The organism is Sphingomonas sp. A2-49 (assembly GCF_025548555.1).
Taxonomy (GTDB): domain Bacteria; phylum Pseudomonadota; class Alphaproteobacteria; order Sphingomonadales; family Sphingomonadaceae; genus Sphingomonas.
Genome location: NZ_JAJLPA010000021.1, coordinates 1 through 57,671 on the forward strand (window position 1 = coordinate 1; position 57,671 = coordinate 57,671).

General features: G+C 70.1%; 45 protein-coding genes (1 of these 45 running past the window's edge). 14 read left to right on the top strand and 31 right to left on the bottom strand.

Going from position 1 to position 57,671, the window contains the following annotated elements:
- The first annotated feature begins 300 nt into the window (after positions 1–300).
- The 3 genes from LPN01_RS14750 (at position 301) to LPN01_RS14760 (ending at position 8,698) form a co-directional block, all read left to right on the top strand.
- Positions 301–3,357: a TonB-dependent receptor plug domain-containing protein gene (locus LPN01_RS14750; RefSeq protein WP_262829179.1), complete on the top strand. Its 3,057-nt coding sequence runs from the start codon at positions 301–303 to the stop codon at positions 3,355–3,357.
- 231 nt (positions 3,358–3,588) lie between these two features.
- Positions 3,589–6,609, top strand: coding sequence for a TonB-dependent receptor plug domain-containing protein (locus tag LPN01_RS14755; RefSeq protein WP_262829180.1), 3,021 nt, complete (start codon positions 3,589–3,591; stop codon positions 6,607–6,609).
- A gap of 229 nt (positions 6,610–6,838) precedes the next feature.
- The gene (locus tag LPN01_RS14760; RefSeq protein WP_262829181.1) at positions 6,839–8,698 is read left to right on the top strand and encodes a M61 family metallopeptidase; all 1,860 of its coding nucleotides are present in this window, start codon (positions 6,839–6,841) and stop codon (positions 8,696–8,698) included.
- A gap of 31 nt (positions 8,699–8,729) precedes the next feature.
- On the opposite strand, the gene LPN01_RS14765 is transcribed toward LPN01_RS14760, so the two are convergent.
- Together LPN01_RS14765 and LPN01_RS14770 are read right to left on the bottom strand one after the other, a co-directional pair.
- Positions 8,730–10,427: a cation acetate symporter gene (locus LPN01_RS14765; protein ID WP_316748494.1), complete on the bottom strand. Its 1,698-nt coding sequence runs from the start codon at positions 10,425–10,427 to the stop codon at positions 8,730–8,732.
- 8 nt (positions 10,428–10,435) lie between these two features.
- Positions 10,436–10,747: a DUF485 domain-containing protein gene (locus LPN01_RS14770; RefSeq protein ID WP_262829183.1), complete on the bottom strand. Its 312-nt coding sequence runs from the start codon at positions 10,745–10,747 to the stop codon at positions 10,436–10,438.
- A gap of 170 nt (positions 10,748–10,917) precedes the next feature.
- Here LPN01_RS14770 and LPN01_RS14775 point away from each other — a divergent pair, with 170 nt between their 5' ends.
- The 4 genes from LPN01_RS14775 to LPN01_RS14790 are packed head-to-tail and all read left to right on the top strand — an operon-like array spanning position 10,918 to position 15,567.
- Positions 10,918–11,667, top strand: a complete 750-nt coding sequence (locus LPN01_RS14775; protein ID WP_262829184.1) for a virulence factor — start codon at positions 10,918–10,920, stop codon at positions 11,665–11,667.
- Positions 11,668–11,715: 48 nt separating this feature from the next.
- A complete protein-coding gene (locus LPN01_RS14780; RefSeq protein ID WP_262829185.1) occupies positions 11,716–12,150 on the top strand; it encodes a DUF2147 domain-containing protein in 435 nt (144 codons plus the stop codon).
- Positions 12,150–14,705, top strand: a complete 2,556-nt coding sequence (mprF, locus tag LPN01_RS14785) for a bifunctional lysylphosphatidylglycerol flippase/synthetase MprF (RefSeq protein ID WP_262829186.1) — start codon at positions 12,150–12,152, stop codon at positions 14,703–14,705. The genes LPN01_RS14780 and mprF overlap by 1 nt, the downstream gene beginning before the upstream one ends.
- Positions 14,706–14,727: 22 nt before the next feature.
- A complete protein-coding gene (locus LPN01_RS14790; protein WP_262829187.1) occupies positions 14,728–15,567 on the top strand; it encodes an HpcH/HpaI aldolase/citrate lyase family protein in 840 nt (279 codons plus the stop codon).
- A gap of 10 nt (positions 15,568–15,577) precedes the next feature.
- Here the strand turns inward: LPN01_RS14790 and LPN01_RS14795 are convergent, their stop codons facing one another.
- The 16 genes from LPN01_RS14795 to LPN01_RS14870 form a co-directional block, all read right to left on the bottom strand.
- Positions 15,578–17,668 (bottom strand): ATP-binding protein, encoded by a 2,091-nt coding sequence (locus tag LPN01_RS14795; protein WP_262829188.1) that lies wholly within the window; start codon positions 17,666–17,668, stop codon positions 15,578–15,580.
- A gap of 126 nt (positions 17,669–17,794) precedes the next feature.
- A complete protein-coding gene (locus tag LPN01_RS14800) occupies positions 17,795–19,159 on the bottom strand; it encodes an efflux transporter outer membrane subunit (protein WP_262829231.1) in 1,365 nt (454 codons plus the stop codon).
- A 476-nt stretch (positions 19,160–19,635) separates the two neighbouring features.
- Entirely contained in the window at positions 19,636–20,787 is a 1,152-nt protein-coding gene (locus tag LPN01_RS14805; RefSeq protein ID WP_262829189.1) for an HlyD family secretion protein, read from the bottom strand.
- Complete coding sequence (locus LPN01_RS14810; RefSeq protein WP_262829190.1) at positions 20,784–22,442, bottom strand: MFS transporter; 1,659 nt, start codon at positions 22,440–22,442, stop codon at positions 20,784–20,786. The genes LPN01_RS14805 and LPN01_RS14810 overlap by 4 nt, the downstream gene beginning before the upstream one ends.
- A 32-nt stretch (positions 22,443–22,474) precedes the next feature.
- A complete protein-coding gene (locus LPN01_RS14815; protein WP_262829191.1) occupies positions 22,475–23,482 on the bottom strand; it encodes a glycosyltransferase family 4 protein in 1,008 nt (335 codons plus the stop codon).
- Positions 23,483–23,630: 148 nt separating this feature from the next.
- Positions 23,631–25,196 carry an alpha-amylase family glycosyl hydrolase gene (locus tag LPN01_RS14820; RefSeq protein ID WP_262829192.1) on the bottom strand — a complete coding sequence of 522 codons (1,566 nt, stop codon included), beginning with the start codon at positions 25,194–25,196 and terminating at the stop codon, positions 23,631–23,633.
- Positions 25,193–26,305 carry a glycosidase gene (locus tag LPN01_RS14825; RefSeq protein ID WP_262829193.1) on the bottom strand — a complete coding sequence of 371 codons (1,113 nt, stop codon included), beginning with the start codon at positions 26,303–26,305 and terminating at the stop codon, positions 25,193–25,195. Before LPN01_RS14825 ends, LPN01_RS14820 begins: the two co-directional genes overlap by 4 nt.
- A 140-nt stretch (positions 26,306–26,445) precedes the next feature.
- Positions 26,446–27,294, bottom strand: a complete 849-nt coding sequence (locus LPN01_RS14830; RefSeq protein WP_262829194.1) for a TorF family putative porin — start codon at positions 27,292–27,294, stop codon at positions 26,446–26,448.
- A 165-nt stretch (positions 27,295–27,459) separates the two neighbouring features.
- Positions 27,460–28,974, bottom strand: a complete 1,515-nt coding sequence (locus LPN01_RS14835; RefSeq protein WP_262829195.1) for a SulP family inorganic anion transporter — start codon at positions 28,972–28,974, stop codon at positions 27,460–27,462.
- A gap of 5 nt (positions 28,975–28,979) precedes the next feature.
- Positions 28,980–29,675, bottom strand: a complete 696-nt coding sequence (locus LPN01_RS14840) for a carbonic anhydrase (RefSeq protein ID WP_262829196.1) — start codon at positions 29,673–29,675, stop codon at positions 28,980–28,982.
- 119 nt (positions 29,676–29,794) lie between these two features.
- Entirely contained in the window at positions 29,795–31,105 is a 1,311-nt protein-coding gene (locus LPN01_RS14845) for an ATP-binding protein (protein WP_262829197.1), read from the bottom strand.
- A 25-nt stretch (positions 31,106–31,130) separates the two neighbouring features.
- A complete protein-coding gene (locus tag LPN01_RS14850; RefSeq protein ID WP_262829198.1) occupies positions 31,131–31,841 on the bottom strand; it encodes a response regulator in 711 nt (236 codons plus the stop codon).
- Between the two features lie 154 nt (positions 31,842–31,995).
- Entirely contained in the window at positions 31,996–33,534 is a 1,539-nt protein-coding gene (locus LPN01_RS14855; RefSeq protein WP_262829199.1) for a DHA2 family efflux MFS transporter permease subunit, read from the bottom strand.
- A 130-nt stretch (positions 33,535–33,664) separates the two neighbouring features.
- The gene (locus tag LPN01_RS14860; protein WP_262829200.1) at positions 33,665–34,846 is read right to left on the bottom strand and encodes an efflux RND transporter periplasmic adaptor subunit; all 1,182 of its coding nucleotides are present in this window, start codon (positions 34,844–34,846) and stop codon (positions 33,665–33,667) included.
- Positions 34,843–36,246 (bottom strand): efflux transporter outer membrane subunit, encoded by a 1,404-nt coding sequence (locus LPN01_RS14865; protein ID WP_262829201.1) that lies wholly within the window; start codon positions 36,244–36,246, stop codon positions 34,843–34,845. Before LPN01_RS14865 ends, LPN01_RS14860 begins: the two co-directional genes overlap by 4 nt.
- Positions 36,243–36,701 carry a MarR family winged helix-turn-helix transcriptional regulator gene (locus LPN01_RS14870; RefSeq protein WP_262829202.1) on the bottom strand — a complete coding sequence of 153 codons (459 nt, stop codon included), beginning with the start codon at positions 36,699–36,701 and terminating at the stop codon, positions 36,243–36,245. The genes LPN01_RS14865 and LPN01_RS14870 overlap by 4 nt, the downstream gene beginning before the upstream one ends.
- Before the next feature lie 127 nt (positions 36,702–36,828).
- Here LPN01_RS14870 and LPN01_RS14875 point away from each other — a divergent pair, with 127 nt between their 5' ends.
- Both LPN01_RS14875 and LPN01_RS14880 read left to right on the top strand, forming a co-directional pair.
- Positions 36,829–39,342, top strand: coding sequence for a DegT/DnrJ/EryC1/StrS family aminotransferase (locus LPN01_RS14875; protein ID WP_262829203.1), 2,514 nt, complete (start codon positions 36,829–36,831; stop codon positions 39,340–39,342).
- A complete protein-coding gene (locus LPN01_RS14880) occupies positions 39,339–40,391 on the top strand; it encodes a glycosyltransferase family 2 protein (RefSeq protein WP_262829204.1) in 1,053 nt (350 codons plus the stop codon). Before LPN01_RS14875 ends, LPN01_RS14880 begins: the two co-directional genes overlap by 4 nt.
- 12 nt (positions 40,392–40,403) lie before the next feature.
- Here the strand turns inward: LPN01_RS14880 and mmsB are convergent, their stop codons facing one another.
- The 4 genes from mmsB to LPN01_RS14900 are packed head-to-tail and all read right to left on the bottom strand — an operon-like array spanning position 40,404 to position 44,564.
- A complete protein-coding gene (gene mmsB / locus LPN01_RS14885; protein ID WP_262829205.1) occupies positions 40,404–41,276 on the bottom strand; it encodes a 3-hydroxyisobutyrate dehydrogenase in 873 nt (290 codons plus the stop codon).
- Between the two features lie 56 nt (positions 41,277–41,332).
- Positions 41,333–42,478 (bottom strand): acyl-CoA dehydrogenase family protein, encoded by a 1,146-nt coding sequence (locus tag LPN01_RS14890; RefSeq protein WP_262829206.1) that lies wholly within the window; start codon positions 42,476–42,478, stop codon positions 41,333–41,335.
- 5 nt (positions 42,479–42,483) lie between these two features.
- Positions 42,484–43,017, bottom strand: a complete 534-nt coding sequence (locus LPN01_RS14895; protein WP_262829207.1) for a hypothetical protein — start codon at positions 43,015–43,017, stop codon at positions 42,484–42,486.
- Between the two features lie 5 nt (positions 43,018–43,022).
- The gene (locus tag LPN01_RS14900; RefSeq protein WP_262829208.1) at positions 43,023–44,564 is read right to left on the bottom strand and encodes a CoA-acylating methylmalonate-semialdehyde dehydrogenase; all 1,542 of its coding nucleotides are present in this window, start codon (positions 44,562–44,564) and stop codon (positions 43,023–43,025) included.
- 82 nt (positions 44,565–44,646) lie between these two features.
- On the opposite strand from LPN01_RS14900, the gene LPN01_RS14905 reads away from it, so the two are divergent.
- The gene (locus tag LPN01_RS14905; RefSeq protein ID WP_262829209.1) at positions 44,647–45,531 is read left to right on the top strand and encodes a LysR family transcriptional regulator; all 885 of its coding nucleotides are present in this window, start codon (positions 44,647–44,649) and stop codon (positions 45,529–45,531) included.
- A 114-nt stretch (positions 45,532–45,645) separates the two neighbouring features.
- Here the strand turns inward: LPN01_RS14905 and gyrB are convergent, their stop codons facing one another.
- From gyrB to LPN01_RS14930, 5 genes are all read right to left on the bottom strand, one after another.
- Complete coding sequence (gene gyrB, locus LPN01_RS14910; protein ID WP_262829210.1) at positions 45,646–48,147, bottom strand: DNA topoisomerase (ATP-hydrolyzing) subunit B; 2,502 nt, start codon at positions 48,145–48,147, stop codon at positions 45,646–45,648.
- A gap of 97 nt (positions 48,148–48,244) precedes the next feature.
- Positions 48,245–49,003 carry an OmpA family protein gene (locus LPN01_RS14915; protein WP_262829211.1) on the bottom strand — a complete coding sequence of 253 codons (759 nt, stop codon included), beginning with the start codon at positions 49,001–49,003 and terminating at the stop codon, positions 48,245–48,247.
- 89 nt (positions 49,004–49,092) lie between these two features.
- Positions 49,093–50,148 (bottom strand): DNA replication/repair protein RecF, encoded by a 1,056-nt coding sequence (gene recF, locus LPN01_RS14920; RefSeq protein ID WP_262829212.1) that lies wholly within the window; start codon positions 50,146–50,148, stop codon positions 49,093–49,095.
- Between the two features lie 67 nt (positions 50,149–50,215).
- The gene (locus LPN01_RS14925; protein ID WP_262829213.1) at positions 50,216–51,004 is read right to left on the bottom strand and encodes a ubiquinone biosynthesis protein COQ4; all 789 of its coding nucleotides are present in this window, start codon (positions 51,002–51,004) and stop codon (positions 50,216–50,218) included.
- A 238-nt stretch (positions 51,005–51,242) separates the two neighbouring features.
- Positions 51,243–51,575 (bottom strand): hypothetical protein, encoded by a 333-nt coding sequence (locus LPN01_RS14930; protein ID WP_262829214.1) that lies wholly within the window; start codon positions 51,573–51,575, stop codon positions 51,243–51,245.
- A 93-nt stretch (positions 51,576–51,668) separates the two neighbouring features.
- On the opposite strand from LPN01_RS14930, the gene LPN01_RS14935 reads away from it, so the two are divergent.
- A complete protein-coding gene (locus LPN01_RS14935) occupies positions 51,669–52,736 on the top strand; it encodes a retroviral-like aspartic protease family protein (protein ID WP_262829215.1) in 1,068 nt (355 codons plus the stop codon).
- Here LPN01_RS14935 and LPN01_RS14940 read toward each other — a convergent pair.
- From LPN01_RS14940 to LPN01_RS14950, 3 genes are read right to left on the bottom strand one after another with little or no spacing between them, the layout of a single operon-like run.
- Positions 52,708–54,861, bottom strand: coding sequence for a TonB-dependent receptor (locus LPN01_RS14940; RefSeq protein ID WP_262829216.1), 2,154 nt, complete (start codon positions 54,859–54,861; stop codon positions 52,708–52,710). The two genes, LPN01_RS14935 and LPN01_RS14940, sit on opposite strands and share 29 nt — an antisense overlap.
- A gap of 44 nt (positions 54,862–54,905) precedes the next feature.
- Positions 54,906–55,070 (bottom strand): hypothetical protein, encoded by a 165-nt coding sequence (locus tag LPN01_RS14945; RefSeq protein WP_262829217.1) that lies wholly within the window; start codon positions 55,068–55,070, stop codon positions 54,906–54,908.
- Complete coding sequence (locus LPN01_RS14950; RefSeq protein WP_262829218.1) at positions 55,067–56,227, bottom strand: PepSY-associated TM helix domain-containing protein; 1,161 nt, start codon at positions 56,225–56,227, stop codon at positions 55,067–55,069. Before LPN01_RS14950 ends, LPN01_RS14945 begins: the two co-directional genes overlap by 4 nt.
- 141 nt (positions 56,228–56,368) lie before the next feature.
- On the opposite strand from LPN01_RS14950, the gene LPN01_RS14955 reads away from it, so the two are divergent.
- Positions 56,369–56,773: a hypothetical protein gene (locus LPN01_RS14955; protein WP_262829219.1), complete on the top strand. Its 405-nt coding sequence runs from the start codon at positions 56,369–56,371 to the stop codon at positions 56,771–56,773.
- 119 nt (positions 56,774–56,892) lie between these two features.
- Positions 56,893–57,294 (top strand): glycine zipper 2TM domain-containing protein, encoded by a 402-nt coding sequence (locus tag LPN01_RS14960; RefSeq protein ID WP_262829220.1) that lies wholly within the window; start codon positions 56,893–56,895, stop codon positions 57,292–57,294.
- Between the two features lie 27 nt (positions 57,295–57,321).
- Here the strand turns inward: LPN01_RS14960 and LPN01_RS14965 are convergent, their stop codons facing one another.
- Positions 57,322–57,483 (bottom strand): hypothetical protein, encoded by a 162-nt coding sequence (locus LPN01_RS14965; protein WP_262829221.1) that lies wholly within the window; start codon positions 57,481–57,483, stop codon positions 57,322–57,324.
- 106 nt (positions 57,484–57,589) lie between these two features.
- Here LPN01_RS14965 and LPN01_RS14970 point away from each other — a divergent pair, with 106 nt between their 5' ends.
- Positions 57,590–57,671, top strand: partial view of an alpha/beta hydrolase family protein gene (locus tag LPN01_RS14970; RefSeq protein WP_262829222.1) — the 5' end (the start) only. Its footprint extends 1,811 nt past the window's final position; 82 of the gene's 1,893 nt are visible here — the first part of the coding sequence; its start codon is at positions 57,590–57,592; its stop codon lies off the right edge, out of view.

Sequence of the window (57,671 nt, forward strand, 5' to 3'; positions counted from 1 at the left end):
CGCCACCGCAGGGAACCCAGACCCAACCCGATCCGCAGGCGATCGCCGACGCCGTGGGCAAGGCGGCCGAGGCGATGCTGGGTCGGCTGTTCGGGGGCAAAAAGACACCCTGAACGAACGGGTTAACAGACCAGACCTTTTGTGTCCGAATTGCAACGGAACGTTACGGAATGTGGCCGCGAACGCTGCGGACCACTTTACAGCCCCCGGTCCTTGATCCACCCAGTGCTCTTCAAATGTCATGGCATTTGAAGAACGTAAGCGGCGCCGGGCGGCGACCGTGCAAGGGGGACGTACATAGTGACCAGGATTTCTCGCTGCGGCCGCAAGGCCGCATTGCTCGCTGCTGCCACGCCGCTGGCCATCGCGCTCGTCGCGGCTCCTGCTTGGGCGCAGACCGCACCGACGCCGCAGACGCCCGGCCAGGTCGAGGTGGATCGGCAGAAGGCCGCGCCGACCACGCCCGACGCGCAGTCGACGCAGGGCGACAGCGACATCGTCGTCACCGGATCGCTGTTCCGGCGTACCGACACCGAGACGCCGTCGCCGGTCACGATCCTGACCGCCGACAGCATCGCCAAGGCCGGCATCACCACCGCCACCGACGCGATCCGCTCGATTTCCGCCGACGGCGCGGGCTCGATCGGCACCGGCTTCCAGTCGGGCTTCAGCGCGGGCGGTTCGGCCGTGTCGCTCCGCGGCCTCGGCGTGTCGTCAACGCTCGTCCTCGTCGACGGGCTGCGGTCCGCGAACTTCCCGATCAGCGACGATGGCCACAATTCCTACGTCGATCTCAATTCGATCCCGTTCAGCCTGATCGACCGTATCGAAGTGCTGAAGGACGGCGCATCGTCGACCTATGGCGCGGACGCGATCGGCGGCGTGGTCAACCTGATCCTCAAGAAGCATGTGACCGGGCTGACCGGCACGGTCGAGGCCGGGCTGGCCGAAAAGGGCGACGGCGCGCGCCAGCGGGCCAACCTGACGCTCGGTTACGGCGATTATGAGGACAAGGGCTTCAACGTCTACGTCAACGGCGAATACCAGCGCGACGGCCGCATCTCCAATCACAGCCGCGGCTTTCCCTACAACACCCAGGACCTGACCCGCATCGGCGGCAACGACCTCAACACCGCCGACCAGAACCTGACGACCGCCACGCCGAGCGCGGTGGTCGTGCGGGTGCGCCAGACCGATCTCAACAACCCGCTGGCGGGTTCGACGACGGCGCTGAGCACGCAGTTCCAGACGCTGAACCTGGGCACCTGCAACAACGGCACCTACACCCAGACCAGCAGCGCGGTGAACGGCGTCGGTTGCCGCTACGACCTGGTCGACCGCTATCGCCAGTTGCAGCCGCTCCAGGAGCGCTATTCGGTCAACGGCCGGATCAGCGTCCGCCTCAGCGATGCGATCGAGGGCTATGTCACCGGCAGCTACAGCCGCAGCGACGTCAGCATCAAGGGCACGCCGTCGGCGATACGCGCCACCCAGCCGTTCGGCGGCGCACCCAGCACCGCGTCGAGCAATCCCGGCGTCGTGCTGCCGGTGTACATCTGCACGTCGGGCATCAATTGTTCGGTCGCGGGCACCGCGGGGCGCCAGCTCAATCCGAACAACCCCTATGCGGCGGCATTCGCCAACGACCCCAACAATGGCGCGGCGCGCATCTATTACCTGTTCGGCGACATCCCCGTCGGCAGCGACCGCAAGAACGAGGTGTATCGCGGCACCGCCGGCCTCGACGGCAACTTCGGCGACGACTGGAACTGGCGCGTCCAGGGCGTCTATGCCCGCGACGAGCTGGAGATCACGCAGCACGGCCTTATCAACATCGCCGCGCTCCGCAACGCGATCAACACCGGCAGCTACAATTTCGTCAATCCGTCGCTGAACAGCCAGGCGGTGCGCGATACGCTGTCGCCCGACAAGACGACGCCGTCGCACTCGACCATGGCCTCGCTCGACGCCTCGCTCAGCAAGGCGCTGTTCGCGTTGCCGGGCGGCCCGTTGCAGGTCGCGGTCGGCGGCCAGGTCCGCCGCGAGACGCTGGAGAACAACAACCAGAACGCGGCGCTCGACACCTATGGCCTCACGACCTCGTCGTCGTTCGGCAAGCACACGGTGTCGGCGGCCTATTTCGAGATCGACGCACCGATCCTGACGATGCTCGATGTCAACGCCTCGGGCCGGTACGACCATTATTCGGAAGGGTTCGGCCGCTTCTCGCCCAAGGTCGGCGTCAAGTTCACGCCGTTCAAGCAGCTGGCGATCCGCGGCACCTATTCGCAGGGCTTCCGCGCACCGACCTTCGCCGAGAGCGGCGCGCGCAGCCAATATGCGGGCTTCGTCACCTACACGCCGCCCTGCGCGACCTTCGGCGTCGCCCATGGCGCGACGATCGGCGCCAACGGCGCGTGCAACGTCAACGGCAATCCGTACAGCCAGGCCTATTCGCTCGGCCGCGGCGTCGCTGGCAACCCGGACCTGAAGCCGGAAACGTCGCGCAGCTTCACCGCCGGCCTGATCGTCCAGCCGGTCAAGTGGTTCAGCTTCACCGCCGACTATTACAACGTCAAGAAGTCCAACCTGATCGTTGCCGGTCCGCAGATCGGCGCCGCACAGGCTGCCTATTACGGTGCCAACAACCTGGCTGCGGCGCAGGCGGCCGTGGCCAACGTCGGTCCGGGCTATTCGGTCAATCTGGTCGATGCGCCGGATCCACTGTTCCCGAACGCTTTGCCGCGCGTGCTCATCATCAACGTGCCGTTCGTCAACGCCGACTATTCGATCACCTCGGGCATCGATCTGGCGGCGACCGCGAACGTGCCGCTCGGCGAGGACGCGACCTTCACCAGCCGCGTCGAGGTCACGCACCTGTTCAAGTACGACCTGCACGCCAGCGGCGGCGTGCAGAAATATGCGGGGACGATGGGCCCGTACGACCTGTCGTCGGGCAACGGCACGCCCGACTGGCGCGGCAACTGGCAGAACACGCTCCAGGTCGGCGCCTATTCGCTGACGGCGACGACCTATTTCGTCGACAAGATCAAGGCCGTCGCGACCGATCAGGGCAGCCTGTCCACCGCTTGCACCGCGGCGCTGTACAAGGCGACCACGGACACGACCGGCGGCGACCGCTTCTGCTACGTCAAGAAGTTCATCAACGTCGACCTGAACGGGTCGGTGAAGGTCAACGACGACTTCACGTTCTTCGTCAACGTCGGCAACGTGTTCAACGCCCACGCACCGGTCGCGCCCGCGGCCTATGCGAGCGCGCCGAACTTCCTGACCACCTGGCATTACGCCGGTCTGGTCGGCCGCACGTTCCGCGCCGGGGCAAGCTTCGGCTTCTGATCGAACGCGCAAGGGCGATCGACGACGGGAGGGTCCCCACCGGGGCCCTCCCTTTTTTTGTCCGTGCTTGGAAAGCCGGTCCATGGCGTGCTGTAGTGTTGCTGCGATGCAACAGGATCGAAGCGGATCAAGACAGCGCAGTAGTGCTGCCTTTTTTAGCCGTCACGCACATGCAACGTCTCGTCCGCGAAGGACGGCCAGAACGGTCGCCGACGACAAGGGGCATACACCATGGCGAATTCGCTATCGCGGCACGCGTTGCTGGCGTCGACGTTGCTAATCAGTGCGGGCGTGCTGGCCGGACAGGCCGCGGCTCAGGTGACGACGCCGGCGGAGGCATCGCCCGAGGTAGCGCAGGAGCGGCAGGACGGCGATCCCGACATCGTCATCACGGGGTCGCGTATCGGTCGTCCGGATCTGGAGACGGCGAGCCCGGTCGCGGTGATCGGTCCGCAGGAAATTACGTTCCGTCAGCCGGCGACCGCCGAGGAATTGCTGCGCGATCTGCCCGCTGTCCGTCCGTCGCTCGGGCCGGGCGTCAACAACGGGTCCGATGGTTCGTCGACGATCAACCTGCGCGGCATCGGCGACAACCGTACGCTGGTCCTTCTGGATGGCCGCCGGATCGTACCGTTCGGCCTCGATGGGCTGACCGACACCAACGTGATTCCGGTCGCGCTGACCCAGCGGGTGGAGATCGTCACCGGTGGCGCATCCACCGTCTATGGCGCCGATGCGGTCGCGGGCGTGGTCAACTTCATCACGCGCAAGGACTTTTCCGGTCTGGAAGCGTCGGGCCAGTATCGCATTTCGGAGCGGGGCGACGCCGCTCGCTTCAATGGCGCATTGACGCTGGGCGGCAACTTTGCGGATGGTCGCGGCAACGCGGTGGTCAGCGTCGGCTATACCGAGGCGAACCCGCTGCTCCACACGCAACGGTCGATCAGCGCCTTCCCGATCAGTTCGACGACCGGGCTGTTTTCGGGCGCGACCGCGGCGCAGGTAACGATCTTCGCCTCGCCGACCAATGCGCAGCTCGGTCTGCCGGCGAGCGCGTTCGGTGCGGTCGTCAATCCCACGACGGGTCGTCTGCAGGCGGCGACCGCCGCCGACACCTACAACACCAACAGCGGGACCTATTTCCAGACGCCGCTCAATCGCCTGAGCGCCTATGCGGCGGGGCATTACGAGCTGACCGACGGTATCGAGGCCTATGCCTCCGCCTTCTTCGTCCGCAACGAGGTGCGGTTGCAGCTGGCGCCGTCGGGCACGTTCGGCAACATCTACCAGCTGGCGCTCAACAATCCCTATCTGACCGACGGCATCCGCAGCCAGCTTTGCACCGCACGGTCGATCAGCGCCGCCGCGTGCGCCACCGCGGCCGCTGTGCAGGGTGGGCCCGGCACCGCGGGCTATATCGAGACGCCTGTGATCGCGCAGCGCCGCTTCACCGAATACGGCCCGCGCGGCAATCCGATCGAGAGCCGCGTCTTCCAGATACAGGGCGGTATCCGCGGTACGGTGACGAAGGGCATCAACTTCGACCTGTCGGGCCAATATGGCGAGACCACGCAGAATCAGGTCCGCGAGAATTGGGGATCGTTCAGCAAGGTACAGCAGGCGCTGCGCGCCTATCGCACCACGGGGGGGCAGATCCGCTGCGCCGACACGTCGAACAACTGCGTGCCGCTCAACCTGTTCGGCCCCAACGGGTCGATCACCGCCGACCAGCTGGCGTTCATCGATCTCGATGCGCTCATCAACCGCAAGACGAAGCTGTCTGTCGTCACGGGCAACGTGGGCGGCGATCTGTTCGGCCTCACGTCGCCGTTCGCGAGCAAGTCGGTCGGCTTCTCGATCGGCGGGGAATGGCGCAACATCTCGGCTGCGAGCCAGCCAGACGCGCCGTCGCAGATCCAGGGTGAGGTGCTCGGCACCGGCGCGCGCACCCCGCCCGACCGTGGGCGCTACAACGTCAAGGAAGTGTTCGGCGAGCTAATCGTGCCGCTGGTCGAGAACAAGCCGTTCTTCTACAACCTTCAGGCAGAAGGCGGCATTCGCTACTCCGACTATTCGACGACCGGCGGCAGCACGACGTGGAAGGCCGGTGGCGAGTGGGCGCCGATCGAAGGCTTCAAGTTCCGCGGCATGTATCAGCGCGCCGTTCGTTCGCCGAACGTGCAGGAACTGTTCCAGTCGGCGGTGCAGGGGCTCGGCAACCTGGCGGTCGATCCATGCCAGTCGAACCAGCTCGCCAGCGCCTCTGCCAATGCCGGCCTCGCCGCGCTGTGCGTCGCGACCGGTGCCCCGGCGAACACGATCGGTCAGATCCCGGCTCCGACTTCGGGTCAGATCAACGTTACCACGCAGGGCAATCCGAACCTCCAGGTCGAGCGTGCGCAGACCTACACGCTCGGCGGAGTGATCCAGCCGACGTTCCTGACCGGCTTCGCGCTGACGGTCGATTACTTCAACATCGTCGTGAAGAACGCGATCACCCAGCCTGCGCAGGCGGACATCCTCAACGGCTGCTATTCGTCGTCGTTGAACCCGACGTTCGCCAACAACGCGTTCTGCGCACTGATCCAGCGCAACCCGCTGACGGGCAGCCTCAACGGCGCGGGGGAGACGCCGGGCGTCATTACCGGCTTCTCGAACCTGGGACGGATCGAGACCGCGGGCATCGACTTCGGGTTGACGCAGTCGACGCGCCTGTCGGATCTCGGCATCAATGTGCCCGGCACGCTGGCGCTCGGGTTCAACGCGACCTGGCTCGACTATTATCACTTCCAGGCGACGCCAAATGCGATCAACCGCGATTGCACCGGCTATTACAGTGCGACGGGCTGCACCAACCCGCGCGCCGAATGGAAGTGGAACGGTCGCGTCACCTACAGCAGCGAGGTGTTCGACGTTTCGCTGCTCTGGACGCACATCAGCCCCGTCTCGCTCGAACCGTTCCTCGCGACCCGTCTTGCCGGCAACACGCCGCAGCCGGGCGGTCCGAACCCGACGACGGTGCTCGCGGCCTATCGCAACATACCCGCGTACAATTACTTCGACCTCGCGTTCAGCGTGCGGCCGACGAAGGAACTGGAACTCAGCCTCACCGTCGACAATCTGTTCGACAAGGCACCGCCGCTGGTCGGATCGGGCGTGGGCGGGACCGCGTTCAACAGCGGCAACACCTTCCCGACGCTGTATGATCCGATCGGCCGGGCGTTCACGATCGGCGCGCGCATGCGGTTCTGATCGACCGACAGCGCGATGGGGGGGCGACGATTTCCGGGGGGAAGTCGTCGCCCTCTTCGGTTCGGGCCGGAAAGGCCCGTCGTGACCTGGCCTTGCCAGCCCGCTGGACCGGAATGCCGCGGCTTGGCATAGCGTGCGCGAGCGGTCGAGGAGGGGCATGATGGCACGGCACAGGCGGAGCATCCGGACATATGGAGCAGGACTCCTCGCGAGCGGCCTGCTGGCGGGTGTGGTTCATGCCGATGCGGTCCCGGCCGATCGCACCGCGGCGACACTGGCCGCACAGGCCATGGCCGCGCAGCAGGCGGGCGATCCCGGGGCGGGGGCGCCGGTGCAATATGACGTCGCCTTTCCCAACGCCGTCCATCACGAGGCGCAGGTGACCGCGACGTTCCGCGGCGTGCCGGCGGGGCCGCTGCGGGTGCAGATGGCGCGGTCGTCGCCGGGGCGCTATGCCATCCACGAATTCGCGAAGAACGTCTATGCCGTGTCGGCGAAGGACGGCGCGGGGCGGCCGCTGACGCTCGACCGCAGCGATCCTTATGGCTGGACGGTCGCGCCAGGGCATGACGGCACGGTCGTCGTCACCTACACGCTGTACGGCGACTGGGGCGACGGCACCTATGCGCAGATCGACGCGACGCATGCGCATCTCAACATGCCCGCCACCTTCCTGTGGGCGCGCGGATGGGACGACAAGCCGATCCGGGTCCGCTTCCGGCCGTTCGACCCCAAATGGCGGATCGCGACGCAGCTGCCCGCGGCGAAGGGCACGAACACCTTCTGGGCCCCCAACCTCCAGTATTTCATGGACAGCCCGACCGAGATCAGCGACTTCGCGCTGCGCGAATGGCCGGTCACCGACGCGCTCGGCAAACGCTATCTGGTGCGCCTTGCGCTCCACCACACCGGCAGCGAGGCGGACGTCGACGCCTATGTCGCGAAGGTCCGGCGCGTGATCGCGCAGCATTATGCGCTGTTCGGGCAGGCGCCGCGCTACGACTATGGCACCTATACCTTCATCGCCGACTATATGCCCCAGATCGCGGGTGACGGCATGGAGCATCGCAATTCGACGATCATCACCGACCGGCGCGGGCTGGCGGAGGCCAATTTCGCACAGATCAATACGCTGAGTCACGAATTCGTCCACAGCTGGAACGTCGAGCGGCTGCGCCCGGCCGAGCTGGAACCGTTCGACTTCACCCGCGCCAATCCGACGCCGAGCCTGTGGTTCGCCGAAGGCTTCACCCAATATTACGGCCCGCTGATGATCCGGCGGGCGGGCGAGAGCAGCGTCGACGATTTCCTGAAAGGGCTGGGCGCGACGCTGAACGGCGTCGTCAACGGCGCGGGCCGGCGCTACGGCGGGCCGGAGGAGATGAGCCTGCGCGCGCCGTTCGTCGATGCGGCGAAGGCGATCGATCCGGTCAACCCGAGCATCTTCGTCTCCTATTACCCCTATGGCGCGATCGTCGCGCTGGCGCTCGATTTGCAGCTGCGCCAGCGCTATCCGGGGGTGTCGCTCGACGAGTACATGCGGCACCTGTGGACGACGCGCGGCGATGGCGAGCGCCCCTATACCCCCGCCGATCTGGAACGGGCGCTGGCCGAGACGACGCACGATCCCGCCTTTGCCAAGACCTTCTTCGACGGCAGCGTGCATGCCGGCGGGTTGCCCGATTACGCGCCCTTGCTGGCGCAGGCGGGGCTGACGCTGCGGCCCGCCGATGCAGTGCGCGGCTGGCTCGGGCTGGGGCTGGGGTTCGACGGCGCCAGCGGCACCGTGACGGTAAGCGACCCGCCATCGCCCGCGGCGCCGGCCTATGCCGCGGGGATCGAGCGGGGCGACACGATCCTGGCGCTGGACGGAGCGCCGGTGACCGACGTCGCGGCGGCGCAGGCGATGCTGGCGAACCGCAAGCCGGGCGATCGCGTGGCGATCCGCTGGCAGCAACGCGGCATCCGACGCGACGCGACGCTGCGCTTCGCCGCCGACCCGCGGCTGGAGATCGTGCGCAGCGAGACGCTGGGCACTGCCGTGACCCCGGCGCAGATGGCGTTCCGGACCGCGTGGCTGGGCAGGTGATCGCCCGGCCCGCAGTGGCGGGCGCGGGCGGTCAGTGCGCGGACGCGCCCTCCGCGCCGATGCCGGTTTCGGCGCGGATGCGCTGGGCGGCGTAGCCCGCATGGTCGACCGCCGCGCGCGGGCTGCGATCGAGCACCGACACGAGCCAGATCGTCGCGAAGGCGAGCGGCATCGAGACGATCGCGGGCGACGAATAGGGGAAGATCGCGGCCGGGTGGCCGAGGATCGTCACCCAGACCGCGGGCGACAGGATGGTCAGCACCACCGCCGACACCAGCCCCAGCGTCCCGCCGGCGACGACGCCGCGCGTGGTGCACCCCTTCCACAGCAGCGACAGGATCAGCACCGGGAAATTGCCCGACGCCGCGATCGCGAAGGCGAGGCTGACCATGAAGGCGACGTTCTGTTTCTCGAACACGATGCCGAGCAGGATCGCCGCCGCCGCCAGCACCAGCACCGTGCGCCGCGAAACGCGCAGTTCGGCGGCGCTGTCCGCCCGTCCCTTGCGCACCACGGTGGCGTAGAGATCGTGGCTGACCGCCGACGCCCCTGACAGCGTCAGCCCGGCGACGACCGCCAGGATCGTCGCGAAGGCGACCGCCGAGATGAAGCCCAGGAACAGGTTGCCGCCGACCGCATGCGCGAGGTGGATCGCCGCCATGTTGCCGCCGCCGATCAGTCCGCCCGCGCCGTCGGCGTAGCCGGGGTCGGTCGCGACCAGCACGATCGCGCCGAAGCCGATGATGAAGGTGAGGAGGTAGAAATAGCCGATCCACCCCGTCGCCCACAGCACCGACGTCCGCGCCGCCTTGGCATCCGGCACGGTGAAGAATCGCATCAGGATGTGCGGCAGGCCCGCGGTGCCGAACATCAATGCGAGGCCGAACGAGATCGCCGAGACGGGATCCTTGATGAAATTGCCCGGCCCCATGATCGACGCGCCGCGGGCGGCGGCCTCCGGCGGGGCGAGGCCGGTGGCGGCGGCGAGACCCGTCTTCACCTGTACCGCGCGGGCGAACAGCGCCTCGGGCGAGAAGCCGAATTGCGCCAGCACCATCAGCGCCATGAAGGTGGCGCTGCCGAGCAGCAGCACCGCCTTGATGATCTGGACCCAGGTGGTCGCGGTCATGCCCCCGAACAGGACGTAGAGCGTCATCAGCACGCCGACGATGCCGACGGCATATTCGTAGCGCAGCCCGAACAGCAGCTTGATGAGCTGGCCCGCGCCGACCATCTGCGCGATCAGGTAGAACAGCACCACGACGAGCGTGCTGATCGCCGCGAAGGTCCGCACCGGCGTTTGCGCGAAGCGGAACGAGGCGACGTCGGCGAAGGTGAACTTGCCGAGGTTGCGCAGCCTTTCGGCCATCAGGAACAGGATGATCGGCCAGCCGACGAGGAAGCCGATCGAATAGATCAGCCCGTCATAGCCGTCGTTGAAGATCTGTGCCGAGATACCGAGGAAGCTGGCCGCGGACATATAGTCGCCCGCGATCGCGAGGCCGTTCTGGAACCCGGTGATCCCGCCGCCCGCGGTGTAGAAGTCGGCGACGGTGCGCGTGCGCCGCGCCGCCCAGCGGGTGATGCCGAGCGTCAGCAGCGCGAACGCCGCGAACATCGCGATCGCGGTCCAGTTGGTCGGTTGCTGTCGCGTCTCGTCGGTGAGTGCATCGGCGAGGGCGGGCGTCGCGACCAGCATCGCGGCGAGCCCGATCGGCCAGCGCGTCATGGCTCCGGTCACGGCCGATGATCCGCGACGATCGCGGCGAGCGCGGCGTCATAGTCGCGATTGGCGCGCGCGACGTAGAGGCCGGTCAGCAGCACCGCGAGGAGGATCAGCGCGAAGCCGATGACGATGCCGAGCGAGGTGACCCCGCCCGCGACGATCGGCTGCGCCAGGAACGCCTTGTCGAACGCGATCAGCAGGATGAAGCCGAAATAGGCGGCGAACATGATTCCGGACAGCAGCCAGCCGAACCGGCCGCGCGTATGGAGCAGCTGGCGATAGCGGGGATCGTCCGCGATCCGCGTGAGGTGCTCGTCGGTCATCCACCCTCCCGGTGCGATCCGGTGATCCGGGTCGATAGCGGTATCATGCCGCAAGCCGGGCGGGACGCAACGGTCAAATCGTCGCCGGTCGCGCCGGCACCCGGCGGGGCGTGACGAAAATGTCATGGCGCCGCCATCGGCCGGACAGCGCCAAGGGGGCATGAGGCGGCATGGCCGTCGGTTCCCCTCGCGCGTCGCGGCGACGTATCGGCTGGGCCGCCGGTGCCGTGGCGGGCGTGCTGGTCGTGCTGGCGGGGATCGCGGCGGCGGCGGGCTTCTTCGATCGCGATCCGGTGCGGCTGTTCGTCGCGGCGGGCGCACGGCGACCGGTCGGCGTGCTCTATGTGTCCGGCGACATGGGGCTGCGCTTCGGACCCGCCCCCTATACCGCACAGCATCTGGCGGAGCACGGGATCACCGTCGTCGGGATCAACGCGCCGACGGCATTCCGCGCGCGCCAGACCCGGGCCGGGATCGACCGGATCATCGCCGACGGCGTCCGCCGCGCGCTTGCGGTCACCGGCGCGCGCCGGCTGGTGCTGATCGGCCAGTCCTATGGCGCGGATGTGTTGCAGACCGGACTGGTCGCGCTGCCCGCCGCGCTGCGCGCCCATGTCGCGGGCGTGGTGCTGGTCGTGCCCGGAGAAGCGGTGTTCTTTCGCGCCGACCCGACCGGCATCGCCTATCGCGCGCGGCCCGACAGCTGGGGCGCGCAGACGCTCAACCGCCTGACCTGGACGCCGGTGACCTGTATCTATGGCGCGACCGAGGCGGACAGCGTCTGCCCAGACGTGCATTTGACCAACGCACGGCTGATCGCGATGCCGGGCGGCCATTTCCTGAAAAGCGACCGAATCGGCTTGTTCGCGCATGTGCTGGATGCGATCCGGCGCGCGGCACCCGAGGCGTTCGCACGCTGACCGAAAACAGGGCCGCACGAGCGGCCGCACCACGACGGGGGAGTGACGATGAAGACCGGACTTGCGACGATCGCGGCAGTGACGATGACGCTGATCGGTGCGGGGGTGCCGGCGGCGGGCGCGGGCACCGCCGCGCTGCCGTCCGACGCGCCGATCGGGCGCTGGACCAACCCCAAGGGGACGCTGGCGGTCGAAACCGGTCCCTGTGTTCGGGGCGGGCTGTGCGGGCAGATCGTGTGGGCGAGCGAACGCGCGCAGGCGGAGGCGCGGCAGGCGGGGATCGCCGACCTGATCGGCACGCAATTGCTCCAGGACTATCGCCGCGTCGGGACGGGCAGCTGGACCGGCCGGGTCTATGTGCCGGACATGGGGCGCAGCTTTTCCTCGCGGATCCGCCAGACCTCGGCGGCGACGCTGAGCATTTCGGGCTGCCTGGTCGACGGCTTGCTGTGCAAATCGCAGGTCTGGCACCGGGTGGCGTGATGACCGGGCGCCTGGATGCGGGGATCGCGCTGGTCGCGCGCCACCGCCCCACCCTGACCGTCGCCGGGGTGCTGCTGGTCGCCGCGATCGGGTTCGAGGCGCTGCGGCTGGTCCTGCGCGAGGGGCATCTGAGCGACGTGCGCACCGCGCTGCATGCGATGCCGCCGGCACGGATCGCGGCGGCGCTGGGCCTGACCACCGCCAGCTATCTGTTGCTGACCGGGCTCGACTGGGTCGCGTTGCGGACGGTCGGCCATCCGCTGCCGTGGCGGGTGGCCGCCGCGGGATCGTTCACCAGTTACACCCTCAGCCACAATCTGGGCCTGTCGCTGCTGACCGGGGGATCGGCGCGGCTGCGCCTGTACGGCGCGGCGGGTCTGGCGTTCGGCGAGATCGCGCAGGTGGCGGCGATCTGCGGCATCGCCTTCTGGGCCGGCGTCGCCGGCGTCAGCGGCATCGGGCTCGCGGCCAGCGGGGGCATGGTGCTGGGACCGGTGACGCTGGGCGCGTCCGCCGCCTATGCGCTCGGCGCCGTGCTGGTTGCGCTGCTCGCCGCGCTGCCGATCGTGCGTGCGAGCGGACGCGATACGCTGGGGTTCGGGCGGCTGCGCATCGCGCTCCCCAGCCTGCGACAGATGGGCGCGCTCGGCGCGCTGTCGCTCGCCGACCTGACGGTCGCGTCGGCGGCGCTGTTCGTCCTCACCCCCGAAGGATCGTTCGCGGCGTTCCCCGCCTTCGTCGTCGCCTATGCGGTGGCGGTGGTCGTCGCGCTGCTGCTGCACGTTCCGGGCGGGCTGGGCGTGTTCGAGACGGTGGTGCTGGCGACCGTCCCCGGCGACCGGCCGGCGCTGTTCGCGGCGCTGCTGCTGTACCGGCTGATCTATTATCTGTTGCCGCTGCTGGTCGCGGCGATCGGCATCGCCGCCGCGGAAGGGTGGCGGTTGCGGCACCCGATCCGGCGCGGTTTGTCCTACGTCGATCGGGCCGGCCAGTGGCTCGCGCCGGGGGCGGTGACGGTGCTGGTCTTCGTCGCCGGCTTCGTGCTGCTGGTGTCGGGCGCGCTGCCCGGGGTGAAGGGCCGGCTGAGCGACCTCCAGGACCTCGTGCCGCTGCCCTTCATCGAAGGGTCGCACATGGCGGGCAGCCTGATCGGCACCGCGATGCTGCTGGTCGCGCCGGCACTGACCGCGCGGCTGCGCTCGGGCTGGGCAGCGGCGCGCATCCTGCTCGTCGGCGGCGCCGTGTTCTCGCTGCTGAAGGGCCTCGACTACGAAGAGGCGCTGCTCCAGCTGCTCGTCGCCGCGGTGCTGCAATATTGCCGCGCGAGCTTCTATCGCGAAGGCGGCATCCTCACCGACCGGCCGCGCTGGCCGTGGCTGGTCGCGGCGGCGGCGGCGCTGGCGCTCAGCATCTGGGCGGGCTTCTTTTCCTACAAGCGCACGCCCTACAGCGACGATTTGTGGTGGCGGTTCGCGCTCGACGGCAACGCACCGCGCTTCCTGCGCGCCAGCTTCGCCGCGGGCGTGCTGCTGACCGCCGCGTCGGCATGGCAGCTGCTGACCGCCAGCCGCACCCGCTCGCTGCCCGACGCGCTGCCGCCGGAAGCGGTGATCGCCGGGGCGATGCGGCACGCACCGCGCACCGATGCCGCGCTGGCGTGGACCGGGGACAAGAGCTTCGTCGTGTCGGCGGCGGGCGATGCCTTCCTGATGTACCGGGTGCAGGGGCGCAGCTGGGTGGTGATGGGCGATCCCGTCGGCCCGGTGGCGGCATGGGGCGAACTGGTGTGGAGCATCCGGCGCGCCTGCGACGCGCGCGCCGGCCGCCTGTGCTTCTACCAGGCGAGCGAGCGGATGCTGCCGCTGTTCGTCGAACTGGGGTTGCAGGCGATCAAATACGGCGAGGAGGCGCAGGTGGCGCTTGGGCGCTTCTCGATGGCGGGGCCGCGCGCCAAGTCGCTGCGCCACGCGGTGCGGCGGACCGAGGCGGCGGGCGCCAGCTTCGCGGTCGAGCCGGCGAGCGTCGTGCCGGGCCTGATCGCCGATCTCGCCGCGGTGTCCGACGCATGGCTCGCGGACAAGGCGGGGCGCGAGAAGCGCTTCAGCCTGGGCGCGTTCGATCCCGCCTATCTCGCCCGCTTCCCGGTCGCGCTGGTGCGGGTCGAGGGGCGGATCGTCGCCTTCGCCAACATCTGGATATCGGGCGATGGCGAGGAAGCGTCCGTCGACCTGATGCGGCATCGCCCCGACGCGCCCTATGGCACGATGGAGATGATGATGGTGCGGCTGATCGAATGGGCGCGCGCCGAGGGGTATGAGCGGTTCAACCTGGGCATGGCGCCGCTGTCCGGGATGCCGAGCGGGCGGCTCGCGCCGCTGTGGGCGCGGTTGGGGCATGCGATGTTCGCCAATGGCGAGCGGATCTATGCCTTCGCCGGCCTGCGCGCGTTCAAGGCGAAGTTCGGTCCCGAATGGGTGTCGCGCTACATCGCCACGCCGGCCGGCGCCGCGATGCCGCGGACGCTGATCGACCTTGCGCGGCTGGTGAGCGCCTGACCGCTGCGATAGGGTCGCGGGCATGACCGACGATCGCCAACCCTGTCGCACCGCCCTGTTCATGCCTGCGTCCAATCCGCGGGCGCTGGCCAAGGCGCGGGACCTTGCCTGCGATGCGGTGATCCTCGACCTCGAGGATGCGGTGGCGCCCGCGGCGAAGGCAGAGGCGCGGGCGGCGGCACTGGCCGCGGCCGCGGCGGGGTTCGGTGCGCGCCGCTGCGCGATCCGGATCAACGCGCTCGATACGCCATGGGGGCGCGAGGACGCGGCCGCGCTGGCGCGCGCGCCCGGCATCGCCGCGGTGGTGGTGCCCAAGGTGGCGGCGGCGGAGGATGTCCACGCGGTGCGCGGGCTGCTCGGCGCCGACGGGCCGCCGCTGTGGGCGATGATCGAGACGTGCGGGGCGATCCTGCGCCTTCCGGAGATCGTCGGGGCCGGTGCGGGATTGCGGCTGCTGATCGCGGGCACCAACGACCTCGCCAAGGACATGCGCTGCCGTCCGGACGCCGATCGGGCGCCGCTGGTGCCGGCGCTGGCGCAGATCGTGATCGCGGCGCGCGCGGCGGGGCTGGTGGCGCTCGACGGGGTGCTCAACGCGATCGGCGACGATGCGCGGCTGGCCGCGGAATGCGCGCAGGGGGCGGCGCTGGGCTTCGACGGCAAGACGCTGATCCACCCCGGCCAGATCGCCGCCGCGAACGCCGCATTCGGGCCTTCGGAGGCGCAGCTGGCGTGGGCGAACGCGGTCGTGGCGGCATTCGCCGATCCGGCGGCGGCGGACAGGGGCGCGATCCGGCTGGACGGCGCGATGGTCGAACGGCTGCATCTGGCCGAAGCGCAGCGGCTGCTGGCGCTGCGCTGACGCGACGCGCCTATCCCTTCAGGATCGCGGCGATCCGGTCGGCGATGACGTCCATCGCGAACGGCTTGGTGACCAGCGCCATGTTGGGGGCGAGCGGACCGTTGCCGATCACCGCATTCTCCGCATAGCCGGTGATGAACAGCACCTTCAGCTGCGGCAGCAGCGCGAGGGCGGCGTCGGCGACCTGGCGCCCGTTCATCTGGCCCGGCAATCCGACGTCGGTGACGAGCAGGTCGACGTGCGCGCCGGTGCCGAGCAGGCGCATCGCGCTCGCGCCATCGCCCGCCTCCAGGACGGTATGGCCCATCTCTTCGAGGATCTCGACGACCAGCATGCGGATCGTCGGCTCGTCGTCGACGACCATGATCGAACTGCGCCCGTCCGCGGTGGTGGGCGGGACCGCGAAGGGCGGTGTCGCCTCCTCCTCCGCGTCGCCGTAATGGCGGGGCAGATAGATGCACATCGTCGTGCCCTGACCCAGTTCCGAATAGATCCGCACCTGTCCGCCCGACTGGCGCGCGAAGCCGTAGATCATCGACAGGCCGAGGCCGGTGCCTTCGCCCATCGGCTTGGTGGTGTAGAAGGGGTCGAAGGCGCGGGCCTGCACCTCGGGCGTCATGCCGGTGCCCGTGTCGCTGACGCAGATCGACAGGTACTGGCCGGGTTCCAGGTCGCGTTCCCGGGCGGCGCGCGCGTCGAGCCAGCGGTTGGCGGTCTCGATCGTCACCCGGCCGCCGTCGGGCATCGCATCGCGCGCGTTGATGCACAGGTTGAGCAGCGCGTTCTCGAGCTGGTTCGGATCGACCATCGCCGGCCACAGGCCGCCCGCCCCGACCACCTCGATCGCGACACCAGGCCCGACGGTGCGCTGGATGAGGTCGCGCAGGCCATCGATCAGGCGGTTGATGTCGGTCGGCTTGGGATCGAGCGTCTGGCGGCGGGAAAAGGCGAGCAGCCGGTGGGTCAGCCCCGCCGCGCGCCGCGCCGCGCCGAGCGCGGCGGTCGCATAGCGTTCCAGTTCGCCGACGCGGCCCTGGCGGATGCGCACCTGCATCATCTCGATCGCACCCGAAATACCGGTCAGCATATTGTTGAAGTCATGCGCCAGGCCGCCGGTCAGCTGGCCGACCGCCTCCATCTTCTGTGCCTGGCGCAGGTGCGATTCGGCGACCATCAGCGCCCGCGTCCGTTCCTCGACCTGTTGTTCCAGGCTTGCGGTCAGCGCGGCGAGTTCGCGTTCGACCCGCCGCCGCTCGACGGCGTCGCGGACACGTTCGGCGATATCGCGGACGAAGGCGATCTCCTCCGCCAACCACGCCCGCGGCGTCGCGTTGTTGAGATAGAGCAGCGCGACGAAGCCGCCCTGTTCGTGCACCGGCATGTTGATGAACGACAGCGCCGCGAGCGATTTCAGGCCCTCCGCGGTGTCGCGCGTGCGGGGGTCGTCGTAGACGTTGCCGATCGCCACCGTATCGCCCCGCTTCAGGTCCTCGATATACGAGCCGTAATCGCGGAAATGCAGCGTCGATGGCAACGGTGCGATCCCGGGCGCACACCACGGACGTTCGGTGACGATCGTCTCCGCCTCGCGGTCGATCGTGCCATAGCCGCAGCGGCTGACGTCGAGCATGCGGCCGAGGATCTCGACCGCGGCATGGGCGACGTCGGCGGGTTCGCCGGGTTCGCGGAGCGCGTCGTTGAGCTGCACCAGCGCCTTGAGCCGCAATTCGGCGGATTTGCGCGCGTCGATGTCGAAGCTGACGCCGGGAAAGCGCAACGCCCGGCCGTCGGCGTCATAGGTCGCCCGGCCGCGCGCGGCGACCCAGCGGGCGCGGCCGTCGGGTTGCATCAGCCGGTAGTCGCTCTCGAACGGCTCGCCACTCGCCAGTGCCGCGGCGACCTCCGCCTGCACGCGGGGGGCGTCGGCAGGGTGCATGGCGGCGAAGAATTGCGCGATCGCCGCCCCCTCCCGCGCCAGCACCGGATCGACGCCATAGAGGCGCGCGAAGTCCGGATCGGCGGTGACGCGATCGGCGACCACGTCCCAGTCCCATCGGCCGACGCTGACGGCGCCGGCGGTGTGCAACACTTCATCGGCCATCGTCGGCAAAGGTCCCTTTCCGGATGTCGGAGGGTCGATCGATACGCCCTCGGCCGTTGTGGAATGGCAGGTCAACGTTCCGCACGGCGGAGCGATCCTGTCGACGGGACGAAGCGAGCGGCATGCTCACCGCCCGGTCGCGTCGATATCCGCCCGGCTCCAGCCGCCGCCCATCGCCTGATAGAGCGCGACATAGGCGTTGATCCGGTCGGCGCGCGCCTGCACCAGCGCCAGCTCCGCCGTCAGCAGGCCGCGCTGCGCGTCGAGCTGTTCGATGTACGAGGTATAGCCCGCCCGGTAGCGGTTGCTGGCGTTGCGCAGCGCCGCGGCGAGCGCGTCGACCTGCAACCCCAGCGCCACCGCCTGCTCGCCCGACCGGCTTACGCCGGCAAGCGCGTTGTCGACCTCCTGGAACGCGGTCAGCGCAGAGCGGCGATAGGCGAAGGCGGCCTGGTCGCGGCGCGCGACCGCGACGTCGTTTTGCGCCCGCAGGCGTCCGCCGTCGAAGATCGGCGAGAGGATGCTCGCGCCGATCGAGAACACGCCGATCGGGTTGGCCAGCGCGGTCGACAGCACGACGCCGGCCGATCCGGTCAGCGCGACGTTGGGCAGCATCGCGGCGCGCGCGCTGTCGAGGGTGCGGTCGGCCGCGACCAGCGTCTGTTCCGCCTGGAACAGGTCGGGGCGGCGGCGCAGCAGGTCGGCGGGCAAACCGTCGGGGATCGCCGGCGCGAGCAGGCGGTCGAGCGGCTGCCCGCGCGGAATCGGTCCGGGATTGGTGCCGAGCAACAGGCTGAGCGCGTTTTCCTGTCGTGATATGGCGAGTTGCGCGGCGGGCACGAGCTGCTGCGTGGCGCGATATTCCGCCTCCGCCTGATGCAATTCGAGGTTGGAGGTATAGCCGGCCTCCGCCCGGCGCCGGGCGATCCGCAGCGCCTCGGTCCGCGCGGTGAGCGTCGCCTTCGCGACCGCGAGCCGCTGGTCGAGCGCGCGCAGCGTGACATAGCCGCTCGCGACCCCACTGGCGATCGCGAGCCGGACGGTGTCGCGCGCGCCCTCGCTGGCGAGCAATTGCGCCTGCGCCGCGCGGCTGGCGAAGCGCAGCCGGCCGAACAGGTCGAGGTCGTAGCTGGCGGTGATCGCGGGCTGGGCGCCGAACGCGTCGCTGGGCGTGCCGAACGGGCTGACCGTCTGGCCGGTGGTGCCGGGCAGGCTGCCGCCGAGCGTCGGCGTGCGCTGCGCGGCGGCGAGGCGCGCGGCGGCGCGCGCCTCGTCGATCCGCGCGGCGGCGGCGGCGAGGTCGACGTTGCCGGCCAGCGCGCGGGCGACGAGTGCGCTCAGGACGGGATCGCCGAACGCGCCCCACCAGTCGGCACGGACCGGCTCGCCCGTGCCGAGCGCCGTCCGCCACGCCGGCGGCAGCACGACCGCGCTCGCCGTCGGCGCCTGCGGCCGGGGGCCGATGCACCCGGCAAGGGCGAGGGACAGCAGGGTCGTGCACGCAAAGCCGCGAAGACGCGAGGCGTGGGTGCGGCGAGATGGCGCACGATCCCCCCCCCTCGTTCCGCCACCACGGCCGTGTTCCGGCGTCCACCGTGCGGCAGAGCGGCGGGCATGATGGAGCGGCAACCATGTGTCGACATGCGCGCCCGTGTGACGTCCAACCCCGTCGGCCGGATCATGCAGCATCGCGATGACGCCTTCGACGGAGTCGGCCGCCGCCACGGCGTCGCGGTCCTCGTGTCGGTCGAGGCGACCGGGACGATGGCCGACGCCCTCGCCGGCGAGACGCGGATCAGCGGCTGGTGGCGCGACTGGACGACGAACCTGATCGCGCGGGGTAATCCCGGCTGGCGGAATCTGACTGTGGGGTTCGGGTTGCCGCCGCTCGCCCGACCGCGCGCCGAGCCCTTGCGGATCGGTGGAACCCGGGACGCGTCCGAGGTGACGGGTGCAACGACGATGCATCACTGCACCACCGGCCCGCTGCTGGTGTCAACGCGGGCCTGTACCGACATGCCCGGACGCAGCCGCTGTGCCAGCGGCTGGCCGGGGTCGACGCGGATGCGCACCGCGATCCGTTGCGGGACCTTGGTGAAATTGCCGGTCGCATTGTCCGACTTCAGCACCGCGAATTCGGATCCGGCGGCGGGCGAGACGCGCTCGATATGGCCGTAGAGCCGCGCATTGGCCAAGGCATCGACGGTGAAGCTCGCCGGCTGGCCGATCGCCATGCGCGCGATCTGCGCCTCCTTGAAATTGGCGATCACCCAGGTTTCGGGCGGCACCAGGAACATCAGCTGCGAACCCGCGACGACATACTGGCCGACGCGCACGCCGACCTCGCTCAGCCGGCCGCTTTCGGGCGCGCGGATGATCGTGTTGGCAAGGTCGATCTGCGCGAGGCGCCGCGCCGCCTCCGCGCCCGAGACGCCGGCACGCTGCCCGCCGCGGCCGACCTGCACGGTCCGGATGTCCTGTTGTGCGATCTCGCGCGCGGCGCGCGCCTGCTGCACCGCGGCCTGCGCCTGGCGCAGCGCCGCGAGCGTCTGGTCGCGTTCGCGTAAGGAGACCGACCCGTCGGTGACGAGGTCGTTGACGCGGTTCATGTCCGCCTGCGCGCGCATCAGCTGCGCCTCCGCATTCGCTACCGCGGCGGTCTGCGCGGCGAGGCTGGCGGTGCGGCTGCGTTCGGACTGGACCGCGTTGGCGAGCGTCGCCTCCTGCGCCGACACCTGCGCCGCCGCCTGGTCGACGCGCTGGCGATAGATGCGGTCGTCGATCCGGACGAGCGGATCGCCCGCGTTCACGTCCATGAAATCGCGGACGAACACCTGCATGACATAGCCCGACACCTGCGGCGCGATGACGGTGGTACGGCCGCGGACATAGGCGTTGTCGGTCGATTGATACGCGGTCGCGAACGGCGGCAGCCGCCACGCGGCGAGCACCGCGAGCACGCCGCCGACGGCGAGCGCGACGATCACGACCAGCGCGGTGCGGCTGGGCGGCTGCGGTTGCCAGCCCGATCCGGCGGGAGCGACAGGCGCCGTGGCGGCGGCGGCCTGCGCCTCTTCGGTGGCGGGGACGGGGTCTACGGGGCTGCGGCTATCGGTCATGTCGGGGTCCCTGCCAGCGCGGCGCGGCGTTCGCGGCGTGCCCGGCGGATCATGAGGAACAGGAGGTAGCAGAAGGTCAGCGCCGCGAGCACCGCGATCAGCCGGAATACGTCGTCATAGGCGAGCACGTTCGCCTCGCGCGTCGTCGTCTGGGACAGGATCGCGCCGCCCTCCGCGGTGCGCAGCGCGGGATCGCCGACGACCCGCGCCACCGCCGCGCCGCCCGCCTGCAACCGCTGCGCGACGATCGGATCGGTCGGGTCTATCCCCTGCACCAGCGCGGCGCTGTTCGCCTTTTCGCGGATCGTCTGATAGCTGCCGAGCAGGGCGGTGCCGGCGAGGCCGCCGATCGAATTTATCATCCCGAACAGCGCGATGAAGCTGATGATGTGCCCCGATCCCTGTTGCAGCGCGCGGGTCATGCCGAACAACAGGGCCGGCCCCAGGAAATAGGTCGCGGCAAAGGCGATCAGCGCCTGCGTCGCGTACATCTGCGGTGCGCGGGTCAGGCTGGTGGCGTGGCTGTCGACGAAGGCGGCGATCGCGACAAGCCCGATCGCGAGCATGATCGGATGCGCCAGCCGGGTGACGTCGAGCGTCACCGCGCTCATCACCACGCCCGCGACCGATGCGGCGAAGATGATCGAGAAGAACGCGACCAGCTGGTCGTTGTTCTGGCCGAGCACGGTGAGCAGGCCGACCGCGGCATAGGTCTGTTCGGACAGGACGATGCGCGCCATGATCGTGACGATCGTGAAGCGGACGATGTCGGCGCTGCCCAGCCAGCGCGTGTTGAGCAGCGGGTTGACGCGATGGTGTTCGATGTAGAGCGCCGCGCCCAGCATCGGGATAGCGGCGATCAGCGCCCAGCCGATCCAGGCGGCGTTGGTCCACCAGACGATCCGCCCTTCGCCCAGCACCGCCGCGAACAGCGCCATCGAGCCGGCGAACAGGACGAAGGTGACGAAGTCGAGCGTCTCGAACGCCTTCGCGCGCGTCGTCGGCGGCAGGCGCAGGAAGGCGACGGCGGCGAGGCTGAGCAGCGCGAGGCCGAGCTCGAACAGGTAGAGCGTGCGCCATTGCGACATCGCCAGCAGGTCGGGCGAGAACAAGCGCGCGAGCGGCGTCGCGCATTGCGGAATGCCGATGCCCACCACCACCGCCTTCAGCCGCCATTTCAACGGCAGCGCCTGCATCATGTAATAGAGGCACAGGCTGGACACCGCGGCGCCCGCCATGCCGCTCGCCGCGCGCACCAGGATCGCGGTGTCGAAGCCGCGCACGAACAGGTGGCCGAGCGTGAACGCGGCATAGAGGCCGAGGAAGATCATCGCGAACGGCCGGAGGCCGTATTGCGAGCGGAACTTGATGAGCAACAGGTTGATGCTGACGTTGGTCATCACATAGACCGTGGGCAGCCACGCGATCTCCGCCGGGTCGAGCCCCAGCGCGCCCTGCAACGTATAGGTGTTGGCGGAGATCAGCGCGTTGCCGAACCCGCCGGTCAGCCCGAGCAGGACGGCGATGACGCCATAGGCGATGCGATGGCGCAGCGCATGCTCGACCGATCCCGGCGATCCGGGGATCGCGGGTATCTCATGGGGCAGGAAGTCCCAATGTTCCTCGGACAGGAAACGGCGCAGCCGGGCGAGCATCGCTGTCCTATAACCGCAAATCGTGGCGTCGGTCAGCCGCCGATGATGCGGCGGTAGAGCGCGATGTAGCGATCCGCCATCCGCTCGACGCTGAAGCGCGCGGCGACGGCGGCGCGGCATGCGGCGCGGTCGATCTCGGGCAGGCGCGCGACCGCGGCGATCGCCGCGTCGACGCTGTCGACCAGGAAGCCGGTGACGCCGTCCTCGATCAGCTCGGGCATCGATCCGCGGCGGATCGCGATCACCGGGGTGCCGCAGGCCATCGCCTCGATCACCGACAGGCCGAACGGCTCGTCGAAGCCGATGAGGTGCAGGAGCGCGGCGGCGCCGCCGAGCGCGCGGGTGCGCTCGTCGCCGCCGACCGCACCGGGATGGGTGATGCGGTCGCCCAGATGCGGCACCACCGCGCGGTCGTAATAGCCCTGGTCCTGAACGATGCCGTACATGGCGAGGCGGCGGCCGGTCGCCTGCGCGACCGCGATCGCCTCCGCCGCGCCCTTGTCGGGATGCATGCGGCCGAAGAACAGCAGGTCGTCGCTGCCCTGCGCATCGAAGGGGAAATCGTCGAGGACGATGCCGTGGTGGATCGTGTCGGCATAGCGCAGCCTGGGCGAACGGTCGGCGTCGCTGATCGCGACATAATGCACCCGGTCCTGATACGGCTGGTACATCGGCAGGATGCGGTCGGACGAAAAGCCGTGGATGGTGGTGACCATCGGCGTGGTCACGAGGTGCGAAAAGGCATGCGCCGGAAAATCGGCCTGATTGTGGATCAGGTCGAATTCGCCCGCACGCTCGAACAGATGGGCAAGGTGGCGGAATTCCCACACCTTGGCGTCCACGCTCGGATCTTCCGAATAGGGTGCGGGGACGACCGCGGCGAGCGTGCCGGCGGTCCTGCTGTCCTGCGTCGCGAACAGCGTGACGTCGATCCCGCGCGCGACCAGCGCCTCGGTCAACAGGCTGGTGACGAGTTCCCACGGGCCGTAATGGCGCGGCGGGGTGCGCCACGAAATGGGGGCGAGCATCGCGATCTTCATGGGGTGACGGGCGCCTGGGACGGAGGAGATGAGGTACGGGGGCGTAACGAGGGGCCCGGTGGTGATACTCCGACGTGGCGGAGTTGTTCCGGCAGAGGCGATCGCCCGACGTCCGTCGTCACCCCGGGCCGGTCCCGGGACGTCGGGTTCACGCGACCAGAACGATCACGCCCTCGTTGCCGCGCAGCACGCCGGCCTCCGCGTGTCCCGGCAGCGTACCGAGCACGATGTCTCCCGATGGCAGCACGAACCGCTGCGGCTCGGCACTGAGGTTGAGCGCCACGACGATCCGTTCGTCGCCGTGACGGCGTTCGTAGGCGAGCACGTCGCCATCCATGTCCAACAGCCGGAAATCGCCGATCGCCAGCGCCGGATGCTTGCGGCGCAGGTTGAGCAGGTCGCGGTACAGCGCCAGCATCGATCCCGCATCGGCGGTCTGCGCGGCGACGTTGCGCTGCCGCCAGTCGGGGTTGAGCGGCAGCCAGGGTTCGGCGGTGGAGAACCCCGCATGGGCGCTCCCATTCCACGGCATCGGGGTTCGCACCGGATCCCGGCCCAGGCCGAGGCCGGGCTCGCGCAGCTCGCGGGGATCCTGCACCCGGTCGGCAGGGATCGCGACGTCGGCCAGCCCGATCTCGTCGCCGTAATAGAGCGTCGGCGTGCCGCGCAGCGTCGTCAGCAGCATTGCCGCGACCCGCGCCTGCGCCTTGCCGACACGGCTCGCGATCCGCGGCCGGTCGTGGTTGCCGAGCACCCAGTTCGGCCAGCCGCCGGGCGGCAGCGCCGCTTCATAATCCGCGATCAGCGCCGCCAGATGCCGCGCGTCCCACCGCGCATCGATCAGCTGGAAGTTGAAGGGCAGGTGCACTTCGGGCGCGTCGCGCCCGTAATAGTGCATCAGCCGATCGACCGGCAGGTAGATCTCGCCGATCAGCACGCGGTTGCCGGGGTAGGAATCGGCGATCGCGCGCATCTCTGCGGCGATCGCATGCACCTCGGGCTGGTCGGTCGAATGCAGCTGCAGGACGCGGTGCATCTCGCCCATGTGCGGCGCATAGCCGGGGTTGGGCGGGTTGTCGGGAAAGTCCGCGTGCTTGACCATGTGCCACAGCACGTCGATCCGGAACCCGTCGACGCCGCGGTCGAACCAGAAGCGCAAGGCATCCATCATCGCCCGGCGCAGGTCGGGGTTGCGCCAGTTGAGGTCGGCCTGTTCCTTCAGGAAGGCGTGATAGTAATATTGGCCGGTGGCGGCGTCATATTCCCACGCCGATCCGCCGAAATCGCTGATCCAGTTGTTCGGCGGCCCGCCGTCGGGGGCTGGATCGCGCCAGATGTACCAGTCCCGCCGGGGATCGTCGCGCGACGAGCGGCTCGCACGGAACCAGGGGTGGTCGGTCGAACTGTGGTTGGGCACGAAATCGAGCAGCAGCCTGAGCCCGCGCGCATGCGCCGCGGCGAGCAGTGCGTCGAAATCCGCGAGCGTCCCGAAGCGGGGATCGATTCCGCAATAATCGGCGACGTCATAGCCGAAATCGCGCATCGGCGAGGGGAAGATGGGGGAGATCCACACCGCGTCGACGCCCAGCGCGACGAGATGGTCGAGCCGCGCCTCTATCCCCTTCAGGTCGCCGACCCCGTCGCCGTCGCTGTCCTGGAACGAGCGCGGATAGACCTGATAGATCGTGCCGGTCCGCCACCATGCGTCGGTCATGCGAAGCGCCCCTTCGCGATGCGCGTCATCCGGCAGGCGAGGTCGGCCTCGCCGCTCGCGATCAGATAGTCGTCGCCGGTGTCGACCAGCCCGGTGGAGAAGACGACCGGCGTCGGCAGGTACATCTGGTGCGCGATCGGGGCGGTGAGCGCGGGATCCGCCTCGATCAGGGGCGTGTCGTCCTCGACGCGCAGGATGTGCGCGGGGTCGTCGCGGTCGAGCAGCGCCCAGAAGCTGCGATAGATGCCGACGCTCTCGCGCGCCTCGACCCCGTGATAGATCATCAGCCAGCCGTCGGGGGTCAGGACCGGTTGCGTGCCGCCGCCGATCTTCATCGCGGATCGCGAGCCCTTGCGTGCGCGCAGGCCCGGCGCGTCGAGCGGCTTCCAGTGCAGTGCGTCGGGACTCTGCGCGAAGTTGATCGACGGCCCGCCGACCCAAGGGCTGTCCGGCGGATAGGCGAAATAGACCTCGCCCAGCGGCCGGGTCAGCGCCAGGAAACGCCCGCCGATCCGCCCTTCGAACAGGACCATGTCCTTGTTCTGATGGTCGAGGACGATCCCCTCCAGCCGGTAATGCAGTCCGTCGCGCGACGTGTGGAGCGTGGTGGAATGCCGCTCCGCCCCGACCGAGCAGGTCGTCATGTACCAGATGTCGTCGATGCGGGTGATGCGCGCATCCTCGACGCCGTAGATCTGATAGCCGGCCGCGGGTTCGATCGCCGCATCGTAATGGATCGCGACGATCCGTTCGCCCGCCGGATCCAGTTCGACCGGCAACAGCCACGACAGCGAGGTGAGCGCGAGGATGCGGTGGCGGCTGCCCTTCAGCTCGAACTGGCGCGGGTCGGTCATGTCGACATCGGCCAGCGGCCAGGCGTCGAGCACGTAGCCCGCCGGCGTCCAGCGGATCGCATGGACATGGCCATCACGCACCGGCTCCGACAGGGCTTCCGCAATGCGGACCATCAGCAGCAGGTTGCCGTTCGGCAGGCGGGTGAAACCGGGGTTGAACGCGCCGAGCACATAGGTCGGCTCGGACAGGCCGCGGCGGAGCGGCGAACGGGACAGGTCGACGTGGTCGGGCGTGAAGATCAGCGCATCGTGCATGGGGGCGTAGCGCGGAGGGTGGGGGAGTGGTTCCCGCAACCGGGACCGGAAGCGAAGGGGCTGTCACGCGGAATCGCGATCGTGGCAGCCCCTGCGTCCCCGCCTGGCCGGCCCTCCGGCATCGCGGAGGGCCGAACGCGTCAGAAGGCCGCCGTCAGCGAGAACAGCGCGGTCGCCCCGGCGATGGTTCCGGTCCCGTCCTGCCCCTTGCTGAAGCTCGGCTGGAGATAGGCCGACTCACTTTTGCTGATGTCGGTGTCGACATAGGCGACGCCGATCGTCAGCGGGGTGCCGGCGATCGCATAGTCGGCGCCCAGCAACCAGTCGGCGTATTCGCCGGTCGGCGCGACGCTGGTGGCGAACGGGCCGAGGCCGTCATTGCCCTTCGAATAGCCGACATGCGCCTTCAGCGTCAGGCCGGTATTCGGCACCGCACTGCTGACGTCGCCCCACACGTAGAGGTTGTCGTTCTTGTCGCCGGGCTTGGTGTACACGCCATTCGCGGCGGCGGCGCCATTGGCATACCAGGCGCCCAGTGCCTCCTGCTTGGGCGCATAGGCGACGCCCGCGGTCAGGCCGACCGGACCGACCGTGCCGGACAGCTTGGCATAGGGTTCGATGAAGTCGGTGTTGTCGAAGCCGCCCGGATACATGTACCACGTCGCACCGACGTCGAGCGTACCGCCGCCGACCGGGAGCTTGTATCCCGCGATCAGGTCCAGTTCCATGTTGGCACCGCCGAAGGTGCCCCAGCCGGCAAGGTTCGACCCCCAGGTGCCGATGTAGAAACCGCTTTCATGCGCGATCGTGATGCCGCCCTGGACGGCAAGCTGCTTGTCGCTTTGCGATACGCCCCGGAACCGGTAATCGGACACCAGACCGACGCTGCCGGTGACGGTGACCGCCTTGGGCGGGGCGGTTTCCTGCGCGGCGGCAGGAAGCGCGACGAACGCCGCAAGCGATGCTGCGGCCAGGCTCAGATACTTCATGGGACCCCTTTCGAACGGTTGGAAGGGTCCCTCCTGCGTCCGGGCCGCCGGCGCGCTCGATCTGCTGTCGCAGACGGGCACCAGTCATTCCCGAACGCCTCTTCGCTATCGCAGCATTATGTCTCTATTGTGTCCGCATTGTAACGATGGATTTCTGGTTTTCGATCAATGCGCGAGTGCGGCAGTCTTGCCACGCGCACCGAGCAGTTCGACCGCGTCTCCGGCGGCGCGGCGGCGCTGGAACCAGTCCTTGATGAGCTCGGCGCAAGTGTGGTCGACCGTAGTGAGGCCGGTGACGTCGAGCCGCACCGGCTGGCCCGCGGGCGCGCGCTCCAGCGTGTCGGACAGCTTGGGCAGCGATACGAAGGTCGCGGAGCCCGACAGGTTGATCGCATGCGCGCCGGCGAGTTCGCCTTCCGAGACGACGAGGCCCAGCCGCCGCAGGTGCGGCACTAGTTCGAGCATCGACAGGCCGATGCCGACCAGCACGCCGGTCAACAGGTCCTCCGCCACGACGGTGACGAGCGTCGCCAGCCAGATGAATGCGGGCAGCGGGCCGTAGTGCGAGAACAGGTGGCGCGCGTGGCTGAGGCTGACGAGCCGCCAGCCGGTGACGACCAGGATCGCGCCGAGCGCCGCCATCGGGATCTCGCGCAACACCCAGGGCAGCAGCGCGACGAAACCGAGGATCCAGATTCCGTGGAAGATCGTGGACATGCGGGTCGTCGCCCCGGCCTGAACGTTGGCCGACGAGCGCACGATCACGCCGGTCATCGGCAGCGCCCCGGCAAGGCCGCAGAGCAGGTTGCCCACGCCCTGCGCGCGCAGTTCCTTGTTGTAATTGGTGCGCACGCCGTCGTGCATCCGGTCGACCGCCGCCGCCGACAGCAGCGTTTCGGCGCTGGCGATGAAGGCGATGGCGAGCGCCGCCGCGATGATCGACGGGTCCATCCACTTGGCGAGCAGGCCGGGGCCGGGCAGCGCGATCGCCGAGGCGATCGACTGCGGCACATTGACGTGCGAGACGTCGAGGCTGAACGCCATCGCCGCAAAGGTGCCCGCGAGCACGCCGACGAGCGCGCCGGGGACGAGCTTCATCGACGCCGGGCGCAGCTTTTCCCAGCCGAGCATCGCGGTGATCGTCAGCACGCCGATGCCGAAGGCGAGCTCGGCGGACTGGATGTTGTCCGCCGACAGGCCGAAGATGCGGCCGGGGGCGGCGGCGAGGTTCTGGAGGCCGCTGGGCAGCGGCTTGGCGTCGAACAGGACGTGGAACTGGCCGACGACGATCAGCACGCCGATCCCGGCGAGCATGCCGTGGACGACGGCGGGGCTGATCGCGCGGAACCAGCCGCCGAGCCGCGCGATCCCCGCGACGACCTGGATCAGGCCGGCGAGGATCAGGATCGGGCCGAGCGCCGACAGGCCCTGGTCACGGACAAGCTCGAACACCACGACGGCAAGACCGGCGGCGGGGCCGCTGACCTGGAGCGGCGATCCGGCGAGCGAACCGACGACGATGCCGCCGATGATGCCGGTGATGAGGCCCTTTTCCGGCGGCACGCCGGACGCCACCGCGATCCCCATGCACAGCGGCATCGCGACGAGGAAGACGACGATCGATGCGGTGAGATCGCGCGTGACGACCGGCATCGACGGGAGTTTGAAGGCGCCCGGCATGGCCATCACTCCGCCGCCTGGGCGAATTCGACGTCGGACGCCTGCCGCGGCGCGGCGGGCAGCGCGACGGGGAAGTCCTCGCCCTCGTTCAGCGGGCGGAAGCGGTTGGTCAGGCCGTCGAGCGCCAGCACGCTGCCGTCGTGGATGTCGACGAACCAGCCGTGCAGCGAGATCTTGCCCTGCGCGATGCCCGCGGCGACCGAGGGATGCGTGCGCAGGTGCGCGAGCTGCGCGACGACGTTTTCGAGGCTGAGCGCGCGGATGCGTTCGCCCGCGGTGAGTTCGGGATAGGTCTGGTCGACGATCTGCCGTGCGGCCGCACCGTGCTTCAGCCAGTTGGCGACCGTCGGGACGGAGGCGAGAGCGGCGGGATCGCCGGCGAGGCCCTTCATCGCGCCGCAGTCGGAATGGCCGCAGACGATGATGTCCTGCACCCCCAGCACGGCGACGGCATATTCCACCGTGGCGGACACGCCGCCGGTCTGGAGCGCGTAGGGCGGCACGATGTTGCCGGCGTTGCGGCAGACGAACAGGTCGCCCGGCTGCGCCTGCATGATATGTTCGGGAACGATCCGCGAATCGGCGCAGGAGATCATCAGCGCCTTCGGACTCTGCCCCTGCGACAGCGTGGAATAGAGGGCATGCTGGCCGTGGAAGACCGTCTTGCCGAAACTCACGACGCGACCGAGCAGTTCGTTCACGGGGGATACTCCTGGGGGCGGCGGAGGCCGCTGCGACCGGAATATCTACACGGCCGACCTTGCTGCGACGCCGCGCGAACGTTTTAAAGTGTTGCCGGCGTTTCCGGGACGCGCGCGCCCTAGCGGGGCAGGTGGATCGCCGCGCGCAGCCCGCCGACGTCCCGGTTCGACAGAGTCAGCGTGCCGCCCTCCGTCTCGACGATCCGCGCGACGATCGGCAGGCCCAGGCCGAAGCCGACGGTGTCGCGCGGGCGGGCGGTGTCGAGGCGTACGAACGGTTCGAGCACGCGGCGCAGCTGGTCCTCGGGGATGCCCGCGCCGTCGTCCTCGACGATCAGCGTGACGCCCGCGGCCGCGCTCTCCAGCCGGATCGCGACGTTCCCGGCATAATGCAGCGCGTTCTCGACGAGGTTGCCGAGCGCGCGCCTCAGCGCGACCGGGCGCACCGTCACCTCGCAATGCGCCGGCCCGTCGTAGACGCCGGGCAGTCCGCGATCCTCGACGTCGTCGATCAGCGTCGCGCACAGCACCGCGACGTCGGTCAGCACCGGGGGTTCGGGTTCGCTGTCGCCGCCGAGGAAGGCGAGCAGCGAGGTCACCATCGCCTCCATCTCGCCGATGTCGCGCTGGATCGCCGCGCGCGTCGCGGGATCGTCGACGCCGTCGGCGCGCAGCCGCAGCCGGGCGAGCGGCGTGCGCAGGTCGTGGCCGACCGCGGCCAGCGCCTGCGTCCGGTCGGCGATCAGCCGCTGGATGCGCGCGGCCATGCGGTTGAACGCGGCGACGACGCGGCGCACCTCGCCGGGGCCGGCCTCCGGGATGGGATCGTGTTCGGTGTCGCCGAAGCTGTCCGCGGCGACGGCGAGCTGCCGCATGGGCCGCAGCGACCGGCGGATCAGCAGCCCGCCGAGCGTCATCAGCGCCAGCGCCGGGATCAGCGCGAGCAGGATCCGCTCTGCGGCGAGGTTCAGGTTCTGCAACGGTTCGAGCGTGCGGAAATACAGCCAGCTGCCGTCGGGCAATTGCAGCCCGCCGGTGACCACCGAACTGCGCCCCGGCGAGGTGAGCTTGAGCCGCAGGTCGGTGGTCGCGAGCGAGGGTTCCCATTCCACCACCTGGTGCCGCATGCCGTCGAGCGCGGGGGCAATCGGCGGCGGCGCGGGCAGGTCGCGCTGCCAGTGCACCGCATAGCGTTCGGTGGTGAGGTCCTCCGCCATGTCGTGGCGCAGCGCGGGCGGCTGTTCGGTCACCAGCCGCCGCGCGATGACCAGATGTTCGGCGAGCCGCCGCGCCTCGTCGTCGCGCACCGCGAACTGGCTCGCGCGTTCATAGAGCAAGGTGCTGACGCCGAATTCGATGACCATCGTCAGCAGCAGGATCGCGACGATCTGGCCGATCAGGCCGATCGATGGCTGGACGAAGCGCTTCATCGCGCGCGCGTCGCGCCCCTCGCGATCAACGGCGCGTGACCTCGGTGTTGAGCATGTAGCCGACGCCGCGCACGGTGATGATCGGCGCGTCCTTGCCCGCGCTCGACAATTTGCGGCGCAGGCGGCTGATGAGGACGTCGATGCTGCGATCCGAACTGTCGCCCAGCCGCGTGCGCGACAGTTCGATCAGCCGTTCGCGCGCGATGACGCGGCCGGCATGTTCGGCGAGGCTGACGAGCAGGTCGAATTCGGCGCCGGTCAGGTCGACCACCGCACCGGTCGGCGAGGTCAGCTCGCGGCGCGGCAGCGTCACCTGCCACCCGTCGAAGGTCAGCACGCCCTCCTCGCGTTCGCCCGGGCGGCGTTCCAGCGTGCCGCGGCGCAGGACGGCGCGGATGCGGGCGATCAGCTCGCGGCTGCCGAACGGCTTGGCGATATAGTCGTCGGCGCCGAGTTCGAGCCCGACGACGCGGTCGGTCTCGCTGCCCTTGGCGCTGATGAAGATGATCGGGACCTCGCTCTTCTGACGCAGCGCGCGGCACAGGTCGATGCCGCTGGTGCCCGGCAGCATGATGTCGAGCAGGATCAGGTCGACGGGGCCGGCCTCCAGCGCCAGCCACATTTCGGGCGCGGCGGAGGCGGGGCGGACGAGATAGCCGTTTTCCTGAAGCGCGCGGGTGGTGAGGGTGCGGAGGGCGGGATCGTCCTCGACCAGAAGGATCGTGGGGGCGGTCATGGCGGCGAGACGTACGCAGACGCGCGCCGGGGGTCAACCGAGCCATGGCCGTCCGCGGCCGATCCGGAACCTCCGGCACGGTCGGGCGTCGTTACGGCAAGGCAGGGGTTCCCTTCGTCCTTTGACCGAAGAGGGGGGCTCCTGCCGACCCTGTTCAGTCCGCCGCCACCGGACCGTGCCCGCCCTTCGGCCGGCGGGTGAACCAGACGATCACGATCAGCGCCGCGCACAGCCACGCCGACACGCGGAACAGGTCGGTCGAGGCGAGCAGGTACGCCTGGCCCACCATCTGGCGGGTGACCGCGGCCGCCGCCTGTGTCGAGGTCGCGCCCATGCGTTGCAGCGCGTCGGTCGCCATGCGCAGCGGCATGCCCTGGCCGATCGCTTCGGCAAGGCGGCTCTGGTGCAGCGCTTCGCGCCGGTCCCAGGCGGTCGTTATGATCGATGCGGCGAACGATCCTGCGACGATGCGCGCGAAGTTGGAGATGCCGGTCGCGGACGGCAGGCGTTCGGGCGGGATTCCGTCGAGCGAGATGGTGAGCATCGACAGGAAGAACACGCTCATCGCGACGCCCTGCACCAGCAATGGCAGCATGAAATCCCACGAACTCGCCGAGGTCGTGTAGCCCGATCGCATCCAGTAGGAGATGGCGAAGGCGGTGAAGGCGACGGTGGCGAGGATGCGCGCGTCGATCTTGCCCGACAGGCGCGCGGCGAGCGGCGACAGGAACACCGCGACCATGCCGCTGGGCGCGGCGATCAGCCCGGCCCAGGTGGCGGTGTAGCCGAGCTGCGTCTGCAACCACAGAGGCAGGATCAGGATGTTGGCGAAGAACACCGCATAGCCGAGGCAGAAGGCGATGTTGCCGATCGCGAAGTTGCGGCCCCTGAACAGCGACAGGTCGACCGCCGGATTGGCGTCGGTCAGCTCCCAGATCACCCAGACGACGAAGCCGATCGCCGCCACCACCGCGAGCACGCAGATCGTCGTGTCGTGGAACCAGTCGGCATTCTTGCCGAGGTCGAGCATGATCTGGAGCGCGCCGACCCAGACGACCAGCAGCCCCAGCCCGACGGTGTCGATCGGCAGCTTGCGCGTCGGCGTCTCGCGGTCCTTCAGCCCGTTCCAGCACACCAGCGCGGTGAAGATGCCGAAGGGCACGTTGATGAGGAAGATCCAGCTCCAGTGATAATTGTCACTGATATAGCCGCCCAGGATCGGCCCCATCACCGGCCCGACCAGCGTGGTGATCGACCAGACGCCCAATGCGGTACTGCGCTTGTCCGAGGGGAAGACGGAGATCAGCAGCGCCTGGCTGCCCGGCATCATCGGGCCGGACACCGCGCCCTGGATGATGCGGAACACGATCAGCGATTGCAGGCTCCACGCGATGCCGCACAGGAACGAGGCGAGCGTGAACAGCGCGACCGCGGTGCAGAAGGTGCGCACCACCCCGAACCGGCCCATCAGCCAGCCGGTCAGCGGCACCGCGACGCCGTTCGCCACCGCGAAGGCGGTGATGATCCAGGTCGAATTGTCGCTCGACACGCCGAGGTTGCCGGCGATCGTCGTCAGCGACACGTTCGCGATCGTGGTGTCGAGCACCATCATGAACGTGCCGAGCGCCAGTGCGAAGGCGATCAGGCCGAGCTTGCCGCCGGTCAGCGGCGCGGGTTGGGCGGGGGCGGGCATCAGATATCGCTCTGCTGAAGGCCATCGCCTTCACCCTCGCCACCCGGCTGCGCCGGGCAGGCCCCTTTCCTCTCCCGGCGGGAGAGGGAGGGAGGCGCGACGCGCCGGAAGGGTAAGGACGAGGGGCCGGTCACCGGTTGGCGGCGATGATCTGGCGGATGCGCGCCTCGACCGCGGGGTCGCCGCCGTCGGTGGGTTTGCGGCCATAGGCCTGCGCCGCGGGCCGGCCGAGCCGCTGGCCGCCGAGATCGGCGGTATCGACGGTCGCGTTGACCGACAGGCCGACGCGCAGCGGATTGCGCCGCAGCTCGCCGGGATCGAGGCCGATCCGCACCGGCACGCGCTGCACGATCTTGATCCAGTTGCCGCTGGCGTTCTGCGGCGGCAACAGCGCGAAGGCGTTGCCCGACCCTGCGCCGACGCCGATCACGCGGCCATGAAAGACGACGTCGTCGCCATACATGTCTGCGGTGACGCTGACCGGCTGGCCGATGCGCAGGTCCTTCAGCTGCGTCTCGCGGAAATTGGCGTCGACCCAGACCTTGTCGAGCGGCACGACCGCCATCAGCGGCGTGCCCGGTGCGACCTGCTGCCCGATCTGCACCGTGCGCTGCGCGACGACGCCATCGATCGGCGCGACGATATGCATGTGGCTGCGCGTGATCGCGGCGCGGCGATAGGCGGCGGCGGCGGCGAGCACCGCGGGATTGGTGCTGGTGTCGGTGCCCTGGACCGCGGAGCGCGACTGCGCCTGCTGGCTCTGCGCGAGCGCGAGCGTGGCGCGGGCGACCTTCACCGCATCGGCGGCGTGCGCGAGTTCCTCGCCCGAGATCGCGCCCTGCGCCGCGGCGCCCTGGCGGCGGCCATAGTCGGCGGTCGCGGCGGCGAGCTGCGCACGCGCCTGGACGACGCCGGCGCCGCTTTCGGACACCTTGGATATGTCGGCGCGGGTGGCGCGGACGGCGCGCGCCAGCTCCGCCTCCGCCGAGGCGAGCGCGACGTCGGCGGTCGCGGGATCGAGGTCGAGCAACGGCGCGCCGGCCTTCACCGTCTGCGTGTTGTCGGCGTGGATCGCGGTGATCTGTCCGGGATCGCGCGCGGTGATCGCGACGACGTCGCCCGCGACATAGGCGTCGTCGGTCTCCTGTTCCGGCTTGGCGAGCAGGAAGTGGAAGACCGCCCAGACGATCAGGCCGATCGCCACCACGACGGCGAGGATCAGCAGGCCGCGGCGGCGCGCGCGGGGCTTGCCGCCGGCCGCCGCCTCGGGCTGCGGCGAGGCGTCGGGGGCGGACGCGGGCGTGTCGGTCATCGGCGGGGTTCCTGCGGATTGAAGCCGCCCCCGAGCGCCAGCACCAGCGCGACGCGCTGACGGGCTGCCTGGGCGGTGAGATTGACCTGGGCCAGCTCGGCGTCGAGCAGGCGGACGTCGTTGTCGACGAGGTCGAGGCGGCTATCGAGGCCGCTCGACACGCGGATCGCGTTGAGCCGGTTGGTTTCGCCGAAGCCGCGCACGATCTCGGCGGTGCGATCGCGCTGCTGCGCCAGATTGCCGACCAGCGCGATCGCGTCCGCCGCCTCGCGCACCGCTCCAATGACGCGGTCGTTATAGTCGGCGGTGGCGAGGTCGAGTGCGGCGTCGGCACCGGCAAGGTCGGCCTTCAGCCGGCCGTTGTCGAACAGCGGCAGGTGGATCGCGGGGCCGGCGCCCGCCGTCCCCGCATCGAGGCTGAGCAGGTTGCCGAGGCCGATCGCCTGAAAGCCCGCCAGCGCGGCGAGGTTGACGTCGGGATAGAAGGCGCGGCGCGCGACCTGGCGGCCGGCGGCGGCGGCGGCGATCCGCGCCTGTGCCGCGGCGATGTCGGGACGGCGGGCGAGCAGGTCGGCGGGCACCCGCGCCGGCAAGGGCAGCGCGGCGTCGAGGCGCAGCGTCGCCGGCCGGATCGCGGCGGCATAATCGGGACCGCGCCCGGCCAGCGCGGCCAGCGCGTTGGTGGCGATCGCCCTCGACCCCTCGGCGCGGATGAGGGCGGTACGGGCCTGCGCCAGCAGCGTCTGCGCCGCGGTCGCATCGAGCTTGCTCGCCAGCCGGTTGCGGACGCGGACCCCGACCAGCCGCACCGAATCCTGCCGGGTCGCGATCGTGCGGCGCGCGATCGTCGCCTCCGCCTCGGCGCGTGCGAGATCGATATAGGTCTGGACGACCGCGCCGGCGATCGCCAGCCGCGCCGCGGCGAGATCGAGCGCGGCGGCGCGGGTCGATGCCCGCGCGCCCTCGATCGCCGCCTTCTGGCGCCCGAACAGGTCGAGGTTCCACGCCAGGTTCGCCTGCGCCTGGCCGATGAAGCGAACGGTGCCGGCATAGGGCGGCGGGATCGTGTAGCGACCGGACAGGCGGGCGACCTGCGCCGATCCGTCGAGCGTCACGTCCGGCCCGTCGGCGGCGTCGCGGCCCGCCAGCACCGCCTGCGCCTGCGCGACGCGGGCAAGCGCGGCGTCCAGCGTCGGATTGCCCGCAGTCGCATCGGCGACGAGGCGGTCGAGCTGCGGATCGGCGAAGGCGGTCCACCACGCGTCCGCAATCGCCGGCGCGGGATCGGCGGCGAGGCCGAGCCGCTCGGGCGCCACCGGCGTCAGCGCGGGGTGCGATGCGGGGATGGCACAACCGCCGGCGAGCAGCGCGGCGAGGATCGGGAGCGTCGCCCGCGTCATGCCGCGACGCCGTCCTGAAGGGTGTCGCGCAGCCGGCGCAGGAGGCGGGTCAAGTCGACGATATCCTTTTCGTTCCAGCTGCCGAGCCAGCCGTTCCAGATCCCGATCACCTCGTCGCGCACGGTCGCGGCGATCGCTTCGCCCGACGGGGTCAGGGCGAGCTTGACGAGGCGGCGGTCGTCCTCGCCGCGCGCCCGCGTGATCCAGCCGCGCTCCTCGAGCGTGTCGACCAGCCGCGTCGTCGCGCCCTTGTCGTGGCCGAGGTCGCGGGCGATCTCCGCGCAGGTCGAGGCGCGGTTGAAATGCAGCGCGACCAGCGCGCTCCACTGCGTCTTGGTGATGTCGTGCGCGGCGAACAGCGGCTCGAGCGCCGCCGTCCCGAGTTGCTCGGAGCGCCGCACCAGATAGCCGATCGAGTTCTCCGGGCTGAAATTCGAGTCGGAGTAGAAGCTCATTTGGTTGCCATGGCAATGGTTGCCTTGGCAGTCAAGAATGTTGCGCGATGTTGCTGACGGCGGCGCTAACCGCTTTTTAGGGGCGGCCCGCTAGGCGAGGGGGCCTGACTTCAGGATGCCGCCCGTCATGGAATTTCCGCTCATCGCCCCCAATCCGCCGCGGCTGAGCGCGCTGAGCGAGGAATTGCGCCGGATCGAGGCGTCCGGCGTGTTCAGCAACCACGGCCCCGAGGTGCGGGCGTTCGAGGCGGACATCACCGCGCGGATGTTCGGCGGCAGCGGCGCAAGCCTGGCGGTCGCCAATGCGACGCTCGGGCTGATGGTGGCGATCCGCCAGGCGAACCCGGCGCGCTGCGGCGGGCTGCATCCGCGACCCGGCACTCTGGCGCTGATGCCCGCGCTGACTTTTGCCGCCACCGCGCAGGCGGCGAACTGGGCGGGGCTGACACCGTTGATCTGCGACATCGATCCGGCGACCTGGGCGGCGGATCCCGCACAGGAGGACGCGCTGTTCGCCCGCTACGGCGACCGGATCGGGGTGATCGTGCCCTATGCGACGTTCGGAACCGCGATCGACCTCGACCGCTACGCGCGGCTGGCGGCGGATCGCGATGCCGGCGTGGTGATCGATGCGGCGGCGTCGCTCGGCACGCTGGATGCCGACGGGCGCGGGTTCGGGACCGGCGCGCCGTTCGCCACCGTCTTCTCGATGCACGCGACCAAGACCTTTTCGGTCGCCGAGGGCGGGCTGATCCACAGCGGCGATCCCGCGCTGATCGAGCGGCTGCGCGTCATGACCAGCTTCGGGTTCGAGGGCACGCGTTCCGCCGCGGTGCCGGGAATCAACGCCAAGCTGCCCGAGGTGATCGCGCTGATGGCGCGCGCCAAGCTGGCCGAGATCGATGCGCTCTGCGATCATCGCGCCGCGATCGATGCCGCCTATCGCGATGCGCTGACCGGTTTCACCGTGCAGGCGGTGCAGGGACGGCGGCAGGCGACGCAGTTCATGCCGATGCTGCTGCCCGCCGACCTCTCGCCGCATCGCGCCGCGATCGTCGCCGCGCTGGCGGAGGACGGGGTCGGCGCCGGCACCTATTTCAGCCCGCACATCGGCGAACAGTCGCTGTTTCGCGATACGGCGGTGATCGCACCGACCCCGGTCGCCGATGCGGTCGCGGCAAGGATGCTCAGCCTGCCGATCACCGACGCGATGGCGCCGGCGGATGCGCCGGTGATCGCCGGGCGGCTGATCCGCGCGATCGAACGGGTGGCCGACGATGCCATGGCGCGGGTGGGGGAACGGGTGGATACGATGGCGGCGACGCGCGCGCTTGCGACGGTGGTGATCGGCGGCGGCCCCGCCGGCACCGCGATGCTGACCGCAGCGAGCAAGCAGGACCGGCTGGTGGCGCTGGCCGCGGCGGGCCTCGCGATCGTCGAACGGGGGGCGCAGGTGGGGCCGGGGGCACTTGGCCAATACGCGATCCGATCGGACACGACCGCCGAGACCTTCCTGTCGGCGGTGAAGGGCAATCCGCACCCCGAGCTGGCGGCGCTGGAGCATCATCCCGCCGGCCGGCTGATGCAGCGCTACGTCGCCGAACTGGGCGCGCCGCTGACCGACACCGCGCCGCTGCTCGCGGCGACCGCCGACCGGCTGCGGGCCATCGTCGCGGCGCACGGCGGCGAGGTGCTGACCGGGCATGACGCGACCAGCGTCCGCCGCACCGCCGATGGTGGCTGGGCGACGAGCGTGCGCGATGCCGCCGGTGCGACGCGCCGGCTGGTGTCGCGCAACGTGGTCGTCGCGACCGGCGGGGTGCAGACCGACGCGCAGGTCGCGGGCCGGCTGGTCGCCGGGATGCCGCTCGGCACGCTTGCCGGCAAGCGGCTGATGCGATCCGACCTGTTGCTGCGGCTGGGCGGGGTCGAACGGGCGCACGAACGCCTGCGCGGGCGTCCGGCGCCGCGTGTCGCGATCGTCGGCGCGTCGACCAGCGCGATCGCCGCGGCGGTGCTGCTGCTGAAGGCGCAGCCGGGCTTTGCCTTCGGTGCGGGCGCGGTGACGATCCTCCACCGCCAGCCGCTGCGCCCCTTCTATCCGACGATCGCCGCGGCGCATGCCGACGGCTTCCACGATTTCGACGAGAACGACGTCTGTCCGGTCAGCGGCTTCGTGCTGCGGCTGGCGGGATTGCGCCTCGAATCGCGCGAGCTGGTGCTGCGCATGCTGTCGCTCGGCGGGCGCACGCCCGACCCGCGCGTCGCCGCGCACCGGATCGCCGGCGACGACGACGCCGCCGCCCGCCGGATCGTCGCCGAGGCCGATCTGGTGATCGGCGCGCTCGGCTATCGCCCGCGGGCGGTGCCGTTGCTGGGCGTCGACGGCGCGCCGCTGGCGCTGGCGCATCACGCGGGCCGGCCGATGGTCGACCGGCATTGCCGCATCCTCGACGCGAGCGACCGGCCGGTGCCCGGCGCCTATGGCATCGGCCTGTCCGCCGGCTTCGTCCCATGGGGGCGGCTGGGCGGCGAGGCGAGCTTTCGCGGCCAGGCGAACGGGCTGTGGCTGTGGCAGAACGACGTCGGCCAGATGATCGTCGATCAGCTGCTCGGGCGGGAGGCGCAGGCCGCGGCATGACCGATCCGGTCGTCTCGGTCGTCATTCCCGGTTACAACGGCGCGGACTTCATCGGCGCGACGCTGGCCTCGCTCGGCGCGCAGACGCTGACCGATTGGGAAGCGATCGTGGTCGACGACCGGTCGACCGACGCGACGCGCGATATCGTGCGCGACTGGGCCGATCCGCGCGTGCGGCTGGTCGAGCAGGCGGAGAACGGCGGCCCGGTACGGGCGCGCAACCGCGGCGTCGCACTGGCGCGCGGACGCTATATCGCCGGGCTCGACCAGGACGACCTGTGCCGGCCCGAACGGCTGGCGATGCAGGTCGCCTATCTTGAGGCGCATCGCGACGTGGCGCTGGTCGGCACGCAGGCCGAGCAACTGCGCGACGGCCGGGTGTCGGCGATGCATTATGCGCCGCACACCACGCCCGACCTGATCGCCTGGCTCAGCTGGATCGAGAATCCGGTCGTCTGGTCGACGGTGATGATCCGGGCGGACATCGCGCGGGCGCTCGATCCGTTCACCCGGCCCGAGATGCTCTATGCCGAGGATTTCGACCTCTATCATCGGGTCGCGCCGCTCGGTCGGATCGCGCGGATCGATCGCCCGCTGTTGCTCTATCGCCAGCATGCCGGCGGTGCCTCGAAGCGCTTCACCGACACGATGGAACGGGCGGCGATGCGGGTGCTCGCCGCGCGGCACGCGCCGCTGCTGGGTACGGCGGCGGCATCCGGCCTCGCGCAGTTGCTGGTGACGCACAACATGGGCGGCACGCCCGTCCCCGACCGCGCGACGCTGCTGCGACTGGGCACGGGCATCGCGACGCTGCAGGCCGCGTTCCTCGCGGCGCACCGCCCGGACCGGGAGAGCGCGCGGCTGATCCGCTGGGAAACGGCGCGGCGCTGGGCACGGATCGGGCGCGCGGGGCTGCGTTCGGGAACGGTCGGGCTCGCCGACGTGCTGGCGGCACGGCCGCCGCACCTGGGGCTGGGCTATGCCGGGGTCGAGACGCTGCTGTGGTCGGGCGCGATCGGCGCGGTGCGACGGCTGCGCCGCGCCGCGTGACCGCGGCGGGCGCTACAGCGTCCGGATGATCCCCGAAAAGTCCGTCGTGCCGCCGCCATCGGCGACGAACGCCTCGTACAGATCGGTCGCATGCCGGCCGATCGGGGTCTGCGCGCCCGCGTCCGTCGCGGCCTGCATCGCCAGCCGCAGGTCCTTCAGCATCAGCGCGGCAGCGAACCCGCCCCGATAGTCGTGGTCGGCGGGGGTGTCGGGGCCGACGCCGGGGACCGGGCAATAGCTGGTCATCGACCAGCTCTGCCCCGAACTCACCGACGAAATGTCGTAGAAGGTCTGGAGGTCGAGGCCGAGCCGCTCGGCCAGCTTGAACGCCTCGCACGTCGCGATCATCGTCGCGCCGAGCAGCATGTTGTTCGCCATCTTCGCCGCCTGGCCCGCGCCGCTCGCGCCGGCGTGGATCACCGCCTTGCCCATGTCGGCGAGGAACGGGCGCGCGCGGTCGAACGCCTCGGCCGCGCCGCCGACCATGAAGGTCAGCGTGCCCGCATTCGCCGCGCCGATCCCGCCCGACACCGGCGCGTCGACCGCCGCCAGCCCGCGCGCCACGGCCTGCTCCGACACGCGGCGGGCGGTGGCGACGTCGATCGTCGAACAGTCGATCAGGATCGCCGACGACGGCGCGTGGCCGAACACGGCGTCGGCATAGACGCCCTCGACATGGGTGCCAGCGGGCAGCATCGTGACGATCGCCTCCGCGCCCTCGACCGCGTCCACCGCGGTCCCGACGGGCAGGCAGCCCGCCTCCTTCGCCCGTGCCAGCGCATCGGCGCTGAGGTCGAAGGCGCGGACGTCATGGCCCTTCTTCGCCAGGTTGGCGGCCATGCCGCCGCCCATGTTGCCCAGCCCGATGAAGGCGACGCGTGCCATGATATGCTCCTCTCGTTACCGTTCGTGCCCCCCGCACCGCCGGGGTATGGGCGGGGTTACTGGCGGATCAGGTCCCGCCCGACGATCATCCGCATCACCTGGTTGGTGCCCTCCAGGATCGAATGGACGCGCAGGTCGCGCCAGAAGCGTTCGATCGGATAGTCCATCAGATAACCGTAGCCGCCGTGCAGCTGGAGCGCGCGGTCGACGACGCTCGATCCGGTATCGGTGGCGAGCCGCTTCGCCATCGCCGCGAAGCGCGTCTTGTCGGGGGCGTTGTCGGTCACCTTGGCGGCGGCGACGTACAGCAGGGCGCGTGCCGCCTCCAGCTCGGTCGCCATGTCGGCGAGCATGAACTGCGTGTTCTGGAACTCGGCGATCGCGGTGCCGAACTGCTTGCGGTCCTTGGTATAGCGTACCGCCTCGTCGAGGCAGCGCTGCGCGCCGCCGAGGCTGCATGCGCCGATGTTGAGCCGGCCGCCGTCGAGCCCCATCATCGCGATGCGGAACCCTTCGCCCTCGCCGCCGACCATGTTCTCGGCGGGTACGCGGACGTTGTCGAACGTCACCTGCCGCGTCGGTTGCGAATGCCAGCCGAGCTTGCGCTCGTTCGCACCGAACGACACGCCGGGCATGTCCTTTTCGATCACCAGCGCGGAAATGCCCCTGGGGCCGTCCTCGCCGGTGCGGACCATGGTCACGTACACCTCGTTCTCGCCGGCGCCCGAGATGAACTGCTTCGACCCCGTCACCAGCCAGTCGTCGCCGTCGCGGACCGCGCGCGTCTTGAGCGCCGCGGCATCCGATCCCGAACCCGGTTCGGTCAGGCAATAGCTCGCCAGCCGGTCCATCGTGACGAGGTCGGGGAGGTATTTCGCCTTCACCGCCGCGCCGCCGAAGCGGTCGATCATCCACGACGCCATGTTGTGGATCGAGATGAATGCCGAGGTGGAGGGACAGCCATAGGCCATCGCCTCCATGATGAGTGCCGCCTCGAGCCGGCCGAGCGCGATGCCGCCGCTCTCCTCGCTGACGTAGATCGCGGCGAAGCCCAGCTCCGCCGCCGCCTTGATCGTGTCGCGGGGAAAGACGTGGCCCTCGTCCCACGCCGCCGCGAACGGCGTGATCCGGTCGGCGGTGAAGCGCGCGGCGAGATCGCGGATCTCGCGCTGGTCGTCGGTCAGGTCGAACTGGTTCATCATGTCCCTCAGGCCGGGCAGCGGCTGTAGCGGAAGGAGCCCGCGGGTTGTTTCGTCTCGCGTAGCAGCGTGCGGCCGTCGCCCACCGCCGTCAGCGTCGTCGCCTCGGTCCAGGTCTGGCCTTCGCCGCTCATCGCGAGGTCGAAGACGATCTGGCCCGGCTGCGTCTGTCGCACATGCGTCGCGGTGCCGCGCGATTCGTAGAAGGCCAGGCGGTCGCCGGCGATCGTCAGCAGCCCCTTGGCATCGGCGCGGCCGGCCTCGCAATCGGCCGAGCCCATCCCCCAGCGGCCCTGGAATGCCGCCGGTATGCCCGCGACCGGCGACGCGCCGATGCTGGGCAGCGGCACCGGCGACACCGCCGCGCCGTTGCCGGGGGGATCGAGCGGCACGAGCGTGTTCTGCGGATCGACCGACAGAGTGTCGGACACCGGCTCGACCGCCGCGCTGCCGCCGCTGCCTTCGTTGTTGGCGCTCTCGCCGCCGCCCGAACAGGCGGCGAGCATCAGGGCGGCGGCGGCGAGTGTCGTGACGTGGCGCATGGCGTTCATCCCATCGTGGGTATGACGAACGCGTCCTGGATGCGACTGGGTCCACCGTCCTCGCTGCCGGGTGCCGGCGCGGACCCGTCCGGCCAGCGCTGCGTGATCGTCTTGACCTTGGTCCAGAACTTCACGCCCTCCATGCCGTGCTGGTTGGTGTCGCCGAACGCGCTGCGCTTCCAGCCGCCGAAGCTGTGATAGGCGACCGGCACCGGGATCGGCACGTTGATGCCGACCATCCCGACGTTGACCCGCGCGGCGAATTCGCGCGCGGCATGGCCGTTGCGGGTGAAGATCGCGACGCCGTTCCCGTACTGGTGCTCGCTGGGCAGCCGGATCGCGGTTTCGAAATCGGGCGCGCGGACGATCTGGAGGACGGGACCGAAGATTTCTTCCCTGTACGCCGACATGGCGGGCGTGACCCGGTCGAACAGCGTCGGGCCGACGAAGAAACCCTGTTCATGCCCCTGGAGCGTGAAGCCGCGGCCGTCGACGACCAGCTCGGCGCCCTCGTCGACGCCGGTCTGGATCCAGTTTTCGACGCGCTGCTTGTGCGCGGCATTCACCACCGGGCCGTAATGCGCCTGATCGTCGGTCGAGACGCCGACGCGCAGCGCCGCGATCGCCGGGATCAGCTTCTCGCGCAGCGCATCCGCGGTCTTGTCGCCGACCGGCACCACGACGGGCAGCGCCATGCAGCGTTCGCCCGCCGAGCCGAATGCGGCACCGGACAGATCGGCGACGACCTGGTCGAGGTCGGCGTCGGGCATGACGATGCCGTGGTTCTTGGCGCCGCCCATCGCCTGCACGCGCTTGCCGGCCTCGACCCCGCGGCGATAGACGTAATGCGCGATGTCGGACGAGCCGACGAAGCTGACGGCAGCGATCGCGGGATGGTCGAGGATTGCATCGACCATCGCCTTGTCGCCGTGGACGACCTGCAGGATGCCTTCGGGCGCACCCGCCTCCAGCATCAGCTCGGCCAGCCGCACCGGCACCGACGGATCGCGTTCCGACGGCTTGAGGATGAAGGCGTTGCCGGTCGCGATCGCGACGCCGAACATCCACATCGGGATCATGCCGGGGAAGTTGAACGGGGTGATTCCCGCGCCGATCCCGAGCGGCTGCCGCATCGAATAGACGTCGATGCCCGGCCCGGCCCCCTGGGTGTATTCGCCCTTCAGGATGTGCGGGATGCCGCAGCAGAATTCGATCACCTCCAGCCCGCGCTGGATGTCGCCCTTGCTGTCGGCGATCACCTTGCCGTGCTCGGACGAGAGCAGGTGCGCGAGCGCGTCCATGTTCGCCTCGACCAGCTCCTTGAAGCGGAACATGACGCGGGCACGGCGCTGCGGGTTGGTCGCCGCCCAGCCCGGCTGCGCGCGCTGCGCCGCGGCAACCGCGCGGTCGAGATCCGCCTGCGTGCCGAAGGCGACGCGCGCCTGCACCCGTCCGGTGTTGGGATCGAAGACGTCGCCGTGACGGCCGGCGTCGCCGGACGGCGCCCCGCCGGCATCGCCGACGATGAAATGATCGATGGTGCGCATGAACCTCTCCGTTCGTTATCCGAACGATCGGCCCTGACGCCATTGCAGGCAAGCGGCGAAAATGCGACTGCCACCTGCAAATATGCAGCCACACTGGGACGACCTTCAGGATTTTCTGCGCGTCGCCCGCGCCGGCCGGATCGCGCGGGCGGCGGCGGCGGCGGGGATCGACGCGACCACGCTCGCCCGGCATCTGCGGCGGCTGGAGGCGACGCTGGGCCAGACGCTGTTCGAACAGACGCGCGAGGGGCAGGCGCTGACCGCAGCGGGCGAGGCGCTGCTGGTCGCGGCGGAGGCGATGGAACGCGCGGCGGCGGGCATCGCGGCGCAGCATGCCGATCCCGATCGGCTGACGGGGCTGCTCCGGGTCAGCGTATCGGAGGGGTTCGGCACCTGGTTCGTCGCACACCACCTGCGCGACTTTACCGCCATGCATCCCGAGCTGACGGTCGACTTGGTCGCCAGCAGCGGGTTCCTCAGCCCCTCGAAGCGCGAGGCGGACGTCGCGGTGCTGCTCGCCCGGCCGCAGACCGGACCGCTGGTGAGCAGCAAGCTGACCGATTATGCGCTCGGCCTGTATGCGTCCGACCTCTACGCCGCGCGCCGTCCGCTCCCGGTCGAGGCGGCGGCGGTGCGCGATCACCCGCTGATCGGCTATGTTCCCGACCTGCTCTACGCCCCCGAACTGCGCTATCTCGCCGAGATCGAGGAGGGGCTCAGCCCCGGTATCCGCAGCTCCAGCATCAACGCGCAATACCGGCTGGTCGCGGCGGGGGCGGGGCTGGGGGTGCTGCCGCGCTTCATCGGCGATGCCGACCGCAGCCTGCGCCGCGTCCTGCCCGATCGCACGATCCGCCGGTCGTTCTGGCTGGTGACGCACCAGGACACGCGCGACGCCCGGCGGGTGCGCGCGTTTCGCGACTGGCTGACCGGCGTGGTGGCGGCGCAACGCGCGCGGTTCGTGTAGCGGCCGGCATCGCCCGCCCGGCGCGATGCGCCGCGAGCGGCTGGGGGAAATCCTGCTCCCCGACGCCAATCGCACAAACCGTTTCCCGGCCGTCGCCGGGGAACGCGCGAGCGCCTACACGTCCAGGTTGGCGACGTTCAGCGCATTGTCTTGGATGAACTCGCGCCGTGGCTCGACGACTTCGCCCATCAGCTGGGTAAAGATCATGTCCGCCGCCGAGACGTCGTCGCTGGTGACGCGCAGCATCGTGCGGTTCGACGGATCGAGCGTCGTCTCCCACAATTGGTCCGCGTTCATCTCGCCCAGCCCCTTGTAGCGCTGGATGGCAAGCCCCTTGCGGCCCGAGGCGAGGATCGCGTCGAGCAATTGCGATGGCCGCGCGACGAGGCTTTCGCCGCGCGCGACGGTCGTCGTGACGCTGCCGATCTGGCCCGCCCCCTCGGGTGCGGGTTCCGCGTCCTCGGCGGCGGCGACGACGCCCTTCAGCGGGATCAGCTTGCCCGCGGCGACGAAGCTCTCCGCCTGTTCGGCGGCGAGGCCGTGCAGCTTGCGCGCCTCCGCGCTCGCCAGGAAGGTCGCCTCGACGATGTGATGGTCGGTGACGCCGCGCCACAGCCGTTCGAAGTGGATGCCGCCATCCTCGGTCAGCCGCGCCGTCCAGCGCGCTTCCTCGTCCCCCGATTCGAGGCGGCGGGTGACCTCCGCCACCGTCGCCGCGCGCTGGTCGCGCGTGAAAGTCGGGTCGAGCGCGCCGGCGAGCGCCAGCACCTCGATGATGACCGGATCGTAACGCCGCGGCACGTAGCGCATCAGCGTGCGCATGCGGCGGGCATGGTCGAGCAGGCTCTTGAGGTCCGCGCCCGAGCGCGATCCGCTCGGCGCCTCGAACACCATCGCCGACACGCCGGCATCGACCAGATATTCGTCGAGCGCGGCATCGTCCTTCAGATACACTTCCGATCGCCCCTTGGTCGCCTTGTACAGCGGCGGCTGGGCGATGAAGAGGTGGCCGCGTTCGATCAGCTCGGGCATCTGGCGGTAGAAGAACGTCAGCAGCAGCGTGCGGATGTGCGCGCCGTCGACGTCGGCGTCGGTCATGATGACGATCTTGTGGTAGCGCAGCTTGTCGGCGTTGAAATCGTCGCGGCCGATGCCGGTGCCCATCGCCTGGATGAGCGTGCCGATCTCGCGGCTGGAGATCATCCGGTCGAAGCGCGCACGCTCGGTGTTGAGGATCTTGCCGCGCAGGGGAAGGATCGCCTGGAAATGGCGGTCGCGGCCCTGCTTGGCCGAACCGCCCGCCGAATCGCCCTCGACCAGGAACAGTTCGGACTTGGCCGGATCCTTTTCCTGGCAGTCGGCGAGCTTGCCCGGCAGGCTGGCGATGTCCATCACGCCCTTGCGGCGGGTCAGCTCGCGCGCCTTCTTCGCGGCCTCGCGCGCGGCGGCGGCGTCGATCACCTTGCCGACGATCGACTTGCCGTGGGCGGGATTTTCCTCGAGCCATTCGGCGAGCTTGTCCGCCATCAGGCTTTCGAGCGGCTGGCGCACCTCGGACGAGACGAGCTTGTCCTTTGTCTGGCTGGAAAACTTCGGATCGGGCAGCTTGACCGAGACGATCGCGGTGAGCCCTTCGCGCATGTCGTCGCCGGTCAGCGTCACTTTCTCCTTCTTCAGGAGCCCCGACTTTTCGGCGTAATTGTTGAGCGTGCGGGTCAGCGCGGCACGGAACGCGGCCATGTGCGTGCCGCCGTCGCGCTGGGGGATGTTGTTGGTGAAGGCGAGGACGTTCTCGTAATAGCTGTCGTTCCACTCCAGCGCGACGTCCATCGTCACGTCGTCGCGGGTGCCGTTGATCGCGATCGGCTCCGGGAACAGCGGCGTCTTGGCGCGATCGAGCCACTTGACGAAGGCGGCGATGCCGCCCTCGTAATAGAGCTCCACCGTCTTGGGCTCGTCATGGCGCGCATCGGTCAGGAACAGGCGCACGCCCGAATTGAGGAACGCCAGCTCGCGATAGCGATGTTCGAGCTTCTCGAAATCGAATTCGGTGATCTTGAACGTGGCGGGGGAGGGGAGGAAGGTGACGCGCGTCCCCTTCTTGCCGACCGCCGGTCCGACCACCTTCAGCGGCGCGACCGCGTCGCCGAACGCGAAGCGCATGTAATGCTCCTCGCCGTCGCGCCAGATCGTCAGGTCGAGGAATTCGCTCAATGCGTTGACGACCGAGACGCCGACGCCGTGCAGGCCGCCCGACACCTTGTAGGCGTTGTCGTCGCTGGTGTTCTCAAACTTTCCGCCCGCGTGCAGCTGGGTCATGATGACCTCTGCCGCGGACACGCCCTCTTCGGGATGGATGCCGGTCGGGATGCCACGGCCGTTGTCGGTGACGCTGACCGATCCGTCGGCGTTCAGCTGGATGTCGATCCGGTCGCAATGGCCCGCGAGCGCCTCGTCGATGGCATTGTCGCTGACCTCGAACACCATGTGGTGGAGGCCCGATCCGTCGTCGGTATCGCCGATGTACATGCCCGGCCGCTTGCGCACCGCGTCGAGGCCCTTCAGCACCTTGATCGAGGAGGCGCCGTAATCGTTGGTATTCTGGGGTTCTGCCATGACGATTATATAGGGGCGGGGCGGCCGGAACGGAAGCGAAATGGGCGGGGCCGTGCCTCCCCCGCGCCGCGGAGGAGGCCGAAGGCGGGCGGGCGGATCAGCGGCCCGCGAATTCCGCGGCGCGCCGACCGAGCAACGTCACCTCGACACGGCGGTTCTGGCGCATGCCCGCCGCGGTGGCGTTGGTGGCGACGGGGCTCGCCTCGCCATGGCCGACGACGCTGAACCGCGCCCGCGTCACCCCCATCGCATCGAACGCGGCGCGCACGCTGGCGGCGCGGCGTTCCGACAGGTCCTGGTTGTGCGCGTCGGACCCACGCGAATCGGTGAAGCCGTCGATCGCGACCCGCACGCCGCCGTTGGCGCGCAGATACGCCGCGAGCGGCCGCAGCCGGTCGATGGCGCCGGGGCGCAGCACGTCGCTGTCGGTTGCGAACAGCACGTCTTCGGACAGCGTCAGCGTCGCGCCTCGGGGCGTCTGGCGAAAGCCATAGTCGTGCATCGCGCGGCGGTCCCACTGGCCCGGGCCGGCATCGCGGGTTTCGACCACGACCGTGCGCTCGCGGCGGTCCCAGTCGAACCGGTCGCGGCGCGGGCCGGCAACCGCGGCGAACGCCCGGTTGGCGGCCTCCGCTTCGCGCGGCGAGACGCGGCCGTCGCGGTTGATGTCGAAATTGCGCATCACGAAGGCGCGGCCGCGTTCGGTCCGGCGCAGTTCGGGAAACAGGTCGGGCACGCCCGCACCGACGAGGCGATAGGGCCGGTCGCCGGCGCTCCAGTCCCAGCGGTCCTGCGCGGCGGCGGGGCCGGCGAGCGCGGTCAGGGCGGTGGCGGCGATGATGAACGGCTTTAGCATGGGTCTTCTCCGATGGCCCCCGCCCTCGATGGACCGGGGCATGGCGGCGGCGGGTTGAACGCCGCGTGACCCGCATCGACAGCCGCGGTTCAGCGAATCGCGATCCGCGTCGCGGCGGCGTCGATCCCGGCGAACAGCGCGGGTTCGGTTCCGGTCATCCACACCTGCCCATGGCCGGCGAGGCGATCGAACAGCGCGGTGCGCCGCACGGGGTCGAGATGCGCGGCGACCTCGTCGAGCAGCAGCACCGGTGCATGCCCCGTCCTTGCCGCGACCAGTTCGGCATGCGCGAGGACGATGCCGAGCAGCAACGCCTTCTGTTCGCCGGTCGATGCCAGCGCGGCGGGCTGTCCCTTGCCGAGGTGGGTGACGGCGAGGTCGGCGCGATGCGGCCCCGCCAGCGCGCGCCCGGCCGCGGTGTCGCGTGCCCGGTTGACGCGCAGCTCGCCGATCAGGGCGGCGGTATCGCCGTGCCATCCGTCCAGCGCGATCGTCGCGCGCGCGAACGGTCCGTCGCGCTGCTCCGCCAGCCGCGCGTCGAGCAGCGCGACGGTCGCCCGCCGCGCCGCCGCGATCGCGCCGCCATGTTCGGCCATCTGCGTTTCCAGCGCGGTCAGCCAGTCGGGATCGGCCGGCGCGTCGGCGGCGAGCAGGCGGTTGCGCGCACGCATCGCCGCCTCGTAGCGGGCGGCGTGATGCGCATGGGCGGGCTCCAGCGCCAGCGTCAGCCGGTCGAGGAAGCGGCGCCGTTCCCCCGCCGCCTCGACGAACAGCCGGTCCATCGCCGGGGTCAGCCACAGCACGGTCAGCCATTCGCCCAGCGTATTGGCGGTGGCGGCGGCGCCCTGCACGCGGACCTGCCGGCGTTCGGATGCGGACGCGAGCGTGCCGGTGGCGATCTCGACGTCGCCGCCCGGCGCGGCGAGCGTCGCGGCGATGCCGAACCCGCCGGGGCCACGCTGGCGCTGCATGTCGGACAGGGCGGCACGGCGCAGCCCGCGGCCGGGCGCCAGCAGCGACACGGCTTCGAGGACGTTGGTCTTGCCCGCGCCATTCTCGCCGGTCAGCACCACGAAGCCGGGGCCGGGCGCCAGCACCAGATCCGCATGGTTGCGGAAATCGGTGAGGCGAAGGCGCGACAGCATCCGCCGGCGCGTACAGCAAAGTGCCGGCAGGGGGAAACCGGCGCGGCCGCGTCCGGGGGCGTCCCGCTCAGGCGAGGCGTTCGGTGGCCTGCGCCCTGGCCTTCTGTGCGCTGGCGTAGGAGGCGAGCCGCGCGCCCAGTTCGGCTTGCGCGCGGCGGTACAGCGCCGGGTCGGCGATCTTCAGCCGGCTGCGGGCGGCATCGATCGGCTCGTGCATCAGCCGCTCGTAATCCTCGCCGAGCAGCCAGGCGGCGCGCGTGCCGTTGCGATAGCCCTCGCGCACCGCCTTGGCGAACAGCGTGCCGCGCGTCTCGCGCAGCGACTTCAGTGCCGCGCCGCCGGCGATGAACGCCCAGCCGAGCCCGCGCGTCTGCGCATAGGAAAAGGCGACCAGGCACGCCTCGCCCAACGTCTCGTCCGCCTTGTATCCGGTCAGGACATGCCAGATGTCGTGTACGTCGCGGGTGCGGCGGCCCATCCAGGCATAAGGGTGCGCGACGTCCGATTCAGCGGGATCGAGGCGGCTGACCTCGACCAGCCCGTCGGCAGAATAGCCGGTGGATGCCAGGAAGTCGCGATAGGCCGCGCCGACCGTGCCCGGCGCGAACCCCGCCACCCAGTCCCGGTCGGAAAAGCGCTGCGCCAGTTCGACGCGTTCGTACGCGATCCGGCCGCCGTCACCGCTCGCGATCAGCCGCGCATAGCCGTTCGCGGTATCGCCGACGTTGAGCGCGCGCATGATGCGGAACACCTGCGACGTGTCGTCGCCATTGGCGAGCAGCGCGCGCAAGGCCCGGATCGCGACGGGCCAGGCGCGCTTGCCGGTGGTGCCGGGAAAAGGAGGCAGCTTCGCCATCGCGTCGGATCCTTACTGACAATGATGTCAGTATATCGCGGGCGCGTGCCGTCCGCAAGACCGGGCCGGCGGCCCGAGCCGTCGTCAGCCCGGCGTCGTCAGCTCGGCGAGCGTCACCGGGCGCCAGTCGCGCATCGACGCCGACGTCGAACTGGCGGGGCATCGGCTTCAGCCTGCCATGGCTGTGCCCGTGCAGGTCGATCGCACCGCGATGCTGCCCGTTCCAGCTGCGGAACGGCTAATGGCAGAGCACCAGCGCGCGGTCGTCGACGACGATCTCGGCATAGTCGGCCACGCTGGCCCAGCCCGGCACCTCGCCGATCGCGGGATCGTCGTTGTTGCCGCGCAGCAGGTGCTTGATACCGTGCAGCGCCGCGAGCAGCCCGGCGACGTCCGCGACCCGGCGCGCGACGTCGCCCAGATGCCAGACGATGTCGTCGGGCGCGACGGTCGCGTTCCAGGCGGCGATCAGCGCCGCGTCCATCGCCGCCACCGATGCGAACGGGCGGCGATGGATATTGAGCGTGCGATGGTCGCCGAAATGCGTGTCGGCGGTGAAGCGGATCGTCATGGCGGGCGCGGTCCTCGTCGGCGATTGGCACGGATAACGATCGACGGCGGCAAACGGGCGGGACGGCGGGCCCCGGCGATGCTATCGTCGGGCATGGCCGCGTTCGACGCCCTCTGCCTCGCCCGGATGCTCGCCACGTCGCTGGCGATGCCGGCACCGCAGCAGGCGCCGCCGCCCCCCGCATCCGCGCCCGCGATCCGCCTGGGCGAGGCGACGATCGACGACACGCTGGAAATCGCCGGCGATGCGGTCGCCGGCCAACAGCTCGATACGCGGATGGCGGTGCGCGTTCAGGTCAACGGTCGTGGCCCCTATCGCTTCGTCGTCGACAGCGGCGCCGACCGCACGGTGATCGGCGAAGGGCTCGCCGCCGCGCTGCGCCTGCCGGCCGGGCTGCCGGTGACGCTGCACGGCATGGCGGGCGCCAGCCGGCGTGAGACCGCCCGCATCGACACGATCACGATCGGCGGCACCCGCGTCGACGACCTCGCGGCGCCGGTCCTGCCGGAAACCTATCTCGGGGCGCGAGGGCTGCTTGGCATCGACGCGCTGCGCGGGCAGCGGCTGATGCTCGATTTCGAGCGCCAGACGATCACGATCGAGGATGCGCGCCGCCCGGTCCGGGCGAATGCCGACGAGATCGTCGTCACCGCGCGCCGCCGCGGCGGACAGCTGATCCTGACCCAGGCGCGCGCCGGCGGCGTCGGCATCCGCGCCGTGGTCGATACCGGATCGCAGCTGACGATCGGCAATCTGGCGCTGCGCGATGCGCTGTTCCGCCGCCGCACGCCGCCCGCGACGACGCCGGTCACCCTCGTCAGCGTGACCGGCGAGACGCTGGTCCTGCCCTATGCGATCGTGCCCGAGATGCGGATCGGCGGCATCGTCATGCGCGACGTGCCGGTGGCGTTCGCCGACCTGCCGCCCTTCGCGCTGTTCGGGCTGGCGGACGCGCCGGCGATGATGCTCGGCACCGACCTGATGGGCGCGTTCCGCCGCGTGTCGCTCGATTTCGGCGCGAAGAAGGTCCGCTTCCAGCTGCGCCGCTGCCAGGCCACGCTCGACGGCGGCTGGCGGACGCTGCACCTGCGCGACGAGCGCGCGGGCTGTCCGCCGGGCCGGGGCGACCGCGTCAGAAATCCATCGATACCGACGCCTTGACCGTCCGCGGCGCGCCCTGGAGCAACGCCTGCGCGAAGCTGTCATAGGCCGATGCCCAATAGCGCCGGTTGGCGACGTTATCGACGTTGACCCGCAGCGTCAGCGGTCGGTCGGCGACGACGGCGACATACCGCCCGCCGAGGTCGAACCGCGTCCATGCCGGGATCTCCAGCGTGTTGGCGGCATTCACCTGCTGCCGGCCGGTGCGCACCACGCGCCCGGTCAGTGTCAGCCCGCGCGCGAAGGGCAGGTCCCATTCGAGATTGGCGTTGGCCAGATAGTCCGGCACGCCGACCGCGGTGTTGCCGTCGAGCGCCACGGTCGCCTGCTCGCGCAGGTCGGCGTCGGTCAGCGACGCGCCCGCGATCAGTCGCAGCCCGCGCGCGATCTCGCCGTCGAGGCCGAGTTCGATGCCGCGGTTGCGCTGTTCGCCATAGACGCCGTAGCGCAGCAGGCCCGATCCGCCCGGATCGGCGACCGCATAGGCGCTGGGCAGCGTGATCGTATAGGCGGCGAGGCTGGCGTTGAACCGCCCGATGGCGAGCTTGCCGCCGACTTCATACTGCGTCGAGCGGAAGGGCGCGAAGATCTCGCCGGGGTTGATGACGGTCGCGTCGGTCGGCGCGGTCGGTCCCTGGCTCAGCCCCTCGATCCGGTTGGCGTACAGCGACAGGCCGTCGACCGGCTTGACCACCAGTCCGACGACCGGCGTGACCGCGTCCTCGGCGTAGCGGCTGTTCTGTCGCCCGTCGCTCGCCGCATAGCCGCGCACCGCGATGCTCTGCAGGCGCAGGCCGGCGGTCAGCAGCACGCGGTCGCCGAACGCGCCCAGCGTATCGGACGCGAACGCGCTGCCGAGGCGGGTACGGCTGATCGGGAACGGATCGGCGAGATTGCCGCCGACCAGCGTCGAAGCGGGCAGGGCGACCTGTGGCGTCGCGTACAGGTTTGTGGCGAAGCCGGCGAACCCCGGTCCGTAGCGGAAGTCGTAGGCGTTGCGATTGACCTGCCAGACGTGGCTGGCGCCGATGTTGACGCGGTGGGTGATGCCGCCGCTCGCCAGGGTGACGCGGATGCCGGCGTTCGCCGCCTCGTTGTTGTCGGTGCGCGGCACGTAGAGCGCGGTGCCGGTGGCCGCTCCGGTGGCGGCATCGGTGACGGTGAGGCCGCTGTACAGCCCCTCCTCGGCACCGTCGCGCGCGCCGAACGCGGCATAGAGCGTGGCATTGGGCGCGACGTCATATTCGGCGCGCGCGGTGCCGAACAGGTCGCGCAGCGTCGTATAGGTGAAGGCCTGCGCATAATTGGCGTCGGCGTCGGGCACGCGCGGGATGGTCGCGGTGGCGATCGTCACCTTGGGCCGCAGCCGGCGGACGGTGACCCGCTGGTAGGCGAGGTCGAGCGACAGCCGCAGGTTCGATCCCCGATAGTCGATCGCGCCGCCCAGCACGGCGTTGCGGCGGAATTCGTCGTCGACGGCGACGTCGCCGGCGCGATAGGCGCCGTTGATCCGCACCCCCCAGCTGCCGTCGCCGAAACGGTGCGACGCGTCGAACGCACCGCCGACATGGCCGCTTTCGGTGTAATTGGCGGTGGCGCGCATCAGGTCGCGGTCGCCCGCGCGCTTGGGGATCAGGTTGACGCTGCCGCCGATCCCCGATCCGCCGGGCGCGGCGCCGTTGAGGAACGCGCTGGCGCCGTTCAGCACCTGCACCTGCTCGTAGAGTTCGGGCGACACCAATTGCCGCGGCGTGATGCCGTACAGCCCGTCGAGCCCGATGTCGTCGCCGAACAGCGTGAAGCCGCGGATGACGAACTGTTCGGCGGCGTTGCCGAAGCCATAGGTGGTGCGGACCGAGGGATCGTTCTCCAGCACCTGGCCCAGCGTCTGCGGCTGCTGGTTGAGAATCAGCGCGGCGTTGTAGCTGCGGATGGCGAACGGCACGTCGGCGGCGTCCTGCGTGCCGAGCACGCCGACCTGGCCGCGGCGCAGCACCTGCGTCTGGTTGTCGCCCTGCGCGGTGACGACGATGTCCGCGTCATGGCCGGCGACCTCCTGCGCGAGCGCGGGGGTGGCCGCGGCGAGTGCCAGGGATGAGGCGGCGCGGAACAGGGCTTGGGTCACGGGAAAACGGTCCTTCTGTCGAACGGGATGGGGAAAGTCGGGGGTCAGCGGCGCTGGACGCGCATCGCCCAGAGCGTGGCGGCGACCGGCAGGCCGAGCCCGATCCAGGCGGGCACGTCGGCCAGCCCGTCGCCGGCGAGCGCGCTCGCCAGCCCGATGCAGGTCGCGAGCGCGAGTGCGATGGGGATCGGCCAGGTCGCGCGGATCATTCGGCGGGGACCGCGCGCGCTTCGGCGGGCAGGGCGACGGCGCGCGCCGCCGGCCGGCGATGCCGCACCCACAGATATATGCCCGACCCGAGCACGACGATCGTGAACAGGTCGAGGATCGCCCACAGCAGCTTCATCGGCAGGCCGCCGTAATCGCCGAAATGCAGCGGCCGCGAAAACGACAGCGCGACGAAATACCACGGCATCCGCCGCACGTCGGTGACGCGGCCGGTCGCCGCGTCGATCAGCACCGGCGTCAGTATGCGTTCGGTCAGCGGCGTCGCGCCCTGGAAGAACACGGCATAATGGTGGCGGCTGGAAAAGCTGCCGCCGGGGAAGGCGACGAACTGGGGGTTCATGCCCGGCAGGCGCGCGCGCGCCGCCGCCATTGCCCGGTCGAGCGAGCCGTAGCGCGATGGCGGCAAGGCCGCGCGGCCGGCATAGCCGCGTGTCATCTCCGCCAGTTCGTTCGCCTGCCACAGCCGCGTGATCGGGGTGGCGAGCGCGTTGACGACGCCGGTCAGGCCGACGACGGTCATCCAGGCGAAGGCGACGATGCCGAGCAGGTTGTGATAGTCGAGCCAGCGCGTCCGCCGGCTGCGCGCGACGCGGATGGTGCCGAAGTCGAGCTTGCGCATGAACGGCGCATAGAGAACCACGCCCGAGATGATCGCGACGACGAACAGCACGCCCATCGCGCCGAGGAACAGCATGCCGGGCAGGCCGAGGAACAGGTCGGTGTGCAGTTGCAACAGGAAGGCGACGATCCCCCCGGCATCTTCGCCCTCCTGCGCGGCGAGGCGGCCGGTCAGCCGGTCGACCGACTGCATCGTCATCGCCGCGGCGGGGGCATCGACCCGGGGCCCGGTGGTGATCGTCATCAGCGAGCGGTCGTTGTCGAACGCCATGTAGAGCGTCACCTCGCCCGGCCGGCGCGCGAGCGCCTGCGCGAGCATGGCGTCGAGCGGGCGCAGGCCGGGTGCATCGCCGGAGGATGCCGGGCCGGCGGCCGGCGGCAGGTGTCCGGTCGCCGCGTCGATCTCGTCATGGAAGATCAGCGGCAGGCCGGTGAGGCAGAGCATCAGTAGGAACAGCGTGCACACCAGACTGGTCCAGCGGTGGACCAGCGTCCAGCCGCGGATCGTCGATCGCCGCATCGATCGCTTCCTTCTGCTAATGAGAGCCACTCGCATTATCTAGCCGGCTTTTGCCCGATCGGCAAGCGCTTCGATCGGGCGGCGGAACCGGGGAGGCGCGCGTGCCGTTGGATCGTCGTTCTCCCAATCGAAAGACACGCCATGAATTACAGGAACATCGGCATCGGACTCGGCGCATTCGCGGCCGGCGCGGTCGCCTGGACCGCGGCGACGGCCGCGTTCGGCCCCAAGCCGGGATCGCGTCGCCCGGCGTCGAACGACGACGACGCGGCGGGATCCGTCTCGCCGGGCGCCATACGCTTGGCGAACACGCCGTCGGGACCGGCGGCGCACGCGCCGCGCTTTCCGGAGACGCCGGGCAATCCGGCCGCCGAACACGTCCCGACGGACCTGATGGGCGACCGTCACCCCGGCGTCGGCGACCGCGCGGTCGATGCCTTCCGCCCGGATCCGACCGCCGTGCCGACCGACCAGGAACGCGAGGCGCTCCGTCCCGCGACCGGGCCGGCGCCGACGCTCGCCGCCGACCGCGGCAGCGGGTTCTGACGTGGCGGGACGGTGTCGGGCGGCCCGTCCGGCGCCGCCGTCGCGCAGTCGTTTCAGGCACGCAACCATCGGTCGCGCCGAACATTCTCCTTGCATAACCAACGAGAAGGAGGATCCCGATGCGCGCAACCCTGATCGCGGCGATGGCCGCCGCGACGACATTGGCCGGCTGTGCCAGCTATGGCACCGACAGCCGGTATCGCGGCTATTCCGCCTACGACTATAACCGCGTCGACCCCGCCTACGGCGGCTATTACGCCGACCGTTATTATGCCGATGGCCCGCGCTATCGCGAACGGCGCCTGTCGGCCCGCGAGCGCGTGTATCGCGGTCAGAACGGCCAATATTATTGCCGTCGCAACGACGGCACGACCGGCCTGCTGGTCGGTGCGGCGGCGGGCGGCGTGCTCGGCAACATCATCGCGCCGGGCGGGTCGGAACTGCTCGGCACGCTGCTGGGCGGCGCGGCCGGTGCCGCGGTCGGCCAGTCGGTGGATCGCAACAACGTGCGCTGCCGCTGATCCACCCCGCCTGATGGCGATCCCGCGTCAGTCGTCGCCGAGCAGCGACGACTTGCGCGGGATCGTCTCGCCGTCGGGCTGGCCCTTGTCGAGCGTCTCGCTCGGCCGGCGGGCGTCGCCGGGCCGCTGATGCTCGGTCGACAGGTTGGGGTCGCGGGTTTCCGTGGTGGGCTTGTGATCGTCCGGCATCGTCTCTCTCCTCGTCCATGTCCAACGGGTCGCCCGGGCCGCCGTTCCGCTTGCGGCGCGGCCGACAGGCGTTAAGCACCGGCCTGTCTCGATCGCTGGAGTTCCGATGCGTCTCACCCTCACCGCCGCGCTGTTGCTCGCCACCGCCTCGCCCGCTGTCGCGCAGACGGTCCATCAATATGGATCGC

Excerpts from the sequence above, each read along its gene's own strand:
- LPN01_RS14755 (WP_262829180.1), top strand. The coding sequence starts at position 3,589 with ATGGCGAATTCGCTATCGCGGCACGCGTTGCTGGCGTCGACGTTGCTA.
- LPN01_RS14765 (WP_316748494.1), bottom strand. The coding sequence starts at position 10,427 with ATGACGCGCTGGCCGATCGGGCTCGCCGCGATGCTGGTCGCGACGCCC.
- LPN01_RS14770 (WP_262829183.1), bottom strand. The coding sequence starts at position 10,747 with ATGACCGACGAGCACCTCACGCGGATCGCGGACGATCCCCGCTATCGC.
- LPN01_RS14775 (WP_262829184.1), top strand. The coding sequence starts at position 10,918 with ATGGCCGTCGGTTCCCCTCGCGCGTCGCGGCGACGTATCGGCTGGGCC.
- LPN01_RS14780 (WP_262829185.1), top strand. The coding sequence starts at position 11,716 with ATGAAGACCGGACTTGCGACGATCGCGGCAGTGACGATGACGCTGATC.
- mprF (WP_262829186.1), top strand. The coding sequence starts at position 12,150 with ATGACCGGGCGCCTGGATGCGGGGATCGCGCTGGTCGCGCGCCACCGC.
- LPN01_RS14790 (WP_262829187.1), top strand. The coding sequence starts at position 14,728 with ATGACCGACGATCGCCAACCCTGTCGCACCGCCCTGTTCATGCCTGCG.
- LPN01_RS14795 (WP_262829188.1), bottom strand. The coding sequence starts at position 17,668 with ATGGCCGATGAAGTGTTGCACACCGCCGGCGCCGTCAGCGTCGGCCGA.
- LPN01_RS14805 (WP_262829189.1), bottom strand. The coding sequence starts at position 20,787 with ATGACCGATAGCCGCAGCCCCGTAGACCCCGTCCCCGCCACCGAAGAG.
- LPN01_RS14810 (WP_262829190.1), bottom strand. The coding sequence starts at position 22,442 with ATGCTCGCCCGGCTGCGCCGTTTCCTGTCCGAGGAACATTGGGACTTC.
- LPN01_RS14815 (WP_262829191.1), bottom strand. The coding sequence starts at position 23,482 with ATGAAGATCGCGATGCTCGCCCCCATTTCGTGGCGCACCCCGCCGCGC.
- LPN01_RS14820 (WP_262829192.1), bottom strand. The coding sequence starts at position 25,196 with ATGACCGACGCATGGTGGCGGACCGGCACGATCTATCAGGTCTATCCG.
- LPN01_RS14825 (WP_262829193.1), bottom strand. The coding sequence starts at position 26,305 with ATGCACGATGCGCTGATCTTCACGCCCGACCACGTCGACCTGTCCCGT.
- LPN01_RS14830 (WP_262829194.1), bottom strand. The coding sequence starts at position 27,294 with ATGAAGTATCTGAGCCTGGCCGCAGCATCGCTTGCGGCGTTCGTCGCG.
- LPN01_RS14835 (WP_262829195.1), bottom strand. The coding sequence starts at position 28,974 with ATGCCGGGCGCCTTCAAACTCCCGTCGATGCCGGTCGTCACGCGCGAT.
- LPN01_RS14845 (WP_262829197.1), bottom strand. The coding sequence starts at position 31,105 with ATGAAGCGCTTCGTCCAGCCATCGATCGGCCTGATCGGCCAGATCGTC.
- LPN01_RS14850 (WP_262829198.1), bottom strand. The coding sequence starts at position 31,841 with ATGACCGCCCCCACGATCCTTCTGGTCGAGGACGATCCCGCCCTCCGC.
- LPN01_RS14855 (WP_262829199.1), bottom strand. The coding sequence starts at position 33,534 with ATGCCCGCCCCCGCCCAACCCGCGCCGCTGACCGGCGGCAAGCTCGGC.
- LPN01_RS14860 (WP_262829200.1), bottom strand. The coding sequence starts at position 34,846 with ATGACCGACACGCCCGCGTCCGCCCCCGACGCCTCGCCGCAGCCCGAG.
- LPN01_RS14865 (WP_262829201.1), bottom strand. The coding sequence starts at position 36,246 with ATGACGCGGGCGACGCTCCCGATCCTCGCCGCGCTGCTCGCCGGCGGT.
- LPN01_RS14870 (WP_262829202.1), bottom strand. The coding sequence starts at position 36,701 with ATGAGCTTCTACTCCGACTCGAATTTCAGCCCGGAGAACTCGATCGGC.
- LPN01_RS14875 (WP_262829203.1), top strand. The coding sequence starts at position 36,829 with ATGGAATTTCCGCTCATCGCCCCCAATCCGCCGCGGCTGAGCGCGCTG.
- LPN01_RS14880 (WP_262829204.1), top strand. The coding sequence starts at position 39,339 with ATGACCGATCCGGTCGTCTCGGTCGTCATTCCCGGTTACAACGGCGCG.
- mmsB (WP_262829205.1), bottom strand. The coding sequence starts at position 41,276 with ATGGCACGCGTCGCCTTCATCGGGCTGGGCAACATGGGCGGCGGCATG.
- LPN01_RS14890 (WP_262829206.1), bottom strand. The coding sequence starts at position 42,478 with ATGATGAACCAGTTCGACCTGACCGACGACCAGCGCGAGATCCGCGAT.
- LPN01_RS14895 (WP_262829207.1), bottom strand. The coding sequence starts at position 43,017 with ATGCGCCACGTCACGACACTCGCCGCCGCCGCCCTGATGCTCGCCGCC.
- LPN01_RS14900 (WP_262829208.1), bottom strand. The coding sequence starts at position 44,564 with ATGCGCACCATCGATCATTTCATCGTCGGCGATGCCGGCGGGGCGCCG.
- LPN01_RS14905 (WP_262829209.1), top strand. The coding sequence starts at position 44,647 with ATGCAGCCACACTGGGACGACCTTCAGGATTTTCTGCGCGTCGCCCGC.
- gyrB (WP_262829210.1), bottom strand. The coding sequence starts at position 48,147 with ATGGCAGAACCCCAGAATACCAACGATTACGGCGCCTCCTCGATCAAG.
- LPN01_RS14915 (WP_262829211.1), bottom strand. The coding sequence starts at position 49,003 with ATGCTAAAGCCGTTCATCATCGCCGCCACCGCCCTGACCGCGCTCGCC.
- recF (WP_262829212.1), bottom strand. The coding sequence starts at position 50,148 with ATGCTGTCGCGCCTTCGCCTCACCGATTTCCGCAACCATGCGGATCTG.
- LPN01_RS14925 (WP_262829213.1), bottom strand. The coding sequence starts at position 51,004 with ATGGCGAAGCTGCCTCCTTTTCCCGGCACCACCGGCAAGCGCGCCTGG.
- LPN01_RS14930 (WP_262829214.1), bottom strand. The coding sequence starts at position 51,575 with ATGACGATCCGCTTCACCGCCGACACGCATTTCGGCGACCATCGCACG.
- LPN01_RS14935 (WP_262829215.1), top strand. The coding sequence starts at position 51,669 with ATGGCCGCGTTCGACGCCCTCTGCCTCGCCCGGATGCTCGCCACGTCG.
- LPN01_RS14945 (WP_262829217.1), bottom strand. The coding sequence starts at position 55,070 with ATGATCCGCGCGACCTGGCCGATCCCCATCGCACTCGCGCTCGCGACC.
- LPN01_RS14950 (WP_262829218.1), bottom strand. The coding sequence starts at position 56,227 with ATGCGGCGATCGACGATCCGCGGCTGGACGCTGGTCCACCGCTGGACC.
- LPN01_RS14955 (WP_262829219.1), top strand. The coding sequence starts at position 56,369 with ATGAATTACAGGAACATCGGCATCGGACTCGGCGCATTCGCGGCCGGC.
- LPN01_RS14960 (WP_262829220.1), top strand. The coding sequence starts at position 56,893 with ATGCGCGCAACCCTGATCGCGGCGATGGCCGCCGCGACGACATTGGCC.
- LPN01_RS14965 (WP_262829221.1), bottom strand. The coding sequence starts at position 57,483 with ATGCCGGACGATCACAAGCCCACCACGGAAACCCGCGACCCCAACCTG.